The organism is Nocardia grenadensis (genome assembly GCF_050942415.1).
GTDB lineage: Bacteria > Actinomycetota > Actinomycetes > Mycobacteriales > Mycobacteriaceae > Nocardia > Nocardia grenadensis.
Genome location: NZ_CP192054.1, coordinates 1,144,316 through 1,201,263 on the forward strand (window position 1 = coordinate 1,144,316; position 56,948 = coordinate 1,201,263).

General features: G+C 68.7%; 51 protein-coding genes (1 of these 51 cut by a window edge). 21 read left to right on the top strand and 30 right to left on the bottom strand.

The window, feature by feature from the left end:
* The 9 genes from ACQPYS_RS05100 to ACQPYS_RS05140 all read right to left on the bottom strand — a co-directional run.
* Positions 1–2,292 carry the 5' portion of a sensor histidine kinase gene (locus ACQPYS_RS05100; RefSeq protein WP_433491818.1) on the bottom strand. 96 nt of this gene lie to the left of the window's left edge, so the window shows 2,292 of its 2,388 coding nt (coding positions 1–2,292); the start codon lies at positions 2,290–2,292; the stop codon falls past the left edge of the window.
* 269 nt (positions 2,293–2,561) lie between these two features.
* Positions 2,562–2,936 (bottom strand): DUF742 domain-containing protein, encoded by a 375-nt coding sequence (locus ACQPYS_RS05105; protein ID WP_063041159.1) that lies wholly within the window; start codon positions 2,934–2,936, stop codon positions 2,562–2,564.
* Positions 2,933–3,349: a roadblock/LC7 domain-containing protein gene (locus ACQPYS_RS05110; protein ID WP_431940577.1), complete on the bottom strand. Its 417-nt coding sequence runs from the start codon at positions 3,347–3,349 to the stop codon at positions 2,933–2,935. The genes ACQPYS_RS05105 and ACQPYS_RS05110 overlap by 4 nt, the downstream gene beginning before the upstream one ends.
* A complete protein-coding gene (locus ACQPYS_RS05115; protein WP_433491819.1) occupies positions 3,327–5,660 on the bottom strand; it encodes a sensor histidine kinase in 2,334 nt (777 codons plus the stop codon). The genes ACQPYS_RS05110 and ACQPYS_RS05115 overlap by 23 nt, the downstream gene beginning before the upstream one ends.
* A 303-nt stretch (positions 5,661–5,963) precedes the next feature.
* Positions 5,964–7,517 (bottom strand): hypothetical protein, encoded by a 1,554-nt coding sequence (locus ACQPYS_RS05120; RefSeq protein WP_431940575.1) that lies wholly within the window; start codon positions 7,515–7,517, stop codon positions 5,964–5,966.
* A gap of 160 nt (positions 7,518–7,677) precedes the next feature.
* A complete protein-coding gene (locus ACQPYS_RS05125; RefSeq protein WP_433491820.1) occupies positions 7,678–8,034 on the bottom strand; it encodes a hypothetical protein in 357 nt (118 codons plus the stop codon).
* A gap of 415 nt (positions 8,035–8,449) precedes the next feature.
* Positions 8,450–9,985, bottom strand: a complete 1,536-nt coding sequence (locus ACQPYS_RS05130) for an acyl-CoA synthetase (RefSeq protein WP_433491821.1) — start codon at positions 9,983–9,985, stop codon at positions 8,450–8,452.
* Between the two features lie 190 nt (positions 9,986–10,175).
* Complete coding sequence (locus tag ACQPYS_RS05135; protein WP_433491822.1) at positions 10,176–11,039, bottom strand: alpha/beta fold hydrolase; 864 nt, start codon at positions 11,037–11,039, stop codon at positions 10,176–10,178.
* Entirely contained in the window at positions 11,036–11,755 is a 720-nt protein-coding gene (locus ACQPYS_RS05140) for a FadR/GntR family transcriptional regulator (protein WP_433491823.1), read from the bottom strand. Before ACQPYS_RS05140 ends, ACQPYS_RS05135 begins: the two co-directional genes overlap by 4 nt.
* A 297-nt stretch (positions 11,756–12,052) precedes the next feature.
* On the opposite strand from ACQPYS_RS05140, the gene ACQPYS_RS05145 reads away from it, so the two are divergent.
* From ACQPYS_RS05145 to ACQPYS_RS05165, 5 genes are read left to right on the top strand one after another with little or no spacing between them, the layout of a single operon-like run.
* Positions 12,053–13,204 (top strand): acetamidase/formamidase family protein, encoded by a 1,152-nt coding sequence (locus ACQPYS_RS05145; protein ID WP_431940570.1) that lies wholly within the window; start codon positions 12,053–12,055, stop codon positions 13,202–13,204.
* Positions 13,201–14,400, top strand: a complete 1,200-nt coding sequence (locus ACQPYS_RS05150; RefSeq protein WP_433491824.1) for an amidase family protein — start codon at positions 13,201–13,203, stop codon at positions 14,398–14,400. The genes ACQPYS_RS05145 and ACQPYS_RS05150 overlap by 4 nt, the downstream gene beginning before the upstream one ends.
* A complete protein-coding gene (locus ACQPYS_RS05155; RefSeq protein WP_433491825.1) occupies positions 14,397–15,368 on the top strand; it encodes an ABC transporter substrate-binding protein in 972 nt (323 codons plus the stop codon). The genes ACQPYS_RS05150 and ACQPYS_RS05155 overlap by 4 nt, the downstream gene beginning before the upstream one ends.
* Complete coding sequence (locus ACQPYS_RS05160; RefSeq protein WP_431940567.1) at positions 15,368–16,267, top strand: ABC transporter permease; 900 nt, start codon at positions 15,368–15,370, stop codon at positions 16,265–16,267. Before ACQPYS_RS05155 ends, ACQPYS_RS05160 begins: the two co-directional genes overlap by 1 nt.
* A 25-nt stretch (positions 16,268–16,292) precedes the next feature.
* Positions 16,293–17,099 (top strand): ABC transporter ATP-binding protein, encoded by an 807-nt coding sequence (locus ACQPYS_RS05165; protein WP_433491826.1) that lies wholly within the window; start codon positions 16,293–16,295, stop codon positions 17,097–17,099.
* 4 nt (positions 17,100–17,103) lie between these two features.
* On the opposite strand, the gene ACQPYS_RS05170 is transcribed toward ACQPYS_RS05165, so the two are convergent.
* A complete protein-coding gene (locus ACQPYS_RS05170; protein ID WP_431940565.1) occupies positions 17,104–18,417 on the bottom strand; it encodes an amidohydrolase family protein in 1,314 nt (437 codons plus the stop codon).
* Between the two features lie 56 nt (positions 18,418–18,473).
* Positions 18,474–19,142, bottom strand: coding sequence for a GntR family transcriptional regulator (locus tag ACQPYS_RS05175; RefSeq protein WP_218020827.1), 669 nt, complete (start codon positions 19,140–19,142; stop codon positions 18,474–18,476).
* 199 nt (positions 19,143–19,341) lie between these two features.
* On the opposite strand from ACQPYS_RS05175, the gene ACQPYS_RS05180 reads away from it, so the two are divergent.
* From ACQPYS_RS05180 to ACQPYS_RS05200, 5 genes are all read left to right on the top strand, one after another.
* Positions 19,342–20,085: a sulfite exporter TauE/SafE family protein gene (locus ACQPYS_RS05180; RefSeq protein ID WP_433491827.1), complete on the top strand. Its 744-nt coding sequence runs from the start codon at positions 19,342–19,344 to the stop codon at positions 20,083–20,085.
* A 20-nt stretch (positions 20,086–20,105) separates the two neighbouring features.
* Positions 20,106–21,302 (top strand): amidohydrolase, encoded by a 1,197-nt coding sequence (locus ACQPYS_RS05185; RefSeq protein ID WP_433491828.1) that lies wholly within the window; start codon positions 20,106–20,108, stop codon positions 21,300–21,302.
* A 68-nt stretch (positions 21,303–21,370) separates the two neighbouring features.
* Positions 21,371–22,177 (top strand): ABC transporter ATP-binding protein, encoded by an 807-nt coding sequence (locus ACQPYS_RS05190; protein WP_433491829.1) that lies wholly within the window; start codon positions 21,371–21,373, stop codon positions 22,175–22,177.
* Complete coding sequence (locus ACQPYS_RS05195) at positions 22,174–23,040, top strand: ABC transporter permease (RefSeq protein ID WP_433491830.1); 867 nt, start codon at positions 22,174–22,176, stop codon at positions 23,038–23,040. Before ACQPYS_RS05190 ends, ACQPYS_RS05195 begins: the two co-directional genes overlap by 4 nt.
* A 48-nt stretch (positions 23,041–23,088) precedes the next feature.
* Positions 23,089–24,225, top strand: coding sequence for an ABC transporter substrate-binding protein (locus ACQPYS_RS05200; RefSeq protein WP_433491831.1), 1,137 nt, complete (start codon positions 23,089–23,091; stop codon positions 24,223–24,225).
* A gap of 32 nt (positions 24,226–24,257) precedes the next feature.
* Here the strand turns inward: ACQPYS_RS05200 and ACQPYS_RS05205 are convergent, their stop codons facing one another.
* Both ACQPYS_RS05205 and ACQPYS_RS05210 read right to left on the bottom strand, forming a co-directional pair.
* Complete coding sequence (locus ACQPYS_RS05205; RefSeq protein ID WP_433491832.1) at positions 24,258–25,166, bottom strand: phosphotransferase; 909 nt, start codon at positions 25,164–25,166, stop codon at positions 24,258–24,260.
* Positions 25,167–25,194: 28 nt separating this feature from the next.
* On the bottom strand, positions 25,195–25,524 hold the full coding sequence (locus ACQPYS_RS05210) for a hypothetical protein (RefSeq protein WP_431940558.1): 330 nt from the start codon (positions 25,522–25,524) through the stop codon (positions 25,195–25,197).
* Between the two features lie 215 nt (positions 25,525–25,739).
* Between ACQPYS_RS05210 and ACQPYS_RS05215 the strand changes: the two genes are divergently transcribed.
* Genes ACQPYS_RS05215 through ACQPYS_RS05225 form a run of 3 tightly spaced genes read left to right on the top strand, consistent with a single transcriptional unit; the run spans position 25,740 to position 27,425 of the window.
* Entirely contained in the window at positions 25,740–26,069 is a 330-nt protein-coding gene (locus tag ACQPYS_RS05215) for a hypothetical protein (protein ID WP_063041193.1), read from the top strand.
* Entirely contained in the window at positions 26,050–26,571 is a 522-nt protein-coding gene (locus tag ACQPYS_RS05220) for a DUF6879 family protein (protein WP_063041195.1), read from the top strand. Before ACQPYS_RS05215 ends, ACQPYS_RS05220 begins: the two co-directional genes overlap by 20 nt.
* Complete coding sequence (locus tag ACQPYS_RS05225; protein ID WP_063041197.1) at positions 26,568–27,425, top strand: helix-turn-helix domain-containing protein; 858 nt, start codon at positions 26,568–26,570, stop codon at positions 27,423–27,425. The genes ACQPYS_RS05220 and ACQPYS_RS05225 overlap by 4 nt, the downstream gene beginning before the upstream one ends.
* Positions 27,426–27,444: 19 nt before the next feature.
* Here ACQPYS_RS05225 and ACQPYS_RS05230 read toward each other — a convergent pair whose 3' ends face one another.
* The 10 genes from ACQPYS_RS05230 to ACQPYS_RS05275 form a co-directional block, all read right to left on the bottom strand.
* A complete protein-coding gene (locus ACQPYS_RS05230) occupies positions 27,445–28,260 on the bottom strand; it encodes an alpha/beta fold hydrolase (RefSeq protein WP_431940625.1) in 816 nt (271 codons plus the stop codon).
* A gap of 5 nt (positions 28,261–28,265) precedes the next feature.
* Positions 28,266–28,778: a hypothetical protein gene (locus tag ACQPYS_RS05235; RefSeq protein WP_063041201.1), complete on the bottom strand. Its 513-nt coding sequence runs from the start codon at positions 28,776–28,778 to the stop codon at positions 28,266–28,268.
* Between the two features lie 473 nt (positions 28,779–29,251).
* On the bottom strand, positions 29,252–29,908 hold the full coding sequence (locus ACQPYS_RS05240) for an alpha/beta fold hydrolase (protein WP_433491833.1): 657 nt from the start codon (positions 29,906–29,908) through the stop codon (positions 29,252–29,254).
* Positions 29,905–30,606: a biuret amidohydrolase gene (gene biuH, locus ACQPYS_RS05245; protein WP_431940556.1), complete on the bottom strand. Its 702-nt coding sequence runs from the start codon at positions 30,604–30,606 to the stop codon at positions 29,905–29,907. The genes ACQPYS_RS05240 and biuH overlap by 4 nt, the downstream gene beginning before the upstream one ends.
* Positions 30,603–31,916, bottom strand: a complete 1,314-nt coding sequence (locus ACQPYS_RS05250; RefSeq protein ID WP_433491834.1) for a cytosine permease — start codon at positions 31,914–31,916, stop codon at positions 30,603–30,605. Before ACQPYS_RS05250 ends, biuH begins: the two co-directional genes overlap by 4 nt.
* Entirely contained in the window at positions 31,913–32,971 is a 1,059-nt protein-coding gene (locus tag ACQPYS_RS05255) for a ring-opening amidohydrolase (protein ID WP_433491835.1), read from the bottom strand. The genes ACQPYS_RS05250 and ACQPYS_RS05255 overlap by 4 nt, the downstream gene beginning before the upstream one ends.
* The gene (locus ACQPYS_RS05260) at positions 32,968–34,299 is read right to left on the bottom strand and encodes a nucleobase:cation symporter-2 family protein (protein WP_433491836.1); all 1,332 of its coding nucleotides are present in this window, start codon (positions 34,297–34,299) and stop codon (positions 32,968–32,970) included. Before ACQPYS_RS05260 ends, ACQPYS_RS05255 begins: the two co-directional genes overlap by 4 nt.
* 209 nt (positions 34,300–34,508) lie before the next feature.
* Entirely contained in the window at positions 34,509–35,174 is a 666-nt protein-coding gene (locus ACQPYS_RS05265) for a GntR family transcriptional regulator (RefSeq protein WP_431940552.1), read from the bottom strand.
* A gap of 329 nt (positions 35,175–35,503) precedes the next feature.
* Positions 35,504–35,989, bottom strand: coding sequence for a hypothetical protein (locus ACQPYS_RS05270; protein ID WP_431940551.1), 486 nt, complete (start codon positions 35,987–35,989; stop codon positions 35,504–35,506).
* A 504-nt stretch (positions 35,990–36,493) separates the two neighbouring features.
* Positions 36,494–37,639 carry an LLM class flavin-dependent oxidoreductase gene (locus ACQPYS_RS05275; RefSeq protein ID WP_431940550.1) on the bottom strand — a complete coding sequence of 382 codons (1,146 nt, stop codon included), beginning with the start codon at positions 37,637–37,639 and terminating at the stop codon, positions 36,494–36,496.
* Positions 37,640–37,830: 191 nt separating this feature from the next.
* On the opposite strand from ACQPYS_RS05275, the gene ACQPYS_RS05280 reads away from it, so the two are divergent.
* The gene (locus tag ACQPYS_RS05280) at positions 37,831–39,048 is read left to right on the top strand and encodes an acyl-CoA dehydrogenase family protein (RefSeq protein WP_433491837.1); all 1,218 of its coding nucleotides are present in this window, start codon (positions 37,831–37,833) and stop codon (positions 39,046–39,048) included.
* 146 nt (positions 39,049–39,194) lie between these two features.
* Here the strand turns inward: ACQPYS_RS05280 and ACQPYS_RS05285 are convergent, their stop codons facing one another.
* Together ACQPYS_RS05285 and ACQPYS_RS05290 are read right to left on the bottom strand one after the other, a co-directional pair.
* On the bottom strand, positions 39,195–39,692 hold the full coding sequence (locus tag ACQPYS_RS05285) for a hypothetical protein (protein ID WP_433491838.1): 498 nt from the start codon (positions 39,690–39,692) through the stop codon (positions 39,195–39,197).
* Entirely contained in the window at positions 39,656–39,937 is a 282-nt protein-coding gene (locus ACQPYS_RS05290; RefSeq protein WP_063041218.1) for a helix-turn-helix transcriptional regulator, read from the bottom strand. Before ACQPYS_RS05290 ends, ACQPYS_RS05285 begins: the two co-directional genes overlap by 37 nt.
* A 173-nt stretch (positions 39,938–40,110) precedes the next feature.
* On the opposite strand from ACQPYS_RS05290, the gene ACQPYS_RS05295 reads away from it, so the two are divergent.
* The 3 genes from ACQPYS_RS05295 (at position 40,111) to ACQPYS_RS05305 (ending at position 43,776) form a co-directional block, all read left to right on the top strand.
* Positions 40,111–41,025 (top strand): styrene monooxygenase/indole monooxygenase family protein, encoded by a 915-nt coding sequence (locus ACQPYS_RS05295; RefSeq protein WP_433491839.1) that lies wholly within the window; start codon positions 40,111–40,113, stop codon positions 41,023–41,025.
* Positions 41,026–41,446: 421 nt separating this feature from the next.
* On the top strand, positions 41,447–42,565 hold the full coding sequence (gene sfnG / locus ACQPYS_RS05300; RefSeq protein ID WP_433491840.1) for a dimethylsulfone monooxygenase SfnG: 1,119 nt from the start codon (positions 41,447–41,449) through the stop codon (positions 42,563–42,565).
* Entirely contained in the window at positions 42,562–43,776 is a 1,215-nt protein-coding gene (locus ACQPYS_RS05305; RefSeq protein ID WP_433491841.1) for an SfnB family sulfur acquisition oxidoreductase, read from the top strand. Before sfnG ends, ACQPYS_RS05305 begins: the two co-directional genes overlap by 4 nt.
* Before the next feature lie 135 nt (positions 43,777–43,911).
* Here the strand turns inward: ACQPYS_RS05305 and ACQPYS_RS05310 are convergent, their stop codons facing one another.
* Positions 43,912–44,499 (bottom strand): type 1 glutamine amidotransferase domain-containing protein, encoded by a 588-nt coding sequence (locus tag ACQPYS_RS05310; protein ID WP_433491842.1) that lies wholly within the window; start codon positions 44,497–44,499, stop codon positions 43,912–43,914.
* Between the two features lie 182 nt (positions 44,500–44,681).
* Between ACQPYS_RS05310 and ACQPYS_RS05315 the strand changes: the two genes are divergently transcribed.
* The 3 genes from ACQPYS_RS05315 to ACQPYS_RS05325 all read left to right on the top strand — a co-directional run bounded on the left by ACQPYS_RS05315 (position 44,682) and on the right by ACQPYS_RS05325 (position 49,846).
* Positions 44,682–45,161, top strand: coding sequence for a Dps family protein (locus ACQPYS_RS05315; RefSeq protein ID WP_063041230.1), 480 nt, complete (start codon positions 44,682–44,684; stop codon positions 45,159–45,161).
* Between the two features lie 966 nt (positions 45,162–46,127).
* Positions 46,128–47,837: a hypothetical protein gene (locus ACQPYS_RS05320; protein WP_433491843.1), complete on the top strand. Its 1,710-nt coding sequence runs from the start codon at positions 46,128–46,130 to the stop codon at positions 47,835–47,837.
* Positions 47,838–48,772: 935 nt separating this feature from the next.
* The gene (locus tag ACQPYS_RS05325; RefSeq protein WP_433491844.1) at positions 48,773–49,846 is read left to right on the top strand and encodes a hypothetical protein; all 1,074 of its coding nucleotides are present in this window, start codon (positions 48,773–48,775) and stop codon (positions 49,844–49,846) included.
* A 250-nt stretch (positions 49,847–50,096) separates the two neighbouring features.
* Here ACQPYS_RS05325 and abc-f read toward each other — a convergent pair whose 3' ends face one another.
* From abc-f to ACQPYS_RS05345, 4 genes are all read right to left on the bottom strand, one after another.
* Complete coding sequence (abc-f, locus tag ACQPYS_RS05330; protein ID WP_433491845.1) at positions 50,097–51,737, bottom strand: ribosomal protection-like ABC-F family protein; 1,641 nt, start codon at positions 51,735–51,737, stop codon at positions 50,097–50,099.
* A gap of 365 nt (positions 51,738–52,102) precedes the next feature.
* Positions 52,103–53,416 (bottom strand): MFS transporter, encoded by a 1,314-nt coding sequence (locus tag ACQPYS_RS05335; RefSeq protein WP_433491846.1) that lies wholly within the window; start codon positions 53,414–53,416, stop codon positions 52,103–52,105.
* On the bottom strand, positions 53,413–54,543 hold the full coding sequence (locus ACQPYS_RS05340) for a PLP-dependent cysteine synthase family protein (protein WP_431940539.1): 1,131 nt from the start codon (positions 54,541–54,543) through the stop codon (positions 53,413–53,415). The genes ACQPYS_RS05335 and ACQPYS_RS05340 overlap by 4 nt, the downstream gene beginning before the upstream one ends.
* A gap of 97 nt (positions 54,544–54,640) precedes the next feature.
* The gene (locus ACQPYS_RS05345) at positions 54,641–55,066 is read right to left on the bottom strand and encodes a hypothetical protein (RefSeq protein WP_433491847.1); all 426 of its coding nucleotides are present in this window, start codon (positions 55,064–55,066) and stop codon (positions 54,641–54,643) included.
* A gap of 411 nt (positions 55,067–55,477) precedes the next feature.
* On the opposite strand from ACQPYS_RS05345, the gene ACQPYS_RS05350 reads away from it, so the two are divergent.
* The gene (locus ACQPYS_RS05350) at positions 55,478–56,764 is read left to right on the top strand and encodes a glutaminase (RefSeq protein ID WP_433491848.1); all 1,287 of its coding nucleotides are present in this window, start codon (positions 55,478–55,480) and stop codon (positions 56,762–56,764) included.
* Positions 56,765–56,948: the final 184 nt, after the last annotated feature.

Sequence of the window (56,948 nt, forward strand, 5' to 3'; positions counted from 1 at the left end):
TTCGATAGCGGCCATCAGATTGCGAGCTTGCTCCGGTGTGCGCGCCCGCGGGGTCTCGTCGGTGACCGGTGTTTCGGTGGCCTCCGGTTCGGCTTGCTGCCGGCGTCGGCGCGGGAGCGCGGGCCGGGTGCCGTCAGTGGGCGCGGTGGCGACCGGCGGCGCGGCGGCGGCCTGCGGCTGCGGGGCGGCACCGGCGCCGGTCGCGGTACCTGGGGAGGGGGCGACGGTCGCGGTGGCGTAGGCGGGCTCAGCGGGCGGTTCGGCGGTGTCCGCGGTCTCGATGAGCGCGGCCGGGATCACCACCACGGCCTTGATCCCGCCGTAGACCGAATCCGCGAGCCGCACCGTCACACTGTGGCGGGCCGCCAGCGTGGCCACCACGAACAGGCCGAGACGGGACTCCCCCGTGAGCGCGGCCACGCCGAAATCCGGTGGCTCGGCCAGCAGTTCGTTCCGCTCGGTGATCTCCTCCGCCGACATACCCAGACCGCGATCGGCGACCTCGACCGCCACGCCGCGCCCGACGACGGCGGCCGATACCTCGACGCGGGATTCCGGCGGCGAGAAGGTCGTGGCGTTCTCCATCAGCTCGGCGAGCAGGTGGATGAGGTCGGCAGTGGCCGGTCCGGTGATCTTCAGGTCGGGTATCTGGGCGGTGTGGATCCGGGTGTAGTCCTGGCTCTCCGCCGCGGCGCCCCGGATCAGGTCCCACAGCGGCACCGGTTTACGCCAGCGGCGTCCCGGCTGTTCACCGCCGAGCACGATGAGGTTCTCGGCGTGCCGGCGGGCGCGGGTGGCCAGATGGTCGAGTTCGAAGAGGAGCTCGAGCTGGTCGGCGTTCTCCTCTTGCCGTTCGGCCTTGTCCAGCAGGGCGAGCTGGCGGTGCACGGCCAGCTGGTTGCGGTGGGCGATATTGAGGAAGACCGTGCGGAAACCCGCGCGGGTCTTGGACTCTGCCACCGCGGCCGAAACCGCCGCGACCTGTGCGCGGTTGAACGCGTCGGCCACTTCGCCGAGTTCATCGGTGCCGAAGTCCAGGTGTGCCACCTCCGCGGCGGTATCGATCTCGGCTCCGTCGTCCAGGCGGCGCATGAGATCGGGCAGACGGACGTCCGCCAGTTCCAGGGTATCGTCGCGCAGGCGGCGCATCCGCGCGATGAACCGATTCGCGCCGATGAGCGCGGCCAGCAGCGCCACCGTCGTCACGACGAGCACCGCGATACCGCCGGCCAGCGAGAGACCCGCGGTGTCGGTGCCCTCCGACCGGGCGATGGCATGGGCGTCGCGACTCTGGTTCTCCCACAGGCTCAACAGCGCCGCGCTCAACCGCTCCGACGCATCCCGCCAAGCGGACACTGTCATCGGCAGCGGAGCGGGTTCGGATTCCGTCGACTGCTCGGAGTCGTAGCCGGAATCGGCGGTGTCCGAGGTGGCGTCACCGGCGGGAACGGCTCCGCGCAGGATGAGCGCGTCCTGCATGGCAGTCACCTGCTGCCAGTCCGGGGAATCCGTGATGGTCTGTAGCTGGGCGAGCCGAGGGCCGGTGAGCACCGTGGCGGAATAGGCCACCTGCGAACGGACCTCGCCGGTGTAGCGGGTGAATTCGAGCAGCTCCTCGGTGGTGATTTCGCCGCGGGTGAGGGCGACGGCACCGAGGGTGTCGGCCTGGGAGAGTGCCTCGGCGGCACGCAGCGGCTCGACGCCGTAGCCGAGGGCGATACCGAGTTTGGCATCGGGGGCCACCCGAGCCGCGACCATCGACGCCTTGGGGATCGTGCCGATCACGGTGCTGAAGAAATCGAACGCCTCGACGGGCGGCATCGCACGCGAGTCGATCGCGGTGCGCACCCCGGGGACCCGGTTGTAGAGCGGGCGGAAGGTCTCGAGTTCGGCGGCCGACCCGTCGGGGTTCAGGCGCTGGGCCGCCTCACCTTTGGCGATCACCGCGGCGAGGGCCGTATCGGAGCGCTGCCGCGCGTCCACCAGTCTGTTCGCCGCGTCCGGATCGCCCGCCAGATATAGCAGGGACAGCCTCCGCTCCTCTTCGAAGGTTTGCACCATCGAGATCACCGGGGTGGTGGTGCCGCTGATCAGATTGGCCCAGATCGTGGCGGTGACACTGGATTTGACCAGATAGCCGGCGGCACCGACGCCGACGACGACCAGGGTGACGCTGGTGATCAGCACAATCGACAGGAGGCGGGCGCGGATGCCCAGCCGGCCGCGAGTCGCGTCTGCGCCGGAACGGAACGCCCGCACCAGTGATTTGGGCAGATGCCGCCGAACAGCCACGATAGATCAACCCGTTCCGGGCGTGCGCCGGTACGACACCGCGGTGACCGGCGCGTCACCCAATGTTCTCGGCATTGCCTTTCTCCGGCAATGCGTCAGCTCTCGTCGGAGACGATAGCGAAAGATGGGCGCCTACCGGAGACCGGTCTCACCGAGCGGGGCTCGAGGTATCGATGTGAGCGCGGCTACAGAAGCCGCCGAAATGTTAAAGGGTGATCGTTCGAAACCTGGGGCGCCAGGTCGGGGCGGTGGCGATCGTGGTATCCGGTTCAACCACCCCGCAGACTGTTCGCGATGGTCCGCAGCAGACCGAGATCGGGCGCGCTGTCGGTGGTCTCGACGGGAGCCCGCACGGCCAGCCGGCCGTCGTCGATCAGATCGCCGACGAGCACTTTGGTCATGGCCAGCGGAATCCGCAATTGCGCCGAGACCTCCGCCACCGATTGCGGCACCCGGCAGAACCGGACGATATCGATGTATTCGGGATCGGTCCGCCGCGGCGCGAAGCCGGCCCCGACGTCGACCACCATCGTGTCCAGGGTGAGTTCGCTACGCGCGGTGCGACCCCGGCCGCCGGTCATCGCATAGAGCCGTGCGACCGGACCGGCTTCCTCTTCCTCCCAGGGTTCGCGCGGCCCGTTCACGGCTGTCTCGCCCCGTTCGGCCGCGGGCGCGAGTCGACGGCCAGATGGCTGCCGACCCGCTGGACGGTTCGGTTCATCTCGAAGGCGACCATGCCCATATTCGCGGATTCGGTGGCCAGTAGCGCGAGGCACGCGTTGGCGCCCGCGGCGGTGATGAACAGGACCGCGCGGTCGAGTTCGACCACGGTCTGGCAGACGCCGCCGGCCTTGAAATGGCTGCCGGCGCTGCGGGCCAGACTGTGGAAGGCCGACGCCATTGCCGCGAATCGTTCGGCTTCGGTTTGATCCAGTCCCGCCGAGCGGCCCATCAGCAGTCCGTCGGTGGACAGCAGGACCGCCGATTCCGCGTCCGGCAACCCGCTCACAAGTTCTTCCAGCAGCCAGCTCAGGTCAGTGCGCGGGGGAGTGGTCATCGTCGCCTTCTTCTGGAGTGTGGTCGGTTGTGGGTGAGTCGGTATCGGGGCGGCGGCCGGACCGGGAACCGGTCTCGATGGCGGCCATCAGGTTCCGGGCCTGCTCGGGAGTGCGGCTGCGCGGCATACCGACGACCGGGATGACGCCCGTATCCGCGTCGGCGGACTGCCGCTGCCGGCGCGGCAGGGCCGGGCGAGCGCCCTCGTCCGGGCGGGGCTGCGAGATCACGGTCATCGGTTGCGAATCGGCGGGCGGGTGCGGCGCCGGTCCGGCGACCGGTGTCGCGGACCCGTTGGTGGCGGCGCGGGGAACCGCGGCCGCAGTGGCCGCCGCGGGTTCGAGGGCCGGGCGGGGCCGGGCCGGGCCGGATTCGGTGAGTGCGGTCGGGATCAGCGCGATGGCCTTGATCCCGCCGTACACGGAATCCGTCAGGCGCACCGTGACACCGTGGCGGGCCGCCAGGGTGGCCACCACGAAGAGGCCGAGCCGGGTATCGCCGGTGAGCGCCGCCACGCCGAAATCCGGTGGTTCGGCCAGCAGAGCATTGCGCTCGGCGATCTCCGCCGCGGTCATCCCCAGCCCTTGATCGGAGACCTCGACCGCGACCCCGCGGCCGACGACCGACGCCGAGACCTCGACCTGGGACTCGGGCGGCGAGAACGCCGTGGCATTGTCCATCAGCTCCGCGAGCAGATGGATCAGGTCGGCCACGGCTTTACCGGCGATCAGCACATCGGGTACCCGTCCGGTGTGGATCCGGGTGTAGTCCAGGCTCTCCGCGACCGCGCCGCGGATGAGTTCCCACAGCGGAACCGGGTTGCGCCAGCGGCGACCCGACTGTTCACCGCCGAGGACGATGAGGTTCTCGGCGTGCCGGCGGGCGCGGGTGGCCAGATGATCCAGCTGGAACAGCAGTTCGAGCTGGTCGGCGTTCTCCTCTTGGCGTTCGGCCTTGTCCAGCAGGGCCAGCTGGCGGTGCACGGCCAGCTGGTTGCGGTGGGCGATATTGAGGAACACGGTATGGAAACCGGCCCGGGTCTTGGACTCTGCCACCGCCGCGGAAACCGCCGCGACCTGTGCGCGGTTGAACGCGTCGGCCACTTCGCCGAGTTCGTCGGTACCGAAGTCCAGGCGGGCGACCTCGGCGGCCGAGTCGATGTTCTCGCCGCGGTCGAGCCGGTCCATGATGTCGGGCAGCCGCTGGTCGGCGAGTTCCAGCGTGTCGTCGCGCAGGCGGCGCATCCGCGCGATGAACCGGTTGGCCAGCACGAGCGCGGCCAGGAACGCCAGCACCGTGATGCCCAGGACCGCTGCGCCGCCGGCCAGCGACCGGTTGGCGGTGTCGGCGCCCTGGGCGCGGCCGATGGCGTGGGCGTCGGCGCTCTGCCCCTCCCACAGCCTCAGCAGGGCGGCCACGACCTCGCCGGAAACCCGCTGCCAGTCCGCGACGCTCGAGGGCAGGGCCGGCGTATCGGCCTCGGTGGGCTCGTCGGTGGTGCTGTAGCCGGAATCGGTCCGGGTGCCGGTGCGCCCGGTGGTGGAATCCGCGCTCTCCGCCTCGTCGGCCGAGATCGCGCCGCGCAGCATGACGGCGTCCTGCACGGCTATCAGCTGTTGCCAGGCCGGTGACGCGGTGAGTGCCTGCAACTGGGCCAGCCGGTCGCCTTTGAGTACGGTGGCGGAATACGCGACCTCGCCGCGGAATTCACCGACATGCCGGTTGAATTCCACCAGCTGGGCGTCGGAGAGCTCACCGAGAGTCACCGCGACGGCGCCGAGGGTATCGGCCTTCGACAATGCCTCGGCCGCCCGCAGCGGTTCGACACCGTAGTTGAGTGCGATACCGACACCGGCGTCGGGCGCGACCCGGGCGGCCAGCACCGACGCCCCGATGATGGTGTCGATCACCGAGCTGAAGAAGCCGAACGCTTCTTCCCGCGGGATCGCGCGCGCGTCGATGGCCGCGCGCAGATTCGGCACGGCCTCGAAGAGTTTGCGATAGCCCTCGATCTGGCCGGCCGAGCCGTCGGGATCGAGGCGCTGGGCGGCGTCGCCCTTGGCGGTGACCTCGGCCAGCGCGATATCGGAGCGTTTACGTGCGTCCGCGAGCGCGGCCGCGGCCCCGGGATCGCCCGCCAGATACAGCAGTGACAGGCGTCGTTCCTCTTCGAGACCCTGCACCATCAGGATGGCGGGGGTGGTGGTGCTACTGGCCAGGTCGGCCCATTCCTGTGCCTGCCGGCCGGATTTCACCAGATAGCCCGCGGCGATGACGGCGACCGTGAGCAGCGTGATGCTGGTGATGAGCACTATGGCCAGTAGTCGGGTCCGGATACCGACGCGGCCGCGCGTCCGACCCGGCCCGGGACGGGAAGTCGATGCGAACTCGGGGAGAGGCAGCCGCTTGGACACAGTGAATCAACTCGTTCCCGGGCATGCGCGCGAACAGCATCATCGCCGCCGGCTCACCGCCCAACTATCCCGGCACTGCGGTCTCCCGGCAATGCGTCGTACTCCGGTACCAGACATTAGCGAAAGCAATACGTTTCAGTCTTGAAAACTACTACTCTTACCAGGCATTCTTTTCGGGTATCGAAGCCGGGACGTTACGGTTTATTCGGGAATTGCCCGTGCTCGACTGCCACTGCCCGCCGCGGCAGCGTGTTTCGCGCCCGCGGAACGGAAACACAGCACCCGTTCGCCGTATTCGGCCAGTGGCCGGGCCTCGGCGGCCTGCCGGATACCACTGGCCGGGAGTTCGGTGAGTTTGGCGAACATGGTGGCATTTCCGAACGCGGAACGGATCTGGGTCTCCGAGGCGTAATCCGCGCCGTAGTCGGCGAGTTTACCGAAATCCAACGGTGCCAGCGGGGTGTCGAGGGCGACCGGCTCGGCGGGGCGGCCCAATGCCGCGTACTGGGTGGCCGAACCCTGCTCGTACCAGCACAACTCATAGGCCAAGTTCTCGGTGCTCGTCACACTCATCACCGGCCACTGTTGGGAAAGGGCCAGCGCCAGCGGATTCTTCGCTACCGGTGTCAGTTCCCATTTGAGGCTTTTCACCGCGATCCAGCTGCCCGACATGCGCTCGATCAGGACGATGTCCTCACCGAGTTCGGTGGTGGCGTTCAGCTGTGGATCCCGGGTGCCCCAGTGGGCCTTGTCCACGCCGTAGGCGGTTTTGATATCCACCGGTTCGGCGCCGGCCGCCGTGAACGCGGTGACTATCGCGTCGCGCACCTGCTCCAGCGCATCCGGTGCCGAGCACAGCACGCTCAACGCGCCGAACGAGGACCCGATCTCCACCGGTTTGGCCGGCTGGTCCGGCATCGCCCCGGCCACCAGCGGTTTCAGCCCGACCAGCGCCAGCTGCCAGTTGATCTCCTCGATCGTGGCCAGATCCCCGGCGCTTTGGTACAGGATCTGCTGCTGGGTCAGGTAACCGGCGCGTTCGAGGGTGCGGCATTCCAGCTTCCGCAGGGCAGCCTGTGTTTTGGTGGTGAAACCGATCTCTTCGATCTTCAGGTTCCGCAGCTGCGACGCCATGGCCGCGGTGGTGAGCGCGGTATAGCGTTCGCGGTACATGGCCACCGCCTGCTTACGCTGCCGGCCCACCATCAGGGTGCGCAGCAGGGTGTTCAGGGTGGCGAGGTATTTGCGGGACTGTTCCGGATCGGCCTCGAACAGGGTGGCGCGGATGCGGACCGCCTCGTCGGTGGCCACCACGGCCGCGCCCGGATCCAGGCGGCACAGCCAGACACCGCATTTCGACAGACCGTCCGCGCAGACACCCGCGGCGTTCGGATATTCGTGCGCCACCCGGGTATAGGCGTTGCAGGCGTCGCGAATGGTGGCGGTCGCCAGTTCGCGGTGGCCGATGGCGCGGGCGGCCTGTTCCAACAGCCGCAGGGTGTCCTGGACCTGGTTGGCGAAAACCGCGGACACATGACCGGAGGTGAACCAGCGCAGCCGGATCATCACCGCTTCCTGCGCGGGCTCCAGCGCACCGGCCACCCGGTTGCGCACCGAACCGTCGGTCTGGGTGGCCAGATAGGCCGAAGCGAGCTCACACAGCGTGGTGGCAAGCTGGAGTTCTGCCTCCGGTGTTCGGTCCCGCGCCGCGAGCCGGTCCGCGGCCACCCGGCCCTCGATGGCGATCAGGTCCATCGCGATCTCAATTCCCGCATCACCTTCCGCGCACGGTCGTCGAGCGGCCGTAGTCCGAGCAGTCCTGGAAAGTCTGCCACAGGTGCCGTGGAGATAGCAGGGCTACCGGGCGGTTGCCCTCACCAGGCTCGGAGATGCGCCCGGCGGTGCGAGCCGGCGGTCAATCCGCGGGGACGGTGCTCGCGCCGATTCCCAGGTAGAACAGTGTGATCAGGAAGAGGAACCAGCCCGCCCCCTGCCAGATGGGCCAGGGCCCACCGCGCCGCCAGACCCGGATGGTTTCCACGAATGCCCCGATACCGCCCGCCAGCAATACGACCCCGGGTCCGAAGAGGACGGCGGTCTGGGCGGTGGTGTCGCACAGCAGCGTGTCGGCGTCGCGGCACCGCCCGGTCGCCGCCCAGATCGCGGTGACCGCGCAGACCAATGCCGCGACCCCGAGCACGACGAACGCGTAGCGCACCGCCCGCCGGAAGTTCCCGTCGTCGGACCAGCGTTTCTCCGCATCGTTGGTCATCGCTCAGCCCTCCTGCTCGCCGTATTTCCCGGGGGATGGCAAGGCAAACATCCCCGGTCGGGCGTGTGCCGGCCAACCGTCCACAGACCGGCGAGTGCTCCACTGTGCCGGCTCGAACAGCGTCGAAGCTCGGGTGCTCACCGGTCGGCACGTGCCGTGAGCCTGCCCGGGGAACCTACTTCGCGTCTCCTCCGGATGGCCGGCATTCGTGGTCGGGGCCCGCCCCCGATTCCGGAGCGACAGAGCGACTGAGCGTGTGCGGTTGCCAGTCCAGAGAACGGGCCCCTCGAGCACTCACAGTGACGTGAGCCTGCCCAGGGCGGTCGAGGCGCACACCGGCCTGCCTCTTCTGTCTATTCCGGATGGTCTACCTCAGTGGGCGGGCCCCGACCCGCCCCGCCGGAGGCGGGGCAGATCAAACACCGTACCGGGCGCGGAGTTTGCCCTTGACCAGCTTGCCCGTCGGCGTGCGCGGTAGTTCGTCGGCGAAGTCGATACCGCGCGGCACCTTGTAGTGGGCGATGCGCTCGCGCAGGTAATCGCGCAGTTCCGCGGCGAGTTCCGGGCCGGGGCCGGCGCCCGGTGCCGGCTGGACCACGGCCTGCACCGATTCGCCCATCTCCTCGTCGGGGATCCCGATCACCGCGACGTCGAGCACCGCGGGATGCAGAGCGAGCGCGTCCTCGATTTCCTGCGGATAGATGTTCACCCCGCCGGAGATGATCATGAACGCCTTGCGGTCGGTGAGGAACAGGAAGCCGTCGGCGTCGACGTAGCCGATATCGCCGGTGGTGGTCCAGGTCGGATGGTCCGGGTGGATCGCCGCCTCGGTTTTCGCCGGGTCGTTGTGATAGGCGAAGGGCAGTTGATCGCGTTCGAAATAGATGGTGCCGATCTCACCGTTCGGCAGTTCCGTGCCGTCGTCGCCGCAGACCCGGATCGAGCCCATACCGGCCGGGCCCACCGAACCCGGTTTGCGCAGCCACTGTTCGCTGTTTATGAAGGTGGCGCCGTTGGCCTCGGTCGAGGCGTAGTACTCGTAGAGCACCGGACCCCACCATTCGATCATCGCGCGCTTCACATCCACGGCGCAGGGCGCGGCCGCGTGCACGGCCACCTTCAGGCTGGAGAGGTCGTAGCGGGAACGGACCGCCTCGTCGAGTTTCAGCATCCGGACGAACATGGTGGGCACCCACTGGCTGTGCGTGACGCGGTAGCGCTCAATCGCGGCGAGGGCCTGCTCGGCGTCGAACCGTTCCAGCACGACCAGGGTGCCGCCGAGCGCCTGGACGACACCGCCGAACCGCAGTGGTGCGGCGTGGTAGAGCGGGGCCGGCGACAGGTACACCGATTCGGTATCGAAACCGTAGAGCGGGCCGAAGACGGCCGTGTACGGATCCCCGGGCGGATCGCCGACCTGCTGGTCCGAGAGCGGCTGTTTGATGCCCTTGGGCCGCCCGGTGGTGCCGGAGGAGTAGAGCATATCGGCGCCGCGCGGCTGGTCGGGTAGCGGTTGCGGGGGCTGGGCGGCCAGTGCGTCCTCGTAACACTGGTAGCCCTCGATCGGGCCGCCGAAGGCCAGCCGGATCTCCACCGCGGGCGTCTGCTCGACGATCGCCTCGGCCGCCTCGCGCAGACCGGCGGACGCGACGAGCGCCTTCGCGCCGCAGTCGTCGACGATATAGCTGATCTCGTCCGGCGACAGGTGTCGGTTCACGGCGGTGATGTAAAGCCCCGATCGCAGCGCCGCCCAGTAGGCCTCGTAGACCTTCGGGTCGTTACCGGAGAGTAACGCGACATGGTCACCGCGGCGCAAACCGGCGGCGTGCAGATGCCGGGCGAGCCGGACGGAGTTGTCCTCGAGCTCCCGATAGGTCAGCTCCTCGCCGGTCTCGGCGACGATAACGGCTGGTTTATCCGGGAGATCATCGACATGCGCGCCGGGATACATAGTGCTCCTCTGCGGAACGAAGCGATCGGATGACGACCGCCGAGCCGAGCCGGGGCCCGCGACGCGTGTGGCGTCACCGGCCTCCACCGGGCAATCGCCCGGCGATCGCGACGATAGCGGAAAGTGAACAGTGATTCGTCCGTTTTCCCGAACTGGCGGGACCGGCCGGTGTTTCGGGTCCGGTCACTTCTCAGGCCCGCACCGGCTCGTTCAGGTAGGCGGTGGCGAGATGGTTGAACAACTCGGCGCGTTCCCACTGCACCCAGTGGCCGGTGGCCGCCGGGAGCAGCACATCGCACGCGGGCATCCGGTCGGCCAGCAGGCGCGTCCCGGCGGGCCGGTTCACCCGGTCCCGGGCGCCCCAGATCACCAGGGTGCGGTGTTCGACGCGGCGCAGGCGCGGGTCGCGAGTGAGATCCATCCGGACGAGGGTCCGGACGGCGCCGGGGCCGGAGGGGCGGCGCAGCGGCGGGTTCGCGACGACCTCGGGATCGAGACTGGCCCGGTAGCGGCCGTCGATCATGGCGTCGGTGATCGCGCTGCCGTCGTGGACCAGGTATTCGCGCAGGAAGGCCGCCAGCTTCTCCCGGCTCGGGCCCGTCCCGCCGTAGTAGGCCAGCAGTGCCCGCAACCCCGCGGTCGGCAGGGCCCGGGTGGTGCCGATACCACCCGGCGCGAGCAGGATCAGCCGGTCGGCTCGTCCGGGCCGGTCCATCGCCAGCCGCAGCGCCGCCGCACCACCGTAGGAATTGCCGATCAGGTGGGCGCTCGGAAGTTCGAGGACGTCCAGCAGGTCGGCGACCGAGGCGGCGAGGTCGCCGAACGGGTCGGACCGGTCGATCCGCTTGGCCGACCGCCCGTACCCCGGCATATCCGGCACGATCACTCGGAAGTGGCGGGACAGCTCCTCGATATTGCGCGAGTACGCCGCCAGGCCGGAGGCGCCGGGACCACCGCCGTGCAGCAGCACTACGGCCGGACCGGTGCCGGACTCGGTGTAGTAGATGTCGCGGTCCCCGGCGCGTACGGTCCGCCCGCTGTCGTTCGCCGTCATCGGAGCTCTCGGGCGGATCGGCCGTTCGGTGCGCTGATCTCGCGGACCTCGCGCAGATGCTGTTCCATCGCGGCCGCCGCCGCGGCCCCGTCGTGGTCGGACACCGCCCGCAAGATCAGTTCGTGACCCTGGACGGAGATCCGGCGGCCGAGCGCGGTGCGGTGGGAGAGTGCCCGGGTGCGCTGGGTCCATTCGGTGGTCATCGTGCACAGCGTGACCAGCAGCGGGTTCTGTGCCGCATGCGCGAGCAGGGTGTGGAACTCGATGTCCAGGCGCATCGATTCCTCCGGCGGCGAAGTGTCGCGCGAACGGACCAGCACTTCGTCGAGGGAGAGCAGATTGGATTCCACGGCTCGCAGCGCGGCGAGTTCGGCGATCCGCGGCTCCACCAGATCGCGCAGTTCGGTGGCATAACCGAGTTCGATATCGAGATCGGCCAGATCCTCGTACAGCCGGGAGGCCGCGCGCGAGATATCGGCCACGGTGCTGCCCCGGCCCTGACGTCGTTGCACCAGCTTCTTCGATTCCAGTTCGAACATCGCCTCACGCAACGAGGACCGGGAGACGTTCATACTCGCCGCGAGTTCCCGCTCGGGCGGGAGACGGTCCCCGGCGCGCAGTGCACCGCTGATGATGAGCTTCTCCAGGTGGGCGGCGACCTCGGCGCCGACACTGCGTGAGTGGCGGCGCATCGGCGGTATCGCTGCGTTGGTCATAGGCCCCTCCTGACAACCGGCCGCGGATGCCGATCCAGTGCGGACGGTGATCGTGCCATGTGGCCCGACCAATTCTTGATCGTTGCTCCGGCAAGAATTCTACGAGTGGCACGTCCCTTTGTCGCCGCGGTCTTCTGCGCGCCCGCCGTGCTTCCGGAAAGTTACCGAATATCAGCGTATTCGGGTGCTGTATTGCGGACCGGTAAAGCGGCCGTTACGTTCCGCGGCGGCGGTCGCGGGCGGGTGTGACGCCTCTTATGGTCGGTGCATCAGGTGGTCGGACCAATAAGGAGCGCGGTGACGACGCTGGCATCGAAGGAAGCGGCCCCGGCGTTTCCGGTCCTGCAGCAGGACATGGGAATCGACCCGGGCACGATGTACGTACCGGCCGAACCCGACAAGGTGTTCTGGGGCCGGTTGCCCTGCCGGACCGATACCGCGGTCGCCACGGTCGCGCCGGGAGCCACGGTGGTGATCGATACCGTCAGCCACGAGGGAATCCTCGAGGACCAGGGCTCGGATCCACTGCGGTACTTCGGCGGCCACGGCGTGGCACGTGCCGATGTGCTGGAGGACGCGGTGGCCGTGGCAGCGCGCCGCAGCCGCGACCCCGGTGCGGGACCGCATATCGTGACCGGGCCGATCGCGGTCGCCGGTGCGCGACCCGGCGATCTGCTGGCCGTACGGATCGACACGCTCACCATGCGGGCGCCCTACGGGGTGGTGTCCACCCGGCACGGCCGCGGAGTGCTCAGCGGGCGGGCCGGATTCGACGGCGACTACGGGCAGTTCTGCCGGGTGCGTCCCGGCGACGACCGCTGGTTCGCCACCATGCCACTGGACACGGTGGGCAAGGCCGGCCACGCGACGTTTCCGCTGGCGCCGTTCCTCGGCATCATCGGTGTCGCCACCGATACCGGGATCCGGGTGAATTCGGTGCCGCCCGGTCCGCACGGCGGCAATATCGACGTCAAACTGCTCACCGCGGGCGCCACCCTGTTCCTGCCGGTCCAGGTGCCCGAGGCCCTGTTCTACATCGGTGACCCGCATTTCGCGCAGGGCGACGGCGAGGTCGCGTTGACGGCACTGGAGGCCCCGCTGCGGGCGCGGCTCACCCTGGACCTCGTGCCGGCGGCGGAGATCGCCGGCGGATTCGGTGGCCGGATCGGTCCCTTCGCCGCGGCCCACGGCCTGCTGATCCCGACCGGATTGCACGCGGATCTGAACACCGCACTCGAACTGTGTGTGACACACGCGGTGGAAATGGTGGCCGGGCTGTTCGAGGCCGACCCGCGGCAGGCGTACCTGTACCTGAGCGCCGCAGCGGATTTCACCATCTCGCAGGCCGTCGATCAGGTGCGCGGTGTACACGCCGCGGTCCGGTGCGCGGATTTCGGCCGGTCCGCCGAGACTGCCTTCGCGCGTCGGGTGCTGGAGCGCGCGCGGTGACCGGGCTCGCGATCGAACCCGGGCTCGACACCAGCGTCTGGCGGGTGGCCGGTTCACCGCTGGTGGCGGCCACCGCGCCGGGACCGCTGTCCGGGGCCTCCGTGGCGGTGAAGGACCTGTACGCGGTGGCCGGGTTCGCCCGGGGTGCCGGGATGCCCGCCTATCGGCGCGAGCAGACCGCCGCGTCCCGGCACGCGGACGCGGTGACGCGACTGCTGGGCGCCGGAGCGCAGATCCGCGGGATCGCGCAGACCGACGAATTCGCCTACGGCCTCACTGGTGGCAATGCCGGTTTCGGTATGCCGGTGAATCCGGCGGCGCCCGACCGGATCCCCGGCGGTTCCACCAGCGGCCCGGCGGTCGCCGTGGCCCGCGGTGCGGCCGATATCGGACTGGGTACCGATACCGCGGGCTCGATCCGGGTCCCGGCGTCCTATCAGGGGCTGTGGGGGCTACGGACCACGTACGGCCGAGCCGATACCGCCGGGCTGCTGCCGCTGGCGCAGTCCTTCGACACCGTCGGCTGGATCACCCGCGATGGGGCGACACTGGCGGCCGTCGCCGACTGCCAACTGGAGTCCGATACCTCGACTGCCGCCGGATTCGTGGTGGACCCCGGCCTCTGCGCGTACGCCGACCCGGCGATCGCGGCCGCGGTCGGTACGGCGGCGGAATCGGTGGGCGCCGGACCGATCGAAATACCCGTGGCCGACAGCTGGGTCTCCGCCTTCCGCACGGTCCAGGCATTCGAGGCCTGGACCAACCACGGGGACTGGGTCGGTGATCACCCGGGGGCGCTGGAACCGGCAGTGGCACAGCGGTTCGCTTTCGCCGCGACGGTCACCGCGGCAGCGGCGGCCCGCGCGCGGGAGGTCTTGGGTGTGGCGGCGCGAACCCTGAGGTCCGCGCTCGGCGACCGCGTACTCCTGCTCCCCGCCGCCGCGACCAGGCCGCCGCGGCGCGCGGACGGGCAGGCGGTGTGGGAACGGACCCGCGCTCGCACTCTGCGACTGACCTGCCTGGCTTCCATCGCCGGCCTGCCCGCGCTGACGCTGCCGCTGCGGTCCGGTACCGGCGCGCCGTTCGGCCTGTGCCTGCTCGGCGCGCCGGGCACCGACCGCGCCCTGATCCACCTCGCGCTCAGCAGTGTCGCTGGACCCGCCGGGGGCTCGACCCACAGTGAGGACCGCCCATGAAACGACCACTCCGTCAACTCTTCTCGTTCCTCGTGCTCACGTTGCTGGCGGTCGTGGGATCGACCGCCTGTATCGCCACGCCCGACAGCGCGGGTGGCGACCCGGGCGCGATCCGGATCGGTACCCTGCGCGGCCAGCCGCATCTCTATGCGCCCTATTTCATGCAGCGCTTCGCCCCGGAAGGCACCACCTACGAAATCGTCCTGTTCGAGAACTCACCGGATATCAAGAACGCGCTCGCCTCGGGTGCTGTCGATATCGGGGTGCTCGGTGCGCCTGCCGTGCTCGCCGGTGTCGCGGCGGAACAGGATGTGCACATCATCGCGTCGGCGGCCGACGGCGGCTCCGGTTTCGTGGGGTTGCCGCAGATCCGTACCCCGCAGGAGCTGCGCGGTAAGCGGATCGGGTTCCCGGCGGGGTCCTCGCAGGAGATCGCGCTGAAACTCACGCTGCGGACACACGGGTTGGACCCCGATACCGATGTACAGCTGGTCAATCTGGCGTATTCCGATATGGCCAGCGCCTACAGCTCCGGGCGTGTCGATGCCTTCCTGAGTGCGGAGATGGGCGTCTCGCTGGCCCGGCAGGCCGGGGCGCACGAGATCGTCTCGCCCTACGAAACCCCGATCGGCGCGACAAATATCGTGGTCGGCGGTAACGGCCGGTTCCTCGACGAACACCCCGACCGGGCCCGCGCCGCCGTGCGAGCCTTCGCCCGCGCCATCGATTTGATGAAGGGCGACCGCGCGGCCTGGGCGGCCGGACTGGTGGAGACCTTCGGCCTGGACCCGGCGGTCACCGAGATCGCCATCGACAATGTGTGGCTGCGCTGGGAACTCGACGACGAGTTCCGCGGGCGGGTGACCGAACTGGCCCGGCAGATGGTGGACTTCGACCAGTTGCCGGCCGCGCCCGATATGCAGAAGGTCTTCCGCACCGAATTCCTCGATACCGTGGGCGCGCAGTGATGACCACGCTGGGAATCCGGTCCGGAGAGACCACCGCCTCGCGGGATCCGGACACCAGGGCCGGCGCGGTGGAGGCGAAGCCGCGCGGCGGCCGCGTCCGGTCCCGGATCGTCGCGATCTGCTGGGCGCTACCGGTGCCGCTGCTGGTACTGCTGCTGTGGGACCGCGGGGTCGGCGGCGGCTGGACCCTGCCGTTCGGAATCCAGATGCAGTTCCTGCCCACTCCGGTGGATGTCGCGCGGCGGCTCGCGGATCTGGCGGTGGGCGGTTTTGTCGGCGACTCCTACAGCGGCACTCTGTGGCTGCATCTCTATGCGAGTACGGTGCGGGTGCTGCAGGGGTTCGCGATCGCGGCCGCAGTGGCGGTGCCACTGGGGATCGTGATGGGCCGCTCGCCGCTCGTCCATCGCATGCTCGAACCGACGCTGAACCTGATCCGCCCGATCCCGGTGACGGCCTGGGCGCCGCTGTCGCTGCTCATCATCGGATTCGGTGACCGGGCCACCATTTTCCTGGTCTTCCTGGCCGCGGTGTTCTCGATCCTGATCAACACCGTCGCCGGTGTCCGCGCGGTCCCGGCCCGGTTGTTCGAGGCCGCCGCCATGCTCGGCACACCACCCGCACAGACGCTGTACAAGGTAGTGCTCCCGGCCGCGATACCCACCATCGTGTCCGGGCTGCGGATCGCGCTCGGGCTGTCCTGGGTGATTCTGGTGGTCGGGGAGACGGTCGGTATCCGGGTCGGACTGGGCGCGCTGATCACCCAGGCGCGTGAGCAGTCGCGTACCGATCTCATCGTCGCCGTCATGATCGTGATCGGACTGGCCGGGTTCGCGGCCGACCGGATCATGATGCTCGCCGTACGCCTGGTCGCCGGACGGCGGCCGCTGCTCCCGTGACCCTTCTTCCGGATCAGGTGATGATATGAAGATCTACTCCACCCGCCGCCGCCCGCACCGGCCCGCCCGGATCGTGCTCGACAACCTGGGCAAACGGTATTCCGCCACCGCCGGTTTCGCGGTCGACGGGGTGAGCCTCGAGATCGCCGCCGGGGAATTCGTCTGTGTGGTCGGCGCCAGCGGTTGCGGTAAATCGACACTGCTACGGATTCTCGCCGGCTTCGAGAACGCCACCCACGGAAGCGTTTCGGTGGGAGAGGAACCGGTCACCGGTCCGGGCCCGGACCGCGGCGTCGTATTCCAGGACTACGGGCTGTTCCCGTGGCTCACCGTCGCCGAGAACATCGCCTACGGGCCCAAACAGGCCAGGATGACCCGCGACGATATCCGCGAGACCACCGACCGGTCGCTGGCGACCGTCGGACTCTCCCGGGTCCGCGATTCGTTCCCGCACCAGCTCTCCGGCGGTATGCAGCAGCGGGTCGCCATTGCCCGTGTGCTGGCCAACCGGCCCGCGCTCCTGCTGATGGACGAACCCTTCGGCGCGCTCGACGCCCTCACTCGCGGCGATATGCAGACCGAACTCGCCCGTATCCACCGGAATTCCGGGGTAACGATCGTATTCGTCACCCATAGCGTGGAGGAGGCGGTGTACCTGGCGGACCGGGTGGTGGTCATGGCGGGCGGCACGGCGCACGGTACCGCCGGGCATGTGCGGGAGGTCGTCACCATCGACCTCCCGCGCGAACGCGAGGCGACCGCACCGGAGTTCAACGACTACAAGCGCCGGATCGACGCGCTGATCCACCAGGGCGGCCGGGCGGCCACCTGAATCGTCATCGGACCGGTATCGCCGGTAGCAGCTCCCGGGTCCGGGTCGTCCGCGCGACGACCCGGCCCGCTTTCACGACATAGCAGCGGTCCGGGCGGTCCAGCAGCGCGTCGGCCACACGCCGGGTCGACAGGACGACCAGATCCGCCGCCGCGCCCACCCGCAACCCGTAGTCGCCGGCGATACCGATCACCGCGGCCGCCTCGTAAGTGGCCATCCCGAGCACCCGGGTCAGTTCGGCGGGGCCGGCCAGATGCGAGGTCTGGGCCAGGAACAGGCCGATATCGAGCAGATCGGCGTTGCCGTACGGGGTGAAGGCGTTACGGATGTTGTTGGAGGAGTACGCGGTCCGTACTCCGGCATCCCACAGCTCCCGTACGGGTGCGATACCGCGGCGGATATTGGCCGTATCGCCGCGCCCACCGAGGAACATATCGGTGGCCGGGAGCGGCACCACGGCCACGCCCGCGTCGGCGAGCCGGAACAGGACCCGGCGTCGATCCGCGGGGGTGCGGGCGGCGAGTGAGGTCGCGTGGCCGATCGTCACTCTGCCCGCCATTCCGGTGCGATCGGTGACCTCGGCGATGTAATCGGCCAGTGCGAAACGGGGGTCGGCGGTGTCATCGGCGAAATCGGCGTGCAGGTCCACCGGGAGCCCGAACTCGGCGGCCAGGTCGAAGACGAGATCGATATGGCGCCGGCATTCGGTCACCGACTCCTCGTTGTAGGTGCAGCCGCCGATCACATCGGCGCCGTCACGCAGGCCCTCGCGCAGCAGGGCGAGGGTGCCCGGCGCCCGGAGGATCCCCTCCTGGGGGAACGCCACGATCTGGAGATCTATCCGGCCGCGGAATTCCTCCCGCAGCTCGAGCAGCGTGTGCACGCCCAGCAGGCCGACGATGGGGTCGACATCGGGATGTGCCCGCAGGGCGGTGGTGCCGTTGCCGATCGCCTGTTCGAGTACGCGCCGGGCGCGGTCCCGGATCGAGGCGGCCGTGAAATCGCGCTTCAGCTCCGCGGTGATCGCTATGGCTCCGGCCAGGGTGCCGTCGGGGTTCGCGCGTTCGGCGTCGAGCAGCGCCTTGTCCAGGTGTACATGCGATTCCACCAGGCCGGGTATCACCACGCGGCCCGCGCAGTCGATCTCCGTCGCGGCGGTGCGCGGGAGTGCCGGGCCGATCGCGGTGATCACCCCGTCCGCGACGGCGATGTCCACAGGTGCGGTCTCGTCGTCGATCCGCGCGTCGCGCAGCAGTAGATCCGTGCGGTCGAGTGGCGACGCGTGCGCCCTGGCCACCTCGGGGTCCGAAACAGTCACACCGGTTGTATACGACCCGGGTGTTTCCAGTGCCCCCGCGTAATGCTTCGGGAACGTTACGAACCGGCGCCCGAGGGCGTGGAGGGGAGGTGCCGCAACCGGTAGGCGGTGGTCGCGTGGGCGATGTGCTCGGTGACCAGCCGCTCGGCCAGCTCCGCGTCACGGGCCTCGAGTGCGGCGCAGATCCGTTCGTGCTCGTCCCAGGAGTCGGTGGCCCGGCGGGGTAGTTCGACCGCGTACACCCAGGCGATCTTCCAGCCGAGCTGGGTGATCAGACCCGCCAGCAGGCTGCTGCCCGATGCCTCCGCCAGTACCTCGTGGAAGCGACTGTTGAGCCTGGTCAGATCGTCCAGCCGGCCGGAGCGCACCGATTCCTGCCCCAGTGCGGTGAGTTCTTTGAGCCGGCCGAGCTGTTCCGGGGTGCGCCGGTGGGCCGCCCGGCTCGCGCACAGTGGTTCCAGCCGGGCGCGGATCTCGAGCAGATCGGCCGCCTCGTCCTCGGTCAGCTCGGCCACGAAGGTTCCGGCGTAGGGTCGCGAAAAGGCGAAACCCTCGGCCTCCAGCGTGCGCAGGGCTTCCCGCACCGGTACCCGGGAGACCCCGTAGCTCTCGGCGAGGGTGTCCTCGGTCAACCGCTGACCCGGTGCGAATACGCCGCGGATGATGTCGTCGCGAATGGCGCGGCACACCTGCTGTTTGCTCATCCGCGGGTTCTTGCTGTCCACCTTGTCCTCGGTTCGGGATCGGCGGGCGGTCGCATACGATCCGCCGCTCGGCACTCCACCTGGATACCAGGAAACCATGCCGGTTGTCGTCGAAGGTCCGCCGGGAACGGCGTGTTTCCGCAGTGGCCGGTGACACACGCCCGGCGAATGCCATAACTTTCGTATACGATCCGGTCTCGGTGTCGATCGGAAGGACGTCATGGACCCCGTGTATGCGGTGCTGCTGCTCGTGGCCGGTTTCGGCGCCGGTGTGTGCAATACCATCGCCGGCGGCGGCAGCCTGCTCTCGTTCCCCGCTCTCGTGGCCGCCGGTCTGCCGCCGGTGACCGCGACCGTGACCAATGCCGTCGCTGTATGGCCCGGCTACCTCGGGGGCGCCGCCGCGTTGCGTTCCCGGCTGACCGAACATCGCAGTCTGCTGCCCCGGCTGATCGTGGTCGGTATGGCCGGTGCCCTGGGCGGCGTGGTCGCGCTGCTCGCCGCACCGCCCGAGGTGTTCACCGCCCTGGTGCCCTACCTCGTCCTGGCGGCGACCGCCCTGTTCGCCGCCCAGCCGCTCATCTCCCGGCGGCTCGCCGAAAGGGGCAGCGACTCCCGATTCACGCTCTTCGCCGGTGTGTTCCTGGGCGGGGTCTACGGTGCGTACTTCAACGGCGGAATGGGGATCGTGCTGCTGACCGTGCTTGCCCTCGGGATCGACGCGTCGGTCAACCTGCTCAACGGTCTGAAGAGTGTGCTCACCTTGGCCGTCTCCACCACCGCCACGGTCGCGGTCGCGGTGTTCGGGCCGGTCGACTGGTTGTCGGTGGCGGTTCTCGCCCCGGCCTGCCTGCTCGGCGGCATGGTGGGCGCCAAGATCGCCGACCTCCTCCGCCCCGGCGCGTTCCGTGCCGTGGTGATCGTCTTCGGTGCCGGTGCGGGCATCGCGATGTTGTTCACATGACCAGGGTGAAAGAAGGAACCATGACCGATCTGCTACTGCGCGACGGGCGCCCCTGGATACCCGGGCAACCACTGGAAACCGCCGATCTGCTGCTGCGCGACGGCCGGATCGCGCAGATCGGCGCGGACCTCGAGGTGGTCGGCGTCGAAACCCTCGACCTGGCCGGCGCGCTGGTGTTGCCCGGGTTCGTCGATACCCACTGTCATCTGGACAAGACCCTGTGGAGCGGCCCCTGGGTGCCCAATACCGGCGGGCGCTCGCTGGCCGGCCGGATCGCCAACGGCGAGAGCCGTCGCGCCGAACTCGGCATCCCCCACACCGACTACTCCGCCGCACTACTCGCGACCATGATCGCAGGGGGCACCGCGCACGTGCGCAGCCATATCGATATCGATCCCTCGGTCGGGCTGGCGGGGGTGGAGGCGGTGCGGGCCGCCGCCGATCGGCACCGCGGCCGGGTGGACGTCGAACTGGTCGCCTTTCCGCAGGGCGGCCTGGTCAGCCGGCCGGGGACCGCGGAACTGCTGGACGAGGCGCTGGCGGGCGGCGTCGAAGTGGTCGGTGGAATCGACCCCGCCGGATTCGACGGCGATCCGACCGGCCAGTTGGACATCATCTTCGGGCTGGCCGAACGCTACGGCGCCAAGATAGATATCCACCTGCACGACGGCGGCAGCCTCGGCGCCTGGGAATTCGGGTTGATCATCGAACGGACGATGGCCACGGGTCTGGGCGGGCGGGTCACCATCAGTCACGCCTACGCGATGGGCGCCCTGCCGGCCGACGAGCAGCGGCGGATCGCCGACCGGCTCGCCGAAGCGGGTGTGGCCATGGTGACCTGTGCGGTCGGTGACGCGCCGGTGGTCCCGTTGCGCGTGATGCACGCCGCCGGGGCGACTCTCGCGCTCGGCAACGACGGGATCCGGGACCTGTGGACGCCCTACGGTGACGGCGATATGTTGCGCCGGATCAGCACCGTCGCCTTCCGCGACCGGTTGCTCGCGGACGAGGAGATCGAACTGGCGCTGGCCGCCGGAACTCTCGGCGGCGCGCGGGTTCTCGGGTTGGCCGACCACGGTATCGGTGTGGGGGCGCGGGCCGATCTCGTGACGGTCGACGCCGCGACCCCCGCGGCGGCAGTGGTCGGTGTGCCGGCCCGGAAACTGGTCTTCAAGGGCGGCCGGATGGTGGCGCGCGACGGGCAACTGATCGATTGATCGTATACGAAACAGGGGTGTAATCCCGGCGACCGCGATCGGCAATGCGCAGCCGATAGAACTGTTCCATGAGGACAAAGGCTATCTCGGTGCCGTCCCCGGCGGGGTCGGTAGCGTATACGACCGAGCCGGACTCGGCGCTCGCGTTCCGGAATGTGTCGATGGTCTTCGAGAACGGGACCGCCGCGTTGCGCGATATCGACATCACCGTCCGCCCGGGTGAATTCGTCTCCCTCGTCGGTCCGTCCGGCTGCGGAAAATCGACCCTGCTACGGCTGGCGGCCGGGTTCGAGGCAGCGAGTTCCGGCGCGGTCGACGTGGCCACCGGGCAGCTCGGGTACGTCTTCCAGGAGGCGACCCTGCTGCCGTGGCGGACCGTGCTACGCAATGTGGAGCTGCCCGCCGAACTGGCCGGGGTGGACCGCGAGGAACGGCGCGCGGCGGCACTGGACGCCATCGATCGGGTGGGCCTGGCCGGATTCGAGAAACACAAACCCGCCCAGCTCTCCGGCGGTATGCGGATGCGGACCTCCATCGCCCGCGCGCTCACCCTGCGGCCGGAACTGTTCCTGTTCGACGAACCCTTCGGGGCACTCGACGAGATCACCCGTCAGCGGCTCAACGAGGAAGTGGGCGGCCTCTTCCGCCGGGATGCCTTCGCCGGCGTATTCGTCACCCATTCGGTTCCGGAGGCGGTGTTCATGTCGACCCGGGTCGTCGTGCTCACCGGCCGACCGGGCCGGGTGGCCGCCGATATCCCGGTGCCCCTGGACTTTCCGCGGGAACCGGGGCTGCGCTACACCCCGGAATTCGCCGAGATCGCGGGCGCGGTCTCGGCCGCCCTGCACACCGCCGAACAGGGAGTAGCGGCATGACCACGGTCGCGGCGGATACCGCCGCCCCGACGGTCGCTCCACAGGCCAGGCCGAATCAGCTGGCGGGCACCCGCCGGCGCCGGACGGCACCCGTGCGGATCATCGCCCCCGTCGTGGTTTTCGTACTCGTCACGGGCCTCTGGTACTTCGCGAGCCACTATCTGATCGCGCCGGAATCGCGCTTCCTGCTCCCCGGCCCCGACGAGGTGATCGCTGAAGGACTGCTCGACACAGCGGTGCGGTCGGAGATCCTGTCCGCGCTGGGTTCCACGGTGCTGGTCGCGCTGAGCGGACTGGTCGTCGCGATGGTGCTGGGTGTCGGATTCGCGGTCGCGATGAGCCAGGCCCGGTGGGCGGAGTACTCGCTGTATCCGTACGCGGTGATCCTGCAGACCATTCCGATCCTGGCCGTAGTCCCGCTGTTCGGTTTCTGGTTCGGCTATGAATTCGGCAGCCGGGTGATCGTCTGTGTGATGGTGTCGCTGTTCCCGGTCGTCACCAACACCCTGTTCGGGCTGAAGGCCGTCGCGCCGGCCGAACACGATCTGTTCACCCTGCACGGCGCGAGCCGGTGGCAGCGGTTGCGCAAACTCCAGTTGCCCACCGCGTTGCCCGCGATGATCTCCGGGTTCAAGATCTCCGGCGGGATGGCCATCATCGGTTCGATCGTGGCCGATTTCTTCTTCCGCCAAGGCGAACCCGGTATCGGCCGGATGATCGACGTCTACCGGCAGCGGCTGGCCACCGAGGAACTGCTCACCGCGCTGCTGCTGTCCTCGCTGGCCGGGCTGATCCTGTTCTGGTTCTTCGATTTCCTGGCCGTCCGCGTGGAGCGGGCGCACGGCCGCCGCCGCGGCCACTGACTTTCCCGACCTCTTCTGCCCGACCAACCGCTGACCTCAGGAATCGTCATGAAGAAACCACTATCCGCGCTCACCGCTCTCGCGGGTACCGCACTGCTCACTGCCTGTGGAGGCGCGAGCTCGGTCCCGGAACCCACCGGCGAGGGCCCCTTGGCCGGGTTCTGCCCGTCGACCGTCGTGATCCAGACGGACTGGTACGCCACCCCGGAACGCGCCGCCGCGTTCCAGCTGGTCGGCCCCGACGGCACCGTGGACGTCACCAAGGGCTCCTACGTCGGGCCGCTCGGCGATACCGGTATCAATGTCGAGGTCCGGCTCGGTGGCCCGTTCCTGGGCGGCCAGCCGGTGCCCGCGCAGATGTACCAGGACACGTCGATCACCCTGGGGTTCGTTCCCACCGACGATGCCGTCCGCGCGCAGGCCGAATTCCCGGTGACCGGTGTATTCGCCTCGCTCGATGTGAATCCGCAGATCATCATGTGGGATCCGGCGACCTATCACGTCGGATCGTGGCAGGATGTACCCGGCACCGGCGCCCCCGTGGTGTACAGCGAGGGCAAGATCTTCATGGACTATCTGACCGCCAACGACTATGTGCGCCCGGACCAGGCGGATGCCTCGTTCGACGGCACACCGAGCCGTTTCGTCGCCGAGCGCGGTCGCGTGATGCAGCAGGGCTATGTGTCCAATGAGCCCTTCCGCTGGGAACACGATGTCGAGGGCTGGCGTAAACCCACCGACTATCTGCTCGTCCACGAATCCGGCTATGAGATCTATCCGCACGCTTGGTCGGTGCGGGCCGGTGAACTCGACGCCCTGCGGCCCTGCCTGACGAAGCTGGTTCCGATGCTGCAGCAGGCGCAGGTCGATTACATCGCGAATCCCGAACCGGTGAACCAGGCGCTGTTGCGTATCGCCGACACCATTCCCGACGGGCCGCCGATGACCGCCGCCGGTAATACCGATTCGGTGAAGGTGCAGGTGGCGGAGAAAATTGTCGGTAACGGCCCGGACAGTACCCTCGGCGATTTCGACGAGGCGAGGGTGAACCGGGTGATCGACGCCGTGACCCCCATCCTGCGTAAACGTGGCGACACAATCGCCGCCGGACTCACCGCCGCGGATCTCGTGACCAATGAATTCATCGATCCCGCTATCGGTCTACCGGCGGTGGCGAAACCCTGAAGCCGGAGCGCGGCGCCCGAAGAAGGGCCGGGTCAATCGGTCGCGGGCGGATACAACCACGTCAATGCCGCGAGGCTCTTGTCGACATATTCGTTTCGCCCGTGCTCGAGCCCATAGGCCATATCCTCCAGCAGGCTGCATCTGGCATAGAAGGCAGCACGTGCCCGGATCGCCCGCACATCATGGGCAGCGTTCCGGTAATTGCCCAACGCGGTGTCCAAGGCGGCCGGGCCGAGGTCACGGTAAAGGAGGCCGAAGTCATAGGCGGGGTCGACGATCGCGGCGTCGCTCCAATCGATGACGCCGGTAACCGTTCCTTCAACCGGTTCCACGAGAACATGTTCCATCCCGAGATCGTTGTGGGAGAACACCGGGTCGTAGCGGTCCCGCGGGGGCGTCGTTCCGAGGAATACCTCCACTGCCGGCCGGTGCTCGCGGGGGACCGCGTGGGCGACCGTCTCGTAGATCTCCGTGGCTTCGGCGAGCCACCATTCCTTCGGCTCGTCGTCGGTGTCCACCAGCTCGGCCATCCGGTCGACCGGAGCGGTGTGCAGAGCGGCGAGGAATCGACCGAGCGCCGCGGCGATCGGTCGCATATGGGCTGATCGCCGCGCCGCGGACAGTTCGATCAGCGGTCGGCCGGGGAGTGCGAAGTACGCCAGGCAACCTTGCTCGGGCACTCGGAAACACGGCTCGGGAACCGGCAGCGGCGAGATATCCGCGACAGCGGCCAGGAGGTCGGATTCATCGATCACCCGCGCGGCTCGGCTCGCGGGATCGGGTTCCTTGGCGAAACGCACGATCAACTCGCCGTTGACCGCGTAGGCGGTATTGTCCTGCCCCTCCCCGAGCAGCGCCACCGAGTCGATCCCGTAGTCGGGCAGCTGCCCGGCCACGACTCCGTGGACGTCCACGACGCGCTCGCCGTCCCGAAAACCCATGCGACGACTCCAGAACCCCGCGACCGTGTCAGAAGCCGTCGTCGACCAGCGGCTCGTCCGCGCGCCGGAGACCGGCCCGGATCTCGTGTACCGACGCATCGCGCGGAAAGAGGCTCCGGCCGTGCACTTCGCCCGCCGCGGACGTATCGCTGCCCATCACCGCGATATCGGGACCCGCGCCCACTACGAGCTCGACCTCGAAATCCCCCGGCGCGGTGCCACATCGAGCGATCAGCCGATACGCCTCACTCCGGATGGCGGACTCCTCGTCCACGATCTTCCGGACACCGAACGCAGGTGCGGAGATGAGCCATCGGTCCTCGTATCTGCTCACCTTCACCTCGAATCGCATGCTCACCCCTTGGTCGTATGGCCGGCCCGCACAACTGGTTCCCGGCACGGTTATCGGGCGCGACGGGTTGAATCGACGGTAAGGACTGCAGGCCGATCATGGCGAGCAGTGAGCACGAGTTTGCACAATTACGCTGTGCTGTTTTCCCGCTTTCAGCGGAAAAGTGCATCATGTACGAAGCGCGAGAAAACTCGTGCTAACCATCGAACAGGGGTTGAAGTATGCGTCTGCGGTTTCTCGGTAAGGGGGGCTCGGATCTCGGTGGATGCCCCAGTCTGTACACGACCGATCAGGGAAGCTATCTGGTCCAGGGATGGGAGACGGACAGGCCGGCCACCGTCGAGATCCCCCATCTGCTACTCGGTTACACAGAACCCGACACCTTCATCGGCGCGCCCATGCAGGATACCGGCCGGGGAACGTTCACCCTCGCCGGGCGTCCGGTCGCCGAGCGTGAGATCTTGGAGCAGCTCGATCTGGCACCCGACGAGGTCGCGATCGAAGTCCCGAAGACCAGAAGGACGTTCTACGGTGCGTTATCTTCCGCATGAGCCGCCGGACTGGGCCGCGCTCCTCCGCGAATGCGTTTCCGAGGCATTCCATCTCGAGGTCCGCGATTTCTACGCCGTCCCGTCCGAAACCGGCCGGCTCGGTCGCTTCATGGACGGCCGGCCCGCCCTCCCCGACGATCAGAAGGATCGCTGGAACACGCTGATCCGGGAGACCACCGGCCGGGGTGTCACGGTACGGCGGGTCCGCGTGGTGTCGGTGCCGCACAGCGACTATCACCGCTGGCTGCTCTCGGTGACCGGCACCAATACCGACGCGGGCGAGGATATCCGGTACGTTCCGCGACATCTGGCCGGTGACGTGCCCTCGGACGACTGGTGGTTGATCGATGACGATCGCGTCGTCTACAACCTGGTCGACGAATACGACAAACCCGCCGGTCTCGCGGTGACGACCGACCGGGGAATCATCCAGTACGCCCGGTGCGTGAAACACCGGCTCTGGGACATGGCAACGCCCTACACGGAATATGTCGACAGATGAACGAAGTGCACGACGCGCGAGAAGCTCTCGGGGCACGGCTGCGGGAATTGCGGCGCCAGGCCGGCCTGACCAACCGCAGACTCGCACAACTCTGCGACTGGCACGAATCCAAGGTGAGCAAAATAGAGTTCGCCCGGATCAGACCCTCCGACGACGATATCCGCGCCTACTGCCGCCACTGCGGCGCCGAAGACCAGCTACCGGACCTGCTGGCCACCTCGAACACCATTGAGGTCGCCTACCTCGAATGGCGCAAGATCCTCGGCACCGGCCTCGGCCGCCGGCAGCAGAAATCGCTGAAATTGGAGGCGGCGGCCACCCATATCCGTGATTTCCAGCCGCAAATCGTGCCGGGGCTGCTCCAGACCGCGGCGTACGCGGCCGCGAAACTGCGCCGCGGTATCGAATTCCACCGCATCCCCGACGATGTCGAGAACGCCGTATCGAAGCGGATGGAACGGCAGCGCATCCTGTACCAGCGCGGTCATCTGTTCCACTTCCTCATCGCCGAGCAGGCCCTCTACACCACGGTCGGTGACAATGTGGTGATGACCGGCCAGCTCGATCGGCTGTCCTCCCTGATCGGCATGCCCCGGGTGACCATCGGGATCGTTCCGTTCACCGCCGAAGCACTGGTGGTATCGACGAATTTCGCCATGTTCGACAATCGGCTGGTCATGGTCGAGGGGACCGCCGCCGAACTCACCATCACCCAGCCGCGCGAGATCGATGTGTACGGGCGGGCGTTCGACGCTCTGGCCGGGCAGTCGGTGACGGGGGAGGGCGCGCGGGGTTTGATCCACAAGGCGCAGCGCGGGCGCACCGCGGACATCGGGACGGCCGGTCGTTCGTGACCCGCCCACGCGGCCGGGTTCAGCCGTGTGGTGCGTGGCGCCGGAGGAAATCGTCGACCAGGGCGTTCACCGCGTCCGGTACTTCCAAAGCCACCAGATGGGCGGCGTCCTCCAGAAACGCCAGCTCGGCACCGGGAATGGCGTGTGCCATTTCTTCGACCTCGGCGGGCGGGAAGGTCGCATCCTGCCGGCCCCCGACGACCAGGGTGGGTGTGCGGATGGAGGCGGCGAGCTCGCGCTGATCCGGACGGCGGATGACCACGCTGCGGACCGCGTGCGCCGCCGACCCGATATGGTTGGCGCGCACGGTGCGTCGCACCTGCTCGACCACCTGCGGCCGGGCCCGCATCGTGTCCGGACCCAGGAACTCGGAGAGTGCGGCGTGCACGAGCGGCCCCCGGAATCCACCCAGGACGCGCGCGAGTGCGAGCAGGGCGCCGTATTCGAGGCGCTGCCGCGTCCCGGCCGGCGAGGCGGTGCCGTTCATCAGCACGGTGGTCAGGACTCGCTCGGGATAGAGCGCGCCGAAGGTTGTGCCGATCATGGCGCCCCAGGAATTCCCCACGATGTGCGCGCGGTCCATCTCGAGCGTATCGAGGATCTGGAGCAGGGTGTGCGCGCATTCATCGAAGGTGAACGGCCGGTCCAGCGGGGTGCTGGCGCCGTGACCCGGCGGGTCGATGGCGACAGTGGTGAACCGCCCGGAGAAATACGCGACCTGACCGGCCCAGAGCGTGTGGTCCATGAGCAGGCTCGGCCACAGCAGCATCGCCGGGCCGGCGCCGGTGACCCGGACGCGGAGCGTGCCCAACCCGGTGGGGATATCCCGATCCATCCCGCTCAATTCGATTCTCCCGTCCTGATGGGCAGCTGATACGGCATCCGATCGCCGACCACCCGGAGATGTGGTCCGCTCGGAAGGCAGCAGCGGCCACTCTCGACATCGTGTACCAGGTCGCGGTAGACGAGCTGCAACTCCGCGAGGCGCGTCCATTCGAAGTGCATGAGCTCACCGGCCGGATCGTCGTGCCGCAACAGATGGAACGCGCGGGCGGCGCCGGCCGCGATCACATCGATCAGTTCGCCGAGGGTGCGTTCGTAGACGCGGGTACCCGCGGCCGGCACGGGCAGATGCCGTGAACTCCAGGCGTCGATCTCGCCTATCAGCGTGCGCCGGCGCGACTGCAGCCGGATTCCGGCGAGCCCCGCTTCGAGCCGATAGGACTCCGACAAGGCCGAGGCGAGACTGCACACCGGCCCCTCGGCGCGCCGACCGCCGACCGCGTACAGCAACTCGGTGGCCGTGGGCAGGCACGATGCGCCCGAGCCGGGCTGGGACCACCGCACGGTCACCCCCTCCTCGGGGTGGTGTGCGACGGGCGCGGCACGGCGGTCCGGGAACTTTCAGCGCAGCCGTGGACCGACGAGCATCCATTTCCGGGCGCGCGATACAGCTGAACGTGCATTCGTGAGTCGTACTTTCGCGATGGATTCGATGTGGAATGAACCGGCGGGGGTCCGAGGGAGATCCCACGGCCGGTTGGGGTATCACCGGCGTCGCGTCTCTCCACCACACAGCATCTCGAACTCCGATCGGTGCCGGAATCCCAGTGGCAGCACACGAATGGGGAAACGCGTCGTGTGCTCGATCGGACCTGGCACTGTCATCGTAAAGCGGGCCGACAGCGTCGCCTATGGGCCGCCGTCATGAAACATCGGCGCGCTCTCGTGCTGCGCGCACAAACGGGATCGGGGCCCGATCGGGCCGCATTCGGCGCCGGTGGGCGGAAGAATCGCGTATGACCATTGGTTATGTTGGTCGCCGTTCACGGGAAAGGGGGTAGGTGGTACGAGCCGAGATCGGCGCCGGAATGCCGCCGGACCCAATGCGCCAACTGCCCGGGGATCTCCAGGTGTGCCGCGTGCCCGGTGCCGGAGAGAACCCGCCACTCGATGCCGAGGGTCGTGCCCAGGCCGTGGACGGAGCAGTGCCGGGCCGGCGCCGAATACCGGCCGACGGTCAGCGTGATCCGGTCCGCCGACCGGCCCACCGGCCCGGGTTCGAACTCGCGGAACATGGCGAGTTCTCCGGCGACGGTTTCGCGCGAGGCCGTCGTGAGTTCCGGTGTCCAGCACGGACCGTAGAGAGCTTCGCCGAATCCGGCCACCCCCTGCCGTCGGAACGCCCGGGCCACCTCGTCGAGCAGGCCCGGCGCGAGCGACCCGGCCGCCGGTTCGTGCAGTAGTGCTCCGGCGAATTCGACACCGCGGGCGGCCAACTCCAGGCCTAGTGTCGCGCCGCCGCTGACCCCCACCACGAGCGCCCCCGCGCACAACGGCGCGAGGGCGGCGATCTCGATGTCCATATCACCCGACTGCGGGCGGTCGGGGGCGTGGACCTCGACGGCCGGGCCGAGAGCGGCGATCGTGCCCGCCCACACCCGGCTGTCGGTGGCCACGCCGTGGATCAGCACAACCCTCATGCGGTGACGGACTGCTTCCCGAGAGCGGCCAGCAACTGGTCGGAGGTGGCGACCGCGCCGAAGATGCCGCCCTGCATGGTGACCATGCTCAACGCCGCCTCGTGGTGCCTGCGCTCGGTGGCTCCGGTGCAGTCGGAGAGGATCAGGCATTCGTAGCCGCGGTCGTTGGCCTCGCGCATGGTGGTGTGCACGCAGACATCGGTGGTGATACCGGTGAGGATGATGTGGGAGATCCCGGCGCCGCGCAGCAGCAGGTCCAGGTCGGTGGCGTAGAAGGCGCCCTTGCCGGGCTTGTCGACGACCGGTTCCCCAGGGATCGGCGCCACCTCGGGCACGATCTCCCACCCGGGTTCACCGCGCACCAGGATTCGCCCGCACGGGCCCACACTGCCGATCTCCGCGCCGACCTGGGCGGAACGCCAGCGCTTGTTGGCAGGGAGGTCGGCGAGATCTGGGCGGTGGCCTTCGCGGGTGTGGATCACCGTGAGACCGAGCTCGCGCGCGGCGGCCAGGACCCGGGCGGTGGGTTCCAGGCCGGCCCGGGTGAGGGACAGGTCGTAGCCCATCCGGTCGACGTAGCCGCCGGGGCCGCAGAAATCGGTCTGCCAGTCGATGAGCAGCAGCGCGGTGCGCGCCGGGTCGATCGGGCCGTCGAACGGCCAGGTGTAGGGGGTGGCGTGCACGGTGGTCGGGGTCATGCGGTGGGCTCCTTGTCGCGTCGCGCGGCGCGGGCCGCGCCGAGGGTGAGAATCAATGCGGCGGCGGCGAAACCGATGACGGCGTCCGACAGCCACGGGGCGAATCGATGGGTGAGCAGGGCGGCGACCGCGCCACCGGCCCAGGCGGTGAACGCCGGCAGATGCCAGCGGGCCCGGCGGTCGCGCGGGCCGAGACCGAACCGGGGCAGGACCAGCTGATCGAGGATGACCACGGCACCGATCGGCGGCACGATCACACCCAGCAGGTTGAGCCACTGTTCGAAATACGACCAGATACCCGCGACCGCCAGCGCCACGCCGACCGCGCCCAGGACGAGCGTCAGCCGCCGCATCCGGCCGCCGGAGAGTTGGCTCCAGCCGACCGCGCCGTTGTAGAGACAGTGCGCGCAGACCGAACCCAGGTTGATGAATACGAACGCCACGGCCAGCGGGACCAGCAGCCCGCCGTGGTCGACGAGCAGCCCGAGGAAGTTCCCGCCGTCGGCGGCGGGATCGACGCTGCCCCCGAGGGCGACCACGAGACCGCCGATCACCAGGGCGATCGAATTACCCACCGGGAAGGCCGAGGCCGCGGCGAGAAACGCTTCGCGGCCGTTGCGGGACCAGCGGGTGAAATCGGCGGTCATGGTGCCGGAGTCGATGAACGAGGCGATGACCAGGGTGACCGCCGCGCCGAAACTCATCGCCGCCGCGCCGGCCTGCCCCTGGTAGGAGGTTGGCGAGCCGCCGCCGTCGGCGACCGCGAGCCCGATCGCGACCAGCCCCAGCACGATGTACACCGGTGCCGCGATCATGCCGATCGCCGACAGTGCCCGGATACCGAGCAGGGTCACCGCGATGAATCCGACCCCGGCGGCGAGCGCGGTGAACTGTTCGTGCCAGCCGAGGGTGTCGTGCAGGATCGCCCCGGCCATACCGGTCTGGAAGGCGAACCAGCCGATCACCACGGTCGCCAGGAAGGCCGAGGGGAGGAAAGCGCCCACTTTGCCGAAGGTTTCGGCGGCCGAGAGCGCGAAGTTCTTTCCGGTGCGCCCGGCGAGCACGCTCAGCGCGCCGACGTAGAGCATCATGCAGATATTGCCCACCGCGATGGCGAGCAACCCGAGCCGGAAGCCCAGCGAGTAAACGATCAGCCCACCGAAGATGGCGCAGGTCAGCACCATCGGAAAACCGAACCAGACCGCGGAGACCGAGCCCAGGCCGCGCCGCCGGTCGGTGGGCACCGGCACGTTCTCGAACTCCGCTATCTCCCAGCTTTTCTCGGGGTCGGTCAGCGTCGTGGTGGTCATGGCGCATCGGTCCCTTCGGGGGTGGGGAGCTCGTAGATCACGGTGACGCTGCCGCCGCCCGGCGGACCCTGGTGCTCGGCGCCACCCGAGACGTAGACCGCGCCATCGCCCTTGAGCGCCGACAGCAGGCCGCCGACGGCGCCGCGGGCATGCCGGGTGGCGTTGATATCGGAGTCGGTGAGCATGGTGTGGCGCAGCCCGCGGACCGACCCGCTCGGATCGGCTTCGGCCTTGGCGAAGATCTGCCGCACCGTGCCACCGGCCGCCGTGACCTGGGCGAGCAACCGCTGTACCGAGGCCAGGTCGATCGCGTCGGCCATCTGCCCGTGCAGCGCGCGCAAGGGATTGGCCGCGGTGGGACTCTCGGCGACCACCAATACATGGCAGTCGTCGAGTTCGGCGCCCGCGCTGGCGGAGGCCCGGGCCGACCAGACATCGGCTTCGCCGGCCAGGGCGCGCAGCGCGGTCTCCCGATCGCATTCACCCAGCGCGACCGCGATACCCAGCGAACTCGCCGCCCGCGACCAGCCCATCGACGCGTAGGTGTCGGTGGCGACCGGAGTCCGGCCCGCGGTGTGCAACGCGGTGATCTTGTCGGAGGTGAGCAGCGGGCATTTCACCAGCACGAGATGGACATCGGTGGGGGTGACACCGAGTTCGGCGAGCAGTTTGCCCACGGTGTCGGTGACCGTATCGACCTGCTCGGCCCGGCCGATCTCCCCGGGGGCCAGCACCCGGCTGCGGCGGGCCGCGGCGACCAGGCCGCGATCGAACCCGGTATGGCGGCGCTCGTCCCGGACGAGCATGTTCACGTGCGGGCTGAGCACCCCCTCGGTGCCGCCGGAGAACACAGTGACCGCGGCGTCCGGGATCCGTGGCTCCCAGACAGCGGTGGCCAGGGTGCGGCTGAAATCATTGACGCAGCCGTTGCCCTCTGTTTTGCCGATCACCGAAACGAGATCGCCGGGGCGGAAACCACTCTCGGTCAGTACCTCGAAGGGCCGGGTGTCGCCGGGATCTGTGGTGGGCACGGTCAGCAGGGCGATGCCGGTCATGCGGCGGTCTCCTTCGGAGTGCGGGCGGGAGTGAGGTGGTTGAAGACGAGGTTGAGGACGAACGCCACGATGACCGTGCTGGTGATCGCACCACCGGCGATGATGCGAACCGAGGACGGGAGCCCTTCGTAGACCTCCGGCGCGACCACCGGGATCATGCCGATACCCACGGCCAGCGAGACCACGAGCAGGTTGTCGTTGCGCGAATAGTCGACCCGCGCCAGCGTCGCGATACCGACCCCGGCGACGGTTGCGAACATGACCAGGCTCACCGAACCGATCACCGCACCCGGCAGATTGGCGACGACCTCGCCCATCTTCGGCACCAGTCCGAGCGCCACCAGCAGTCCACCCGCGACGGCGACCGCCCGGCGGCTCGACACCCCGGTCATCCGCACCAGGCTCACGTTCTGCGCGAAAATGGTGTCCGGGAACGAGGTCAAGAAGCCGCCCAATACCGCCGAGGTGCCGTCGGCGCCCAGGGCGCGGGCGAGCCGGTTCGGTTCCAGCGGGCGGCCGAGATGGTCGGCGGTGGCCATGAGGTAGGCAGTGGATTCGGTGAAAATCACCAGCATCACCAGGCACATCGAGATGATTCCGGCGATCGGGAAGGCGGGGGTGCCGAATAGGAACGGGTTGGGCAGGCCGAACCAGTCGGCGCTGCCGACGGCGCTGAAATCGGTGAGCGAGAGCGCGGCGGCCGCTACCGTGCCCAGCACCAGCGCGATAAGGACCGCGGACTGCGCGACGAGACCCCGGCCGTAACGCATCAGCACGATGATCATCACGACCACCCCGAGGGCCAGCGCCAACGGCGCGCCACCCGCCGGTTCGTCACCGAAGGTCATGGAGACGGCCTTGCCGATCAGCGACAGCCCGATCATGGTGACCGCCGCGCCCCGCACCATCGGCGGGAAGAAGCGGACCAACTTGGAGAACGGGATCGCCACCAGCACGCCGAAGATCCCCGCCGCGATCATGGCCCCGTACACGGCCGACAGCCCGTATTCCTCGCCGATCAGGATCATCGGGGTCACCGCCGTGAACGAGGCCCCCGCCACCACCGGCATCCGGGCCCCGAGCAGCTTCCCGATACCGAGCGCCTGCACGAGGGTGATGACCCCGGCGACCAGCAGGTCGGCGTTCACCAGGGTGGCGATCGTGGAGGTGTCCAGCCCCAGGGCCGCGCCGAAGACCAGCGGGACCGCGACGCAGCCGGTGTACATGACCAGCACGTGCTGGATGCCGAAAAGTGACGTGCGCCAGAGCGATAGGCGAGCGGGTGGAGCCAGCGGCGGCGACTGGGTCGGGGCAGCGTCTGTGGACATGGGACCTGGCCTCGGGCAGAAGAAATAAGCAACACCAGAATTTGTATACAAATACTGTTTCGCCGATGTTGCTCGAGGTTCCAGGGTTGTGAACTATGCAAGACCACGCGATAGCGGCGTAGTTCTTGTATACAAACCTTGCCATTCGCATCGATCGGTCTGGCGACTACGCCGGGCCGAAGGGAGGAAGCAGGCCGCGGTCCGCGGTCTCAGTCCGGCGTCGCCTCGGCGTCCAAATCGGCAAGCAACTCCTCGTCCCGCGCGATGTGCTCGTCCATCAGATACCCCGCCTGCACCGGCGACCCGTTGAGGATCGCCTGCGCGATGGCCGCGTGATCACTCCACGAGATATGCGTGCGGCTCTCCAGTCGCTGCCCGAAAATCCACGACACCCGCTCCAAGATCTGCTCCAGCATGGCCCCCAGCTGCTGATTACCCGACGCCTCGGCGACCAGGGTGTGGAACCGCAGGATCAGCGGCGGCAACTCCTCGTGCGCCTGACTCAGATCCGCCGACCGGCCCAGTTCCACCACCCGTGCCAGCTCAGCGGCCACCGGCCCGCCCTTCGCGTGCGCGGCCAGCTGCGCCGCCAGCACCTCGAGTCCCCGGCGGATCTGCACCAACTCCCGCGCCGCCGACCCCGACGGCGCCGATACGGTCGCCCCCCGATACCGCACCAGCGTGACGAAGCCCTCGCTCTGCAACTGCGACAGCGCCTCGCGGACCGGGACGCGGGAGACCCCGAAACGCTCGGCCAGATCCACTTCGCGCAACCGGTCGCCGGGGGAGAGCCGGCCCGCGAGGATGTCCTCGCGGACGGCGTCCGCGACGGCGGTGCCGGGGGCGGTCCGGGGGGTGGGCTGGGAGGGTGTCACGGTGGTGAGGGTAATCGGGGCGATCAGGTCGGCGTGCTGCCGGACGGCGAGGGGGTCGTAGCCCGGTGCGCCACGGCGCTGTTCTTCTATGGATCGGCAACAAGCCAGGTCGAGGTCGTGATGGGAGGGCGAAAAGTGAATGAAAATGGGAGCTTCTGCTTGGAAACTGCCTGATCAGGAAGTGTGCTCCCCGCGCACGCGGGGATGGTTACCTCGGTGAATGGTGACGTCGTCTATCGGTGGATTTCGACGACGGCCGGGTCGGCCACGAGGTGGTATCGGCGAAATCTGACTCACGTTCTTACTTGACATCCGCATGTCGGCGTAGGTCAGCGCCACGTAGGGAATGGTGCCGCGTCGGCGAGTGGTGACCCGACCACTTTCAGCGAGGTGCTGAACGCGAACAGCAACCGGGCGATCATCGCCTGCAATCGGTCGCGGTCGATGGATTCCACAGCAGGGTCCGGCGCCCAGGTGGTTCTGGATGTGCAGGTGATCTTCACTTCGCTGCCGGACGGGTGGAAGGACAAGGTCCGTTCGACTCCCTGGCCATACAGGTCGATCTCACCGACTCGGTGTGCATAGAGATCATCGAGGAGATCGGGGAGTTGTTCGACCAGCGTCGACAGATCGTAAGCGATGTCCATGGGCCAGTCGTCGGCGCCGAAACCGCGGAGAGTGAACACGCAATCGGTCTCGGCGAGCACCTGGCACGCTTCCATGACGAGCGAGTTGTAGTCCAAGTCATTGTCCGGCAGGGGAGCAACAGTTCCGAGCGGCTTCGTGGCGGGTGCGAGGAAGAAGGAAAAAGCCATCGTGTGTCCGTCCGGAGGTGAGGCGGCAGGCCGCGGTTCTCGTATGGGTAGCGCAGGGTGAGTGGCGGCCGGACCGTGAGGAAGATGCTATCCGCGACCGACTTCCGGATTCACTCATCGAGGGAAGACCGCGGCGGCGATACCGCCATCGACAAGTCGGCAGAAGCGGACACCCAGAACCGCCTACCCGTAGGACACGCTGGAGTCGCGACGTCACTTTCCCTCGATATTACCGATCACGAGCCCTGCGAACCGACGTCGAAGTTCACCGATGATCGACGTCGGAATTCGCCAACGTAGCCACGGGGATGAGCCCCGGTGCCGTAGTGAACAATGCTCGTCGTCAGAGTGCTCCCCGCGCACGCGGGGATGAGCCCCCGCCCGCGGCGAAGAAGCTGTGCTCCCCGCGCATGCGGGGATGGGCCTATCGTGCACATCGGTGCTGGCGCACTGACGAATGCTCCCCGCGCGTGCGGGACGAATACGTTTTGGTGAGGGAGTGGTTCAGCTGGTGGAGGCGGTGGCGAACGGGGTTCCGGTGGCCGCGACGGGCCGGTCGACCGGCCGGCGCCACAGGCCCTTCTTCTCCAGGATCGGCAGCACGCCCTCGCCGAACCAGTACGCCTCCTCGACGTGCGGGTAACCGGACAGGATGAAGTGGGTGAGACCCAGCCGCGAGTATTCGATGAGCCGTTCGGCGACCTCTTCGTGCGAGCCGACGAGCGCGGTGCCCGCCCCGCCGCGGACGAGGCCGACGCCCGCCCACAGGTTGGGGGCGATTTCGAGGCGGTCGGTGCGGCCGCCGTGCAGTTCGAGCATGCGGCGCTGGCCTTCGGATTCGCTCTGCGCGAGGTTGGCCTGTACGCGTTCGATATCGGCCGGGTCGATGCCCTGGAGCAGGCGGTCGGCTTCGGCCCAGGCGGCTTCGGAGGTGTCGCGGGTGATGACGTGCAGGCGGATGCCGTAGTCGAGGGCGCGGTGGCGTGCGGCGGCGAGGCCGCGGATCCATTCCAGTTTCTTGCCGACCGCGACCAGCGGTTCACCCCAGGTCAGGTACGTGTCGGCGTATTGGGCGGCGACGGGGCCGGCGGCGGCGGAGGAGCCGCCGAAGAAGATCGGGGGGACCGGGTCGGGGTGGTTGTTGAGCAGGGCGTTGCGGACCTGGAGGTATCTGCCCTCGAAGCTGATCGGCTCCCGCGAATCCCACAGTTCGCGCACGATGTGCAGGAATTCGCCGGTGCGCTCGTAGCGCTGCTCCTTGTCCAGGAAATCGCCGAACGCCTGCTGTTCGTGCGGTTCGCCGCCGGTCACCACGTTCAGCAGCAGCCGGCCCCGGGAATGCCGCTGGTAGGTGCCGGCCATCTGGGCGGCCAGGGTCGGGCTCACCAGGCCGGGCCGGAACGCCACCAGGAACTTCAGGGTCTCGGTGGTTTCCACCAGCATGGCGGTGGCCAGCCAGGCGTCCTCGCACCAGGCGCCGGTCGGGGTGAGTACCGCCTCGAAGCCGTTCTCCTCGGCGGCGCCGGCGATCTGGTTCAGGTAGCGGAGCGAGGCGGGACGGTCGCCGGACATGGACGTGCCGTGACCGCCGGCCATCAGGCCGCGGGAATCGCCGTAGGTGGGTAGGAACCAGTGGAACGACAGACTCACCGGAAATCTCCTCGAGGGGCTCTGGGACGGACAGTGCGGTGGCCGAGCTCCTCGCCGGGCCGATCTGTGATCCTGACCGGCACCGGGCGCGGTGTCACCGGTTGGAATCGGCGGGATTTTTTGCCGCGAGTATTTCGATCCGGCTGCGTGTAACCGGTGAGGGGAGTGCGGGGGTCGGTGATCGTGGATTGATGACTTCCACGGCACAAGCTGTCTCCGATACCGATCTGGACGCGGTGTTCGCGCCGATCTACGCCGATATCGCGGCGGGCGCGGTCGAGCGCGAGATCGATCGCCGGCTCGCCCACGACGAAGTGCGCCGGTTACGCGCGGCGCGGTTCGGCGCGCTGCGGGTGCCGGTCGAATACGGCGGGTACGGCGCGAGTGTGCGACAACTGTTCCGGCAGCTGATCGAACTGGCCGCCGCCGAGTCGAACCTGCCGCAGGCGCTGCGGGTGCATTTCGTGTTCGTGGAGGACCAGTTGCTCGCCGAGGCGGGTCCGGCGCGTGCGGTGTGGTTACGCAAGATCACGCAGGGGACGCTGGTCGGGAATGCGATCACCGAGCCCGGCCTGGGCGCGGTGGACCGATACCGGACCCGGCTGACGCACTCCGGGGATGGCTGGGTGCTCAACGGCACGAAGTACTACAGCACCGGATCGTTGTACGCCGACCACATCCTGGTCGCCGCAGACCGGGACGGGGAACGGGTCGGGGTGCTGGTGGACGCCGAGGCCGAGGGGGTGCGCCAACACGACGATTGGGACGGTTTCGGGCAGCGGCTGACCGCCAGCGGTACCACCGAGTTCACCGATGTCGCCATAGCGCCGGACCGTGTGCTGGGGCCCGGATACGGGGCCGCGGGGGCCACCTATTCGACCTCCTACCTGCAGTTGGTTCAGCTCGCGGTGCTGGCCGGTATCGCGCAGCGGGCCGAACGCGACACCCGCGAATGGGTGGCCGCCCGCCGCCGCGGCTACACCCATTCCGCGGCCGATCTGCCCCGCCACGATCCGCTGGTGCAGCAGGTGATCGGCCGGTTGTCGGCGGCGGCGTTCGGTGCCCGCGCCGGCGTGCTGGCGGTCGCCGATGTCCTCGACGAGGCGCTCGCGGCCGGAGCCACCGAGGAGCAGGGCTTGATCGATGCCGAACTGGCGGCGGCCCAGGCACAGCTCGGTGTGATCGATACCGTGCTGGCCGCCACGACGCAGCTGTTCGAGGTGGGTGGCGCGTCCATCACCTCGGAGGGGCTGCGGCTGGACCGGCATTGGCGCAATGCGCGCACCATCTCGGTGCACAACCCGGCCATCCAGAAGGCCCGGGCCATCGGTGACCACCTACTGAACGGCACTGCGCTGCCGTTCGCCTGGAGCGCGGGCGAGCGTAGGCCGGTGGATGGGCCGGTGTGACGCGAGCTTCCGCGACGTGTGGGCCGACAGATTCCTGGAGAGTTACCGGTCGGGGACTGCGAGGTGGACGGTGGCGGAGTCCCGTCGGTGGGTTCGTCGACAGCGCGTCCGCCGGGACCGACTGTGTCGACACGCTGGACGACAACTCAGTCGAAGCTGTCGTCCTCGGGAGGCCGCTGGGCGTGCGAGCGGTTGCGGACGACCTTGCCGACGGCCGCGGCGGCGGCCGCTCCGATCGCGCCGCCGACGACCGCGCCCAGCAGGCTTTGCGGCAACGAGTCCGAAGGCAGTGTGCGCCAGAGGTAAACGCCCAGCCATGCGGCCACCAGCGGATAGGTGGTGGCGTACGCGATCCGTTTGCGCCGCGCCGGGAAGCCTTTTAGCACTGTCTGCATATCGATGCCGCGCCGGGCGCAGTAGCGGAACAGCAGTAGCGTCGTGACTCCGGGGAGCGCGAAGATCAGTAGCGATACCAAGGTGGCGTCCAGTATCGCCGCGACGATGGCGATGAGATAGCAGCCGTAGATCGTCGCGCACAGGGCCAGCGTCGAGCCCCGGTAGAATTCCTCGCGGGCCCGCTCGTCGCCCCAGGCCGGCTCGTCGGCCGCTAGGAAGATGTCTTCGAATGCAGTAGTGCGGGCCACGTCGCCTCCATGTCCTCGGTCCAGAAGATGTCTTCGACCGTCGTTCCCAGCGCACGGGCGATTCGCAATGCGAGATAGACGCTCGGCGCGTAGTCGCCCTGTTCGATCGAGATCACGGTTTGCCGGCTGACGCCGACGGTTGTCGCCAGATTCGCCTGCGTCATCCGGCGCTCGCGCCGTCGCGTGCGTACCGGGTGCTCGGGCTGATCGCTGACCACGAAGAAGATGTTAAGTTTCTTTGACATGAAATGTCAAAGAAACTTGTCATCAACTGGTTCGGTGGCGTCGGGTCGGCGGTCGCGTCGGGGCTGGGCGACGATTCGGCGCCCGAGCGGTGACCGCGCGAAGATGTCGGTGATGGATTCGGGTATGTGCCGGGGGCATGTCCCGCGCTGTTCGAGCGGGGCCGGGTTTCCGTATGAGCATTTCGAGACGGCAGCCACATGAGCCCCCTCAGGCCCGTACCGTTTACGACGCGCCCCAGCGCAGCCTGCTGACCGTCACCGTGAGCGGTCTCCCGCACGACGAGTCGGTATTCGCCCACCGCAGCCCGGCCGGCGGCGGCCGCAGCGGTTTCTCCATCGTCGCCGAGGAAGGTGAGGCCTGGTGGGGGCCGTATCTGCACAAGGACGCCGGGCCGACCTGGGCGTTCCTGGGCTGGGCCAGGCCGGGCGGCGACTGGGAGAAGCGGTTCGCGGCCGCCGATTCGGCGGAATCGGCGCACCGGATCGTCACCGATCTCTACCGCGACCACCTCGACTGGGACCTGCCGGAAGTCCTCGTCACGAAGGTGCTCGCCGAGGATCCGCACTCGTGGTTGAAGGGTGCGGTGCGGCCGCTGTTCCGGCGCGGGGTCGGGTACACCGCAGGCGGACATCCGGTGGCGGCGCTGGGCGATACGGCCGTGGCCTACGACCCGATCGCCGGGCAGGGGGCACAGAGCGGGCTCATCCAGGCACAACGCCTGGTCGCCGCGGCGGCCACGCACGACGGTGCCTTCGACGACGCCTGGATCACCGCGCAGTACCAGGCGTTTCTCGAGGCCCGCGCCGAGGACGCCGCCAAGGTCACCCGGCTGTTCCTCGGCGACCCCGAGTTCGCCGAGATCGGCGGCCAGTTCTTCGGCGCGGCGGCGGCCGACCCCCGTTTCGCGTCGGCGCTCGTGGGCACACTGCACCGCCCGCAAGCGGCGCGCCCGGTGCACTCGATGGCGGACGCGCACCAGCTCATCGCCCAGGTCACCGGCGAGGACGCGGCCGAGGTGCTGGGCAGGTTCCGGCCCGCCGGTCGGTTCAGCAGATCGCAGTACAGCGGAGCAGCCGCCACCGCCTGACCGGCCCACGACCCCGGCGACCCGGCGGCCCAGCCGCCGCCGGGCCGCCGGCTGCGAGCCCGAGTGCCGGATACGGGTCGCCGGTACTCGGGTGCGGGGTCACCCCGGGCCGGGAGCGCCGGCCCGCCGGTCGTGGCCGGTCCGAACTCGCGCTGCGGGATGTCGTGTTCGGCGGCGCGGCACCGGTCCCGGCGGCCGGAAGCCGTCCCGGCCGCCGGGACCGGGCGCAACCGGGGATAGGTTCCCGCCGATTCAAACCCTCGTCCACCCGCAACCGCGCTGGTGGACTGGACTCGCGCCGGTGCGGGGCTGCCGTGCCCGGCGTCCGGACCACAGATGCCGACGGTGAGCAGCGATGAGGCGATACCTCCGCCGGCGCTGCGGCCTCCGCGGACCGCATCTACCACTCTAGGGAGGCTCGATGAGTACCGAGCAGATCACCGACCGGATCCGGTTCGCCTACTGGGTACCCAATGTCAGCGGCGGTCTGGTGACCAGTGATATCGAACAGCGCACCGGCTGGGATTTCGAGTACAACAAGAAACTCGCCCAGACCGCCGAACGTAACGGTTTCGACTACGCGCTCTCCCAGGTCCGCTACACCGCTTCCTACGGCGCGGAGTTCCAGCACGAATCCACCTCGTTCAGCCTGGCGCTGCTCGGCGCCACCGAACGGCTGAAGGTGATCGCGGCGGTCCATCCCGGCCTGTGGCATCCCGCCGTACTCGCCAAATTCGGTGCCACCGCCGACCATTTGTCGGGTGGGCGGTTCGCCATCAATGTGGTCTCGGGCTGGTTCGCCGGGGAGTTCACCGCGCTGGGGGAGCCGTGGCTCGAACACGACGAGCGCTACCGGCGCAGCGCGGAGTTCCTGGAAGTGATCCGCAAGATCTGGACCGAGGACAACGTGAATTACGGCGGCGATTTCTACCGCATCCGCGATTTCACTCTGAAGCCCAAACCGCTCAATACGCCCGAACGCCCGAACCCCGAACTGTTCCAGGGCGGTAACTCCAGCGCGGCCCGCCGCAACGGCGGACGCCACGCGGACTGGTACTTCTCCAACGGCAAGGATTTCGACGGCGTCACCGAACAACTCGACGATCTGCGGGCAGTCGCCCGGGTCCACGACCGCGAAGTGAAGTTCGGCCTGAACGGATTCATCATCGCCCGCGATACCGAGCGCGAGGCCCACGACACCCTCCGCGAGATCATCGACAAGGCCGACAAGCCGGCGGTTGAGGGTTTCCGGGACGCCGTGCAACAGGCCGGGGCCGCCACCCGGGACGGCAAGGGCATGTGGGCGGATTCGGGTTTCGAGGATCTGGTCCAGTACAACGACGGGTTTCGGACCAAGCTGATCGGGACGCCCGAACAGGTCGCCGAGCGGATCGTCGCCTACCGCGAACTGGGTGTGGACCTGATCCTGGGCGGGTTCCTGCATTTCCAGGAGGAGATCGAGTACTTCGGCGCCAAGGTGCTGCCGCTGGTGCGCGAACTGGAGGCCGCGCGACGCCCCGCCGCGGTAGCGGGGCGATGACCGCCGTCGGGGCCGCCCGGATCGCCTCGGCCGAGCAGGCGCGTGCCGTCGCTGCGGAACTGGCGGCCGAGTTCGCGCTGGGTGCCGCGGACCGTGACCGGGAGCGCGCGCTGCCCTTCGCCGAAGTACGCGAACTGGCGGCCGCCGGGCTGCTGGCGGTGACGGTGCCCGCGGATCTCGGGGGCGCCGATCTGCCGCCCAGCGAGCTCGCGGAGGTGATACGGCTGCTCGCGGTCGCCGATCCCAATATCGCCCAGATTCCGCACAGCCACTTCGTCTATGTCAATCTGCTGAAGATCGCCGGATCCGCCGACCAGCGGCGGCGCTATCTGGGCGGCGTCCTGGACGGTGCTCGGATCGCGAACGCCCAGTCCGAACGCGGTGGCGCGACCGTCGCCGATATCGCCACCACCGTGCGCCCGCTCGGCGGCGGACGGCAGTTCCGGATCGACGGGGTCAAGTACTACTGCACCGGTTCCCTGTTCGCCGACTTCCTGGCAGTGCTGACCAGGCTGGACGACCCGGACGGCGCTGCCGGACTGTGGGACGGCCAGTACGTCGCGTTCCTGCCCGCCGACACCCCGGGCGTGCGGATCGTCGACGACTGGAACGGATTCGGTCAGCGCACCACCGGCAGCGGCACGGTGTCGTTCGAGAACGTGGTGGTCGACCGCGATCAGCTGGTGGCCCGGACCGCCGCTGTCGACCGGCCCACCGCCTACGGTGCCTCCGCGCAGCTGCTGCACGCGGCGATCGACGCCGGTATCGCCCGCGGTGCGCTCACCGCCGCCGCCGAGTTCGCCCGAGAGCAGAGCCGGCCCTGGTTCGAGGCGCAGGTGCGCCGGGCGATCGACGATCCGCTGCTCATCCAGCGGTTCGGGGAACTGGCCGTCGCGGTCACCGCGGCCGAAGCCGGGCTCGCGGCCGCGGGGGCGGCGGTGGACGCCGCGCTGGGTGCGTCGGAACGGGTCGGCGAGGCCTCGCTCGCCGTCGCCACCGCCAAGATCCTGGCCGACCGCGCGGCCACCGAGGTGTCCGGCGCCCTGTTCGAGGTGAGCGGTACCCGCAGTGCGGCCGACGACCTCAACCTGCACCATTTCTGGCGCAATGCCCGGACCCACACCCTGCACGACCCGGTCCGCTGGAAATACCAGCACCTCGGCCGAGCCCTGCTGCACGGCAGTCCGCCACCGCTGCACGGTGTGATCTGAGCCGGACGACCGGCCCCGCGGGAAGTGTTCCCCCGCCGGGCCGGCCGGGGGTGGCCGAATGTGGGTCGGGCACCCTGGGCGTCCGGTCGGGAAGGGAACGGCGGTGCTACCCGACCGTCCGGGAGCGCCGGGCGATCAGCGGGAGGCCGTCGCGCCCTCCGGATGCACCGGATGTTTGCCTTCCGCGAATTCCTCGACGATCTTCGCGCAGAATGCCGGCAGGTCGCCGGGGTTGCGGCTGGACACGAGTCCGTGGTCGTTCACCACTTCCTCGTCGACGACATTGCCGCCGGCATTGCGGATATCGGTCCGGACGCTCGGATAGGACGTGAGCGTGCGGCCGCGCACCACATCCGCCTCCACCAGCGTCCACGGGCCGTGGCAGATGACCCCGACCGGTTTACCGGTGGCGAAGAAATCCCGGACGAAGGCCACCGCCGACTCGTCCTGCCGGAGTTTGTCCGGGTTGGTGGTGCCGCCCGGCAGGATCAGCGCGTCGAATTCATCGGGACTACATTCGCCGACGACCCGGTCCACATCGAAGGTGTCGCCCTTCTCCACATCGTGGTTCATGGCCTGGATCCGCCCGGGTTTCAGGGACAGCAGCGCGGTGCTCGCACCGGCGTCCTCGACCGCGGATCGTGGCTGCACGAGCTCCACCTGTTCCACCCCGTCGGCGGCGAGAACAGCGACTCGTCGCCCTGTCAGATTCTGCCGGCCCATGCCTGCTCCTTCCGTATACGCGATTGCGGTCCGTCCCGTGACCTACCCGGGCCCACGGCGGTGAAACGTGGCGCCCGCCCGGGTCCAGTGGGATCGCGCACACCCGGGCCGGTCGCTGATTCGACCGCGGACGACCGGGTAGTCGGTCCGTGTCCGGCGAACGAGAAGAAAGGCATTCGACGATGAACGTCCCCATCAAGAGCACCCTCGACCCGGAACAGCAGCACGTCACCGGTGAGGCCTTGCGCGCCACTGTCGTCGACCTCATCGACCTGTCGCTGATCGCCAAGCAGGCCCACTGGAACGTCCTCGGCCGTAACTTCCGTTCCGTCCACCTCGCCCTCGACGAGCTGGTGGCCGCGGCCCGGGAGTTCACCGACGACGCCGCCGAACGCGCGACCTCCATCGGGGTCAGCCCGGACGGCCGTGCCGCGACCGTCGCCAAGGAGGCCGGCGGCCTCGACTTCCCCGACGGCTGGCAGCAGGACACCGATGTCATCGATGCCATCGTCAAGAACCTCAGCAAGGTCATCGGCCGCCTGCGGGAGCGTATCGACGCCACCGAGAAGGCGGATCCGGTGACCCAGGATCTGTTCATCACGATCGCGGCCCGGCTCGAACAATTGCACTGGATGTGGCAGGCTCAGCTCTCCTCCGCCTGATACGTCGTACCGCGCTCGCGCGCCCCGGCGGGCACTGCGCCGAGTCGGGCGGGAGCCCCGCCTGTCGCGTCGCGAACCGGGCGGGAGTACGAGGAGGAGTGCGCCTGGTTCGGGTTTCCGGATCGCCGTAGGGGCTGAGTGCCGGTCCGGACGGCGCCCTGTGGTTCACCATGGCGGCTGAGGGCGCCCTCGGCCGCCATCTCGACGGCGAGGTCCGGACCTTCCCGCTCGGCCCCTCCGACGGACAGCCGACGGTGAGCGTGCCGGTACCCGGCGAGGCCATGTAGTTCACCGAATTCCGTGGTGAACGGATCGGTCGCATCGCTGGGGAAAGTGATGCGACCTGGTTCCCGGCGCGATCTCCGTACGGCATCACCGCGGGCCCGTCGGCGCGGTGTGGTTCACCGAATCGCAGACCGATGCCATCGGACGGCTGACCGTGAACGGTCAGCTGACCGGTTCGCCGCGCCGGGGATGCCCTCCATGATTACCACCGGCCCGGACGGGGCGCTGTGGTTCACCGAATGGGCGGCGACGCGTCTCGGACGTATCACCACCGCCGGCGCGATCACCCGGAACCGAGCTGCCCGGTGCCGAACCGCACGGGTGACGGTGGGGCCGGACGGGGCGTGCTGTGGACGGCGATGGAATCGGGCAGCCTCGAGCGCATCGTGGTGTGAAGGCCGGCGAGAGGACATTCTGTGCGCATGGCGGCGCTGATCCAGTGTTCCCCGTGGCGGGGAGTATCGCCGGTGCGCCTAGACTTGACCGCCTGAGTTCGGAGTCGACACCGCTGGGGAGAGCGGCTGCGGAAAGGTGGGGCGAGGTAGATCGGTGGGGTAGTGCAACGCGACCGGCGGCGGGCTTTCGTGGAGAGTCACCGGTCGGCCGGATCTTTTCTCTCCGACCCGCTTGCGTGGTCGTTCGGTCCTCGCTGCCGCGAGTCGTAGTGCAGAGGCCTGACGCGTGAGTGTTCCGATACCCAGCGAAGTCATATTCTTGTTGAACACCCTGGGTCTTCCATACCCGGATATCGATGCAGACCAGGTTCGCGAACTGGGTGGATACGTCCGTGATTTCGCTGTAGAAGTGCGCGACTCCCACGAGTCGGCGACCGGCGCGATGAACGATATGGGTACCGCCTACGCCGGACGCTCCTACGAGGCGTTGCTTGCACGGTGGGCCACAATGAGCAGCGATCGTGTCGAGAAGATCTGCGCCGCATGCGATGTGGTGTCCTCGGCGCTCGATGTCGCGGCGGACGTGATCGAAGCGATACAGGTCGCGGTGCTGGTCGAACTGGTAGCCCTCGCCGCGAGCTATACGGCGCTGTTCTTCGTGCCGGGCGGCGCGGTCACCGGTCCGATCGTGCGTGAGGTGGCCAAACGACTACTCAAATCCATGCAGGATGTGCTCATCGGCTATCTTGCGGCCGAGGTGCTCGGAAAAGCGATCGAACCGCTCGAGGACGAGATCGAACGGCTGATCAACGGGACCTTGTACGACAAGACAAGTGACCTTCTGCGCGTACCGGAACCCCCGTCCGAGATCTTCGTGGACCCGGATCAGGTGCGTCGCTACGCGGACGTGGTGGATCACCATGGCGACGCGATGCAGTCCCATTCCCAGAAGTTTCTCGAGAAGGCCGGCGGTCTCACCTTCCGGACCCCGGGTCACGCCCTTCCGGAGACCGATTGGTCGGATTATCCGGGTTCGTCTTTCGAAGTGCCACCTGGTGGCGGCCAACATCCCGTGCAGTCGCCCCACGGCGGGCAAGGCCCGTCGGTGCTCCCCCCACAGTCGATCACCCCGGCGCAATCCGAGAGCCCTCCAGCCCGCGACAGCGGTGCGTCGATCGACGAGTCTTCTGGCGCTCGCCCTCCCGCCGCGCCGGATACCTCCGGTGCCGACCCGTCGACTACTTCCGGTGCGAGCCCGTCGACCGCCGCGGGCGCGAGCCCGTCGACCGGGACTCCCTCCGAGGTCGGAGCTCCCGCCGAGCAGATCGCCGGGAGCTCCGCGGTAGCCGGCCCGGCATCCGATATCGATACCGGTGGAGTGGATGGGGACCGTGCGGCGGTTTCACCGGAGTCGTCCCCGGTCGAGGGGGTGGGCCCGAGTGGGCAACCGGTCGCGGCGGCGCCTGTCGTCGGTGCGACGAATGGGATCGCACATACTATGCCGCCGGGACCCGCGGCCGTGAGCGCCCGGCAGGACCTGCAGGGACCGGCTGCCTTCGGTCCGTCTTCCGCGCAGTCCACCCCATCCGCCTCGGCCTCGGGCAAGACGCAGGGCGGTGCGGGCGATCGTGCCCTGTCCCGTCCCGTAGCGAGTGCTCAGCAGTCATCCGGCCGCGCTGGATCTCGGACACCGTGGTCGCGTTCGGGCCGTGGCCGGACGCGTGCGACACCTGTTGCGGCTGAGTCGGGTCCGAATATACCCGCGGTCTCCGCGGCCGGGACCAGCGAAAATAGTCAGCAGGCCGTCGTTCCCGGGGACCCCCCCGCACAGGCCGCACCCGGCTCGGCTCCGCGAGTGTTCGTTCCTGGTACCTCCCCGCCCCCGCCGGTGAGACCGAACGATCCGCCAACTGCCGAATCGAACGACAAGGAAGTCGAATCCGGCCGGACACAGGACGCCGAACCGGATACGCGAGCCAAGCCCGTCAATCCCTGATCGCCGCTGTCCGGTTCGTTGGCAAGCCGTAGCAGCCGGTGTGTTGTAGAACGGCGGACCCGGAGGCTCGGGTCTGTTTTGTCCGAACAGTCGGTACCGAAGCCGGGCCGCGTCACCCGCGTAGGCGATTCCCAGTGCTGGGAGTGGTAGAGGATTGACTTGCCTTGGAGGCACAGTGCGTTGATTCCCGCCGGTCGTCGGAAGAGGTGACGGCAGGGCCCTTCCCTGCGGAATTAGTCGTGCGAGTGAGAGTTGCTGGTTGAGCCGTGAAAAAGAACCCTGCTAAGGAAATCCTCGACAAGTTGATGGAACTCCTCGGGCGGTTGGGCGAGGGCCTGCGCAGAAATGCTCGGGACAACGGGTCCGACCGGGCCCGGCAGGGCGCGGACAATGCGAGTGGAGCCGATAACGAGGGCAGTCGTGTATTCGACGGAGACTCCAACGATCAGCCGCGCAGTGGCACTTCCGCCTTCTACGGCGAACCGGAGCAATGGGGAAACTACGACGGATTGTGGGGCCACGCCAATAATCCGTCGAGCAACCCCTTCGAAGCGGCTATGGCCCGGAGGCGGCTCGACAGGTTGAGGGACCAGGATCCGGAGGGGTACGAACGATGGCGGGAGAACCGAGGGCATCCCGCCGACGGCGATCCCCCACGCGAACCCAGAGGTGGTGCCCAGGGCGATTCCGGTGGGGATTCCTCACGCGGGCAAACTGGTGGCACCCGAAGCGAGTCCGGTGGTGATTCTTCCCGCACATCCAATGGTGGAGGGCTTGCTGCGCGTCCCCGTACCGGAGAGGGTGATGGCGGGGGCCGGGATGTCGGAAGGCACGATGGTGGTGACCCCGGTGACCGCAGAGGCGGCGACGACGAAAAGAGTGGGCGCGGTAAGCGCATCGGTCTCACCGTAGCCGGTCTCGGTGCCGGTGCGGCCATGGCGGTGGGGCTCTCCGGTGACTCCGGGCCGGACAGTGGTTCAAGTGGGGAATCGGGCGACGACGACAAGGACGGGTCGGGCGACGACGACAAGAGCGGGTCGGGCGACGACGACAAGGACGGGTCGGGCGACGACGACAAGAGCGGGTCGGGCGACGACGACAAGGACGGGTCGGGCGACGACGACAAGGACGGGTCGGGCGACGACGACAAGGACGGGTCGGGCGACGACGACAAGGACGGGTCGGGCGACGACGACAAGGACGGGTCGGGCGACGACGACAAGAGCGGGTCGGGCGACGACGACAAGGACGGGTCGGGCGACGGGGGCGGGTCCGGTGACGGTTCGGGTGACGGGGGCGGGTCCGGTGACGGTTCGGGTGGCGGGGGCGGCTCGGGTGGTGACCAGGGCGGTGATTCGGGTGGCGGCTCCGACGACGACTCCGGCACTGACATAGACGACATCTTCGACGGGAATCCGGGCGGCGACGAGGACGACTCCGACCAGGGAGGTTCGGGCGGCGGCCAGGGCGGCAATCAGGGCGGCGGTACCGGCGGGGGTGCGGGTGGCGCCCCCGGTGGCAATGCCGGCAGCGGTATGCAGTCCATCATGGGAGCCGTGATGGCCGCGGCAGCCATGTCGGCCATGACCGCCGCGAACGCCGACTCCAAGGATGACAAGGACGACAAGGACTCCAAGGACAAGGACTCCGAGGATCCGCCTTCCGCGCAGGCACCCAATGCGGGCCCACCGCCCAGCGCCCAGCCCGCGCCGGGTGAGTCCCCGGCGGAAGGTGCGCCTCCTGCCGAGGGCGGATCTGGTGCCGAGGGTGGACCTGGTGCGGAGGATGGTCCTCCCGCGGAGGGACCTGGTGCGGAGGGTGAGCCGCCTGCCGAGGGTGGACCACCCGCGGAAGGTGCGCCCCCTGCCGAGGGTGAGCCGCCTGCTGAGGGTGAGCCGCCTGTCGAGGGTGAGCCGCCTGTCGAGGGCGGACCTGCTGAGGAAGGTGCGCCTCCCGCCGCGGGTGAGACGCCTGCGGAGGGAGAGCCCGGCCCGGGCCTCGGGCTGTAGGACGGGTTACCGGCGGGCCGTGTCCGCCGGTGACCCCGCCGACAGCCGATGGTCGTTGACCTGCGCAGCCGGAGCCGAGTTCTGCTCGTCATCCCGGTCGATGCGCGAGGGGGCCCGGGCGGGATAGCGCAGATAGTTACCTCTGTAGCAGTTCCGGGCCGGCGGGTGCGCCGGGTCGCTACCGGTGCACAACTCCGGGAGAACAGCGGCAATATGACCCGGAACCGCCGCAGTCGATACCGCGCCGGACTCAGTCGGCTACCGCGGGCCCCGCGACCTCGCGCAGCCGGCCGTCGGCCAACCGCAGCCAGCGCTGCACCCCGATCTCGGCGAGGAACCGCTCGTCGTGGCTGACGACCACGAACGCGCCCCGGTAGGCATCGAGTGCGCTTTCGAGCTGCCCGACACCGACCAGATCGAGATTGTTGGTCGGCTCGTCCAGCAGCAGCAACTGGGGTGCCGGCTCCGCGAACAGGACGCAGGCCAGCGTGGCACGCAGCCGTTCACCGCCGGACAGCGCGCCCACCGGCAGCTCGACCCGGGCTCCCCGGAACAGGAACCGCGCCAGCAGATTCAGCCGCTGTGGCGTGGGCAGGTTCGGCGCGAAGGCGGCCAGGTTCTCGGCGACGGTGCGATCTACATCGAGCAGGTCCAGCCGCTGTGACAGATAGGCGACCCGGCCCTCGGCCCGGGCGACCGAACCGCTCTCCGGCGCCAGATCGCCGTGCATGAGCCGGAGCAGGGTGGATTTTCCCGCACCGTTCGGCCCGGTCAACGCGATCCGCTCCGGCCCGCGGATGGTCAGATCCGCGCCGTCACCGGTGAAGACCTCGTGTTCGCCGAAGCGGTAGCGGATCCCTTCCCCCGTGAACACGGTGCGCCCCGCCGGGACATCGGTGTCCGGTAGTTGCAGGGTGATCCGCTGCTCCGGGCGCAGCGCGCGCTCGGCCAGGTCGAGCCGGTTCTTCGCGGCGTCGACCCGGGCGGCGTGGGTTTCGTTGGCCCGCCCGGCCGATTCCTGGGCATTGCGTTTCATGGTGCCGGCGAAGATCTTCGGCAGCCCCGCATTACCCAGATTCCGGGCCGCGTTGCTCGCCCGCCGCGCGGCGCGCTCCCGGGCCTGCTGGAGTTCCCGCTTCTCGCGTTTGACCTCCTGTTCGGCATTGCGGATGTTCTTCTCCGCGACCTCGCGCTCGGCGCGGACGGACCCCTCGTACTCGGTGAAATTGCCGCCGTAGAAGCGGATCTCCCCGGCGTGCAGTTCGGCGATACGGTCCATCCGGTCCAGCAGGGTCCGGTCGTGGCTCACCAGCAGCAAGCAGCCTTTCCAATCGGCCAGCAGGTCGTAGAGCCGATGGCGGGCTTCCAGATCCAGGTTGTTGGTCGGCTCGTCGAGAAGCAGTACATCGGGTCGCCGCAGCAGCTGGGCCGCCAGCCCCAGCGACACCACCTGACCGCCGCTGAGGGTGCGCAACCGCCGGTTCAGTGTCAGCTCGCCCAGACCGAGGCGTTCCAGCTGGGCCCGAGTGCGTTCCTCGATATCCCAGTCCGTGCCGATGGTGGTGAAATGCTCTTCGGCGGTGTCACCGGATTCGACGGCGTTCAGTGCGGCCAGGATCGGTGCGATACCCAGGGTTTCGGCGACCGTCATCTCGCCGGTGAGCGGCAGGGTCTGCGGGAGGTAACCGCGTACGCCGTCGACGGACACACTGCCGGCACGAGGTTTCAGCTCACCCGCGAGCAAGCGGAGCAGCGTGCTCTTACCCGCACCGTTGGGTGCCACCAGACCGGTGCGACCGCCGGGGACGCTGAAGGAGAGATCGGTGAACACTGCGGTGTCGTCCGGCCAGGAAAACGACAGGTTCGAACAAACGATAAAAGATTCGGACATATAGGAGAGACCTCGGTTGTCGTTCGGGCGCGTAGCGCTGTCCCGAAGAAGGAAAAGTGAACGACGAAGCGGCCACTACAGCGGCGCCCGATGCGCCCGACTGGTGGCCGTCAGAGCCGGGTGGCTCCGGAGATGTCGAGTTCACCAACCATGATCGATCTCTCTGTGGTCGAGGGTTCCCTGTTCACGATAGCAGTCCGCGCACCCGGCGACCGGGAGCGGCCGGTAAGCCGGCGCTGCGATTCGGTCGGCCGGGGCGTGGACGAATGCCGGCGCCCGCATACCGCCACCGTCTGCGCGCGGCCGAGCGCCGCCCAGCGGCCCGAACCCGCGAGCTGATCGCCGTCGCGGGCCCGGTGCAGACCTCAACTCCCGCGGCCGGCCGAGCCGGAGGCATGGGAGGCGGGTTCCCCCACTTCCGCCACGTCATCGCCGGATGTCACGGGGTCGGCCGTGCCGGAGTGGTCGGCCCGGCCGAGGCGGGCCAGGGCAACGGCCGAGAGAGCGCCGATCAGGGATAGCCCGATCCAGACCAGCGTCTCGGCATCCGCCGCCCGCGCGGCGCCGAATACGGCACCCGTCGCGAGATTCCCGATCAGGATGCCGATCCCGACCACACTGTTGTAGAAGCCGTAGTAGGTGCCCACCAGGCGGTCGCCGGCCAGTGTGACGACCGTGTCCATCTCGAACGGGAACACCGCGGCGGTCCCGACGGCCAGCAGAGCCGCCGAGACCAGCAGGGCGGCCACCGCGGCCCAAGTGCCGAACAATGCCGGGACGGGGACCAGGGCGAGCGGTAGGAAGGCACCGGCCAGGATCGTCATCCCCGCGGCCAGGGCGCGTCCGGTGCCCCAGCGGGCCCGGAACCAGGCGGTGATCCGCAACTGGCCGGCCACCGCGATCACCCCGGAGATCACGAACAGCGCGGATACCAGCACCTGCGCGCCGTCTCCGGCGATCATCTCCGCCTGCAGCGGGAGCGCGAGATACATCTGGAAGGACAGGATGTAGGAACCGATCATCGCTACGGAGAACGCCATGAACCGCCGGTTGCGCATCACCTCCGCCCACGCCGTCCGCACCGGGACCCGGGTGTGCGCGGGAAGTTCGGGTCCGGCGGGCAGCGCCAGCAGCTGGGCCACGGTCAGCACGGCGAACACCAGGGCGGCCGTGCCCGCCACCACCCGGAAATCGAGCGCGAGCAGCGCGACCCCGACCAGGGGGCCCGCGAGGATTCCGGCCTGATAGAAGATGTTGAACAGGGCGAAGGCCTCCACCCGGCGCGACCCGGATCCGGCGGCGAGGTAGGCGCGGACGGCCGGATTGAACAGCGCCCCGGCGAACCCCGTGGCGGCCGAGGCGACCAGCAGCGCGGGCAGGCCGGTGGCGAACACCAGCAGTGCGAAACCGCCCGTGCGCAACAGGCATCCGGTAACGATCAGGGGTTTGTAACCCAGCCGGTCGGCGAGCGTTCCGCCGATCAGGAACATGCCCTGCTGGGAGAAATTGCGCACCCCCAGCACGAGCCCCACCGCCCATGCGGCGAGCCCGAGGGGGCCCGCCAGATATCCGGCCAGGAACGGCATCAGCATGTAGAAACCGAGGTTGATACCGAACTGGTTGATCATCAGCAGTCGCACCGGGGTGTCGAAGCTGCGGAAGGTGGCGAGAGTGTTCATCCGCGGGCTCCTTCGAGTGCGATGCGCCCGCGCGGATCCACCACCGTCGCGCAGCGGGTCCAGCTCCGGAACTCCGCCTCGAACGGGGAGGACACCGTGGCCGGCCCGGCTGGCGGCACCACGCCGAGCAGGTCGTGTGCGCGGCAGTACTCGTCGCTGAAGACGGTGTCGAAATAGCGTTGTGGACCGTCGGGGAAGATCGCGGCGACCTGGACGTCCGCATCGAACTGTCCGGCCGCCCAACCCGCGACCAGGGCCACCGCCCCGACACTCCACCCGCCGGTGGCGTGGTGGGTGGTGGCCAGGGTCCGGCAGGCCCACACCGCTTCGGCCGGGGCGACCCAGTGAACTTCGTCGAACGCGGCGTAGTCGACATTGGCGGGATAGATACTGGAGCCGAGCCCGCGCATGAGCCGCGGTCCCGCCGGTTGGCCGAAGATGGTGGAGGACACGGTGTCCACGCCGATGAGTTCGAGATTCGGGTCGAACCGGCGCAGTACGCGGGCCACCCCCGCGGAATGACCGCCGGTTCCCACCGCGCAGACGAGTACGTCCACGCCGCCCAGCTGTTCGATCAGTTCTACACCCAGTGACTCGTACCCGGCCACATTGTCGGGATTGTTGTACTGGTCCGGGCACCACGCCGACGGCTCCGCGGCCAGTATCCGCGCCACTCGATCGCGGCGGGCCTGCTGCCACCCGCCGACCGGGTCCGGTGCGGGCACCATATCGACGGTGGCGCCGTAGGCCGTCAGCAACTTTTCCACGATCGGCTCCAGGCCGGGATCGGTAACCAGGGTGACCGGGTGGTGGTAGGCCACTCCGGCCAGGGCCAGACCCAGCCCCAGGGTGCCACTGGTGGATTCCACGATCCGGGCACCCGGCGGGAGATCACCGCGCTCCCGGGCGCGCCGCACCATGTGCAGGGCGGGCCGGTCCTTCATCCCGCCGGGGTTGCTGCCCTCGAGTTTGGCCCAGAATCCGCGCCCGGCGGGAGCCAGTGGGGCGCCCACCCACAGCACCGGCGTGTTCCCCACGAGGGCGGGAGGCGTCAGGGCGGTGCCGGGTGGCGAAACGATTCCGGCGGCGGTCGGCTCCGCGGGCTCGGGCAGGACCACGTTGTTCATGACTGTCGCTTTCTGTATCGGGTCCTCGCGGACCCGGAGGCGGATGGTCGGCAGCGGACACCGGCCGGTCCGGCGGGACCGGCCGGGCGTGGGCCGATCAGCGCCTGGCGATACAGATGCGGGTGAGGATCTCGCGGCCACCGGCGGCGAGCGGACCGGCCGGGGGTCCCCGGATCCAGCGTCCGGCGGTGGGCGCGAGGGAGCGCGCGACTGCCGTGGTGAGCGTCAGCGTTGCCAGGAAAACGAGGACGAATGGATCGGGGACCCGGGCGGGCAGCACCACCTGGGATACGCAGTGGACCGCCTGGGTCGTGCAGTGGCTGCCGGCAGGGTCGCCGGTGCGGTCGTGGTGACCGGCCGCGGCCACGGCGTCATGGGCGCGGGCGTGCGCTGCCGCCGCGGGGACGAGATCACAGTGCAGTAGGGGAGACAGCAACGCCAGCGCGGCCAGGACGACCATGACCGTCGCGCCGCGGGGCCGGTGGTAGCGCCGGGACGCCGCGGTGCGCATCGTGATCGTCATCGGCCCACCTCCGTTTCCGAACGTCCGCACCGGCCCCGTGCCGATCGTGGACTACTCTACCCCCGTTGGGTACATGGTTCGGGCGGGCGCCGCGGCGGGGCGGTCGCCGGATATGTTTCGCGACAGTACTTCTGGAAAAAGGGAACCCGGGGGCGGGGGTGGCTACGGACGCGAGGTGTGGCGGAGTCATCGAGGTGATCGAGCGGTGCCGGGACGCCGAACTCGGTAGCTCCGCTGTCACGGGGGCACGCGCGATCACCATCCACGTCACAACCATCGGAATACTGGCAGCCGAGATGGCCGGCACCATCTCGGCGCGCCGGGCGGTTGCCGCCGGACAGCGGTTGTCCATCGTGGCCCGACGTGACCCTGCGTGGTGCGGACCTTGCACATCTGTACGGAGGAGGACGAATGCGGTCGATCATTCCCGACTATCTGGCCGAGGCACTCGGAGATGTCGCTGCGGACACCTCCGGAGAGACGGCCGGGTACATACCCGAGCTGGCGGCAGCAGAACCCGAGCGCCTCGGCGCGGTCTTCGCCACCGTCGACGGCCAGGTCTACGGCGCCGGCGATATCGATACCGAGTTCACGATCCAATCGATCTCCAAACCGTTCACCTACGCGCTGGCACTGACCGATCGCGGCTTCGGCCCGGTGCTCGCGAAAGTCGGTGTCGAGCCGTCGGGAGAGGCGTTCAATCAGATCTCCCTCGAAGGCGATACCGGGCGCCCTTTCAACCCCATGATCAACGCCGGTGCGATCACGGCCCACTCGCTGGCCGGCGCGCCCGGGCTGGATCCGGAGGAGCGCGTCGAGCGCGTGGTCCAGGGCCTCTCGGCGTTCGCCGGTCGCCGGCTGAAGATCGACGAGGCGGTATGCGCTTCGGAGATGGAACACGCGCACCGCAATCTCGCCATCGCCCATATGCTCCGCAGCCACGACATCCTCACCGAGGACCCGCGGGCCGTCGTCGACGGCTACACTCGCCAGTGTTCCGTGCTCGTCACCGCGCGCGATCTGGCCATGATGGCCGCGACGCTGGCCAATCGCGGCGTGAATCCGCTGTCGGGTGAACAGGTGATACGCGAACAGGTGGTGCGTCAGGTGCTGAGCGTCATGCTCACTTGCGGGATGTACGACGCGGCCGGTGACTGGGCGACCCAGGTCGGTATTCCGGCGAAGAGCGGCGTGGCCGGGGGCCTGATCGGCGCACTGCCCGGCCAGATCGGTATCGCCACGTTCTCGCCACGACTGGACCCCCACGGCAACAGTGTGCGCGGTGTGTCGTTGTTCGAACGATTCTCCTCCGATATGGGTCTGCATGTGATGGAGGTCCCGGCCCCCGCACGTGCGGTCGTGCGTTCGGATCACGTCGCCGGCCACGGACCGGACACGATCCGGGTCATCCGACTACAAGGTGGCATCGGCTTCGCCGGCGCCGAGCGGATCGTTCGGGAGATCCTGGATACCGCACCGCCGGAAGCCGGGGTGGCGCTGGACTTCACGATGGTCTATTCGATCGACGGCGTGGCCCGGCGCATGTTGCTGGAGGTCGCGCGCCGGCTCACGCTGGACGGTCACGAGGTCTACCTCGTGGACCCGGAATCGATGATGCCCGACCCCGATCCCGGCGATGGCGGCCGGGTCACTGTCGTCGAAGACGTGGAACAAGTGCTGAATTCACGCACCCACTGACCCGGGCAACAGCGGCACCCCATTACGGATTTTCGGTGACGAATCGGTCCTTGGTGATGCGGTTGGGGTGTACGAAAAGGCTACCGCAGGCTTGTCGTGCCAATAGGCGCTGGGCGCGTGCGTAGAGTCCGGAATCGCGGCAAGAAAATGTCGGGCATTCACCAGTGAGTCGAAGATTCCGGTC

Bases quoted from the DNA above. Each gene is read 5' to 3' on its own strand.
- ACQPYS_RS05110 (WP_431940577.1), bottom strand. From the start codon at position 3,349: ATGACCACTCCCCCGCGCACTGACCTGAGCTGGCTGCTGGAAGAACTT.
- ACQPYS_RS05120 (WP_431940575.1), bottom strand. From the start codon at position 7,517: ATGGACCTGATCGCCATCGAGGGCCGGGTGGCCGCGGACCGGCTCGCG.
- ACQPYS_RS05125 (WP_433491820.1), bottom strand. From the start codon at position 8,034: ATGACCAACGATGCGGAGAAACGCTGGTCCGACGACGGGAACTTCCGG.
- ACQPYS_RS05130 (WP_433491821.1), bottom strand. From the start codon at position 9,985: ATGTATCCCGGCGCGCATGTCGATGATCTCCCGGATAAACCAGCCGTT.
- ACQPYS_RS05135 (WP_433491822.1), bottom strand. From the start codon at position 11,039: ATGACGGCGAACGACAGCGGGCGGACCGTACGCGCCGGGGACCGCGAC.
- ACQPYS_RS05140 (WP_433491823.1), bottom strand. From the start codon at position 11,755: ATGACCAACGCAGCGATACCGCCGATGCGCCGCCACTCACGCAGTGTC.
- ACQPYS_RS05155 (WP_433491825.1), top strand. From the start codon at position 14,397: ATGAAACGACCACTCCGTCAACTCTTCTCGTTCCTCGTGCTCACGTTG.
- ACQPYS_RS05160 (WP_431940567.1), top strand. From the start codon at position 15,368: ATGACCACGCTGGGAATCCGGTCCGGAGAGACCACCGCCTCGCGGGAT.
- ACQPYS_RS05165 (WP_433491826.1), top strand. From the start codon at position 16,293: ATGAAGATCTACTCCACCCGCCGCCGCCCGCACCGGCCCGCCCGGATC.
- ACQPYS_RS05180 (WP_433491827.1), top strand. From the start codon at position 19,342: ATGGACCCCGTGTATGCGGTGCTGCTGCTCGTGGCCGGTTTCGGCGCC.
- ACQPYS_RS05185 (WP_433491828.1), top strand. From the start codon at position 20,106: ATGACCGATCTGCTACTGCGCGACGGGCGCCCCTGGATACCCGGGCAA.
- ACQPYS_RS05190 (WP_433491829.1), top strand. From the start codon at position 21,371: ATGAGGACAAAGGCTATCTCGGTGCCGTCCCCGGCGGGGTCGGTAGCG.
- ACQPYS_RS05195 (WP_433491830.1), top strand. From the start codon at position 22,174: ATGACCACGGTCGCGGCGGATACCGCCGCCCCGACGGTCGCTCCACAG.
- ACQPYS_RS05200 (WP_433491831.1), top strand. From the start codon at position 23,089: ATGAAGAAACCACTATCCGCGCTCACCGCTCTCGCGGGTACCGCACTG.
- ACQPYS_RS05205 (WP_433491832.1), bottom strand. From the start codon at position 25,166: ATGGGTTTTCGGGACGGCGAGCGCGTCGTGGACGTCCACGGAGTCGTG.
- ACQPYS_RS05215 (WP_063041193.1), top strand. From the start codon at position 25,740: ATGCGTCTGCGGTTTCTCGGTAAGGGGGGCTCGGATCTCGGTGGATGC.
- ACQPYS_RS05225 (WP_063041197.1), top strand. From the start codon at position 26,568: ATGAACGAAGTGCACGACGCGCGAGAAGCTCTCGGGGCACGGCTGCGG.
- ACQPYS_RS05230 (WP_431940625.1), bottom strand. From the start codon at position 28,260: ATGGATCGGGATATCCCCACCGGGTTGGGCACGCTCCGCGTCCGGGTC.
- ACQPYS_RS05240 (WP_433491833.1), bottom strand. From the start codon at position 29,908: ATGAGGGTTGTGCTGATCCACGGCGTGGCCACCGACAGCCGGGTGTGG.
- biuH (WP_431940556.1), bottom strand. From the start codon at position 30,606: ATGACCCCGACCACCGTGCACGCCACCCCCTACACCTGGCCGTTCGAC.
- ACQPYS_RS05250 (WP_433491834.1), bottom strand. From the start codon at position 31,916: ATGACCACCACGACGCTGACCGACCCCGAGAAAAGCTGGGAGATAGCG.
- ACQPYS_RS05255 (WP_433491835.1), bottom strand. From the start codon at position 32,971: ATGACCGGCATCGCCCTGCTGACCGTGCCCACCACAGATCCCGGCGAC.
- ACQPYS_RS05260 (WP_433491836.1), bottom strand. From the start codon at position 34,299: ATGTCCACAGACGCTGCCCCGACCCAGTCGCCGCCGCTGGCTCCACCC.
- ACQPYS_RS05270 (WP_431940551.1), bottom strand. From the start codon at position 35,989: ATGGCTTTTTCCTTCTTCCTCGCACCCGCCACGAAGCCGCTCGGAACT.
- ACQPYS_RS05280 (WP_433491837.1), top strand. From the start codon at position 37,831: ATGACTTCCACGGCACAAGCTGTCTCCGATACCGATCTGGACGCGGTG.
- ACQPYS_RS05290 (WP_063041218.1), bottom strand. From the start codon at position 39,937: ATGTCAAAGAAACTTAACATCTTCTTCGTGGTCAGCGATCAGCCCGAG.
- ACQPYS_RS05295 (WP_433491839.1), top strand. From the start codon at position 40,111: ATGAGCATTTCGAGACGGCAGCCACATGAGCCCCCTCAGGCCCGTACC.
- sfnG (WP_433491840.1), top strand. From the start codon at position 41,447: ATGAGTACCGAGCAGATCACCGACCGGATCCGGTTCGCCTACTGGGTA.
- ACQPYS_RS05305 (WP_433491841.1), top strand. From the start codon at position 42,562: ATGACCGCCGTCGGGGCCGCCCGGATCGCCTCGGCCGAGCAGGCGCGT.
- ACQPYS_RS05310 (WP_433491842.1), bottom strand. From the start codon at position 44,499: ATGGGCCGGCAGAATCTGACAGGGCGACGAGTCGCTGTTCTCGCCGCC.
- ACQPYS_RS05315 (WP_063041230.1), top strand. From the start codon at position 44,682: ATGAACGTCCCCATCAAGAGCACCCTCGACCCGGAACAGCAGCACGTC.
- ACQPYS_RS05325 (WP_433491844.1), top strand. From the start codon at position 48,773: ATGGCGGTGGGGCTCTCCGGTGACTCCGGGCCGGACAGTGGTTCAAGT.
- abc-f (WP_433491845.1), bottom strand. From the start codon at position 51,737: ATGTCCGAATCTTTTATCGTTTGTTCGAACCTGTCGTTTTCCTGGCCG.
- ACQPYS_RS05335 (WP_433491846.1), bottom strand. From the start codon at position 53,416: ATGAACACTCTCGCCACCTTCCGCAGCTTCGACACCCCGGTGCGACTG.
- ACQPYS_RS05340 (WP_431940539.1), bottom strand. From the start codon at position 54,543: ATGAACAACGTGGTCCTGCCCGAGCCCGCGGAGCCGACCGCCGCCGGA.
- ACQPYS_RS05345 (WP_433491847.1), bottom strand. From the start codon at position 55,066: ATGACGATCACGATGCGCACCGCGGCGTCCCGGCGCTACCACCGGCCC.
- ACQPYS_RS05350 (WP_433491848.1), top strand. From the start codon at position 55,478: ATGCGGTCGATCATTCCCGACTATCTGGCCGAGGCACTCGGAGATGTC.